The organism is Rhodococcus sp. NPDC055112, from assembly GCF_053607505.1.
The window spans coordinates 1-57,671 of record NZ_JBSGTR010000025.1 but is presented as its reverse complement, the minus strand read 5'-3'; the positions used below and the strand labels follow the sequence as shown (position 1 = coordinate 57,671).

Here is a 57,671-nt window from a genome sequence, read left to right as displayed (position 1 = left end):
GATCGTCAGGTCTCCTGAAGAGGTCCGCAAGGTGGCGAGCGAGGGCAAGCTCGCGGTGACCATCGGCATCGAGACCTCCGAGCTGTTCGGATGCTCCATCCGCAACGACGTGCCCCAGTGCAACGAGGCCGACATCGACCGCGGCCTCGACGAGGTCTACGCGATGGGTGTGCGGCAGATGGTCGTCACGCACAAGTTCGACAACGCCTTCGGCGGCGTCCGGTTCGATCCGGGCATCCAGGGCATCGCCGTCAACGCAGGCAACTTCCTCGGCACCGGCAAGTTCTGGCAGGCCGAGCCATGCACCACCCCCGAGCACGACAACCCGCTGCTCTCCGTCGGCGACGGCCCGGCCGAAGTACTCTCGGCGCTGCCGCCGGGTGTGACCACCCCGGTCTATCCGTCCGGACCGCTCTGCAACACCCGCGGACTGACGAAGCTCGGCGAGCACATGATCCGCGGCATGATGGATCGCGGCATGATCGTCGATCTCGACCACATGAGCGTCAAGACCGCGGAGGACACGCTGCGGATCCTCGAAAAGGCCAAGTACTCCGGCGTGGTCTCCACGCACAGCTGGACCGACCCGCTGAATTACAAGCGGATCTACGCGCTCGGTGGCTTCGTCGCCGCCTACGCCTCGGGCCTCAACTCCGACCCGAAGAAGGACAGCTTCGTCTCCGCCTGGCGCAAGGCCCGCGCGGATCGCAGCGAGGACTACTACTACGGCTTCGGCTACGGCGCGGACACCAACGGCTTCGGCCCGCAGGCGCAGCCGCGTGAGGACGCCGACACCAACCCGCTGCAGTATCCGTACAAGACCTTCGACGGCGGCACGACGATGGATCGCCAGCGCACCGGCGAACGCGTCTTCGACGTCAACAAGGACGGCGTCGCGCAGTACGGGCTGATCCCCGACTGGATCGCGGACATGCGGATCGCGGCAGGGAACGACGGCGACAAGATGATCGAGGACATGAGCCGCGGCGCCGAGGCCTACCTGCAGATGTGGGAGCGCGTCGCGAAGTAGCTCATTGCGGTCTCGATAGGTCATTCCTCCGGCTGCGACGGGCCGACCCGCCTAGAATCGGGTCAGCCCGTCGCTGCGGGAGGAGACATCGATGGCCGACCGGATGACGGTTCGCGCGGGCAACGCCCCACCCGCCTCGCGTCCCGAACAGCTGCGCAACGTGGTCTTGATCGGGTGCAGCGGCGCGGGCAAGACCACCCTGGCCGAGTCGCTCGCGCTCGCCGCCGGGGCCATCGGCCGCGCCGGCCGGATCCCGGACGGCAACACGGTCTCCGACTATGAGGAAATCGAGCACCAACAGCAGCGATCGGTCCAGCTAGCGGTCCTGCCGCTGGAGTGGAACGGCTGCAAGGTCAATCTCCTCGACCCGCCTGGCCACCCCGACTTCGGCGCCGAGTTGCGGGCCGGTCTGCACGCCGCCGACGCCGCTGTCTTCGTGGTCTCGGCCACCGACCCGGTGACGACCCCCACCCGCGCGCTGTGGCGCGAATGTGCCGCGGCAGGCATTCCCCGCGCCATCGTGGTGGCCAAGCTCGACGTGGCCCGCAGCGGCTTCGACGAGATCCTCACCGCCTGTCACGACGCGTTCGGACTCGGCACCGACACGCTGCGGCCGGTCTACCTCCCGGTCTTCGCGGACGGCAGGCCCTGCGGGTCGCTCGGCCTGCTCACCGGGCGCAGCTACGGCGAACCCGGCCCCTGCCCCGAGGCCGACGCGGCGCGCGAGAGCCTCGTCGAGGCCATCTCCGGCCAGGACGACGGCCTGATGGAGCGCTACCTCGCGGGGGAACCCCTCGACGAGGAGGCGCTGACCGACGGCCTGCGCAGGGAGATCGTCGACTGTGCCCTGCACCCCGCGCTCGCCGCCACCGACTACGGCGTCGGCGCGGCGGAACTGCTCGACCTCATCACCGGTGCGTTCCCGGATCCCACCCATCGGCGTGGACCCGCGCCCGCGGCCGACCCGGACGCTCCGCTCGCCGCACAGGTCATCCGGATCACCGGCGACGCCTATGTCGGCCGCATCAGCCTCGTCCGCGTCTTCTCCGGGACGCTGCTCCCCGACACCCACGTCCACGTCGCGGGCGCGGCAGCCACCTCGGTCGCGAGCACCGACGAGAAGGTCACCACCCTCACCGGCCCGTTCGGCAAACTGCAGCGGCCGGTGCCCGAGGCGGTCGCGGGCGACATCGTCTGCCTACCCAAGCTCACCGCGCACATCGGCGACACCATCGGCGACACCGACGAGCCCGCCCCGCTGGAGGCATGGGCGCTGCCGGTGCCGCTGCTGCCGATCGGCGTCGAAGCACACAGCAAGACCGACGAGGACAAGCTCTCCCAGGCGCTGACCCGACTGACCGCCGAGGACCCGGCCCTGCGGCTGGAGCAGAACCCGGACACCCACCAACTGGTCCTGTGGTGCACCGGCGACGCGCACGCCGAGGTGGCGCTCGACCGGTTACGCAACCGGCACGGCGTCCACGTGGACACCGTGCCGTACCAGGTCGCACTGCGGGAGACGTTCGGCGGCAACGCATCCGGGCACGGGCGGCTGGTCAAGCAGTCCGGCGGCCACGGCCAGTACGCGATCTGCGACCTCGAGGTCGAACCGCTACCGACCGGATCGGGATTCGAGTTCCGCGAACACGTGGTTGGCGGCGCGGTGCCGAAGGGGTTCATCCCGTCGGTCGAGAAGGGCGTGCGCGCCCAGCTGGAGAAGGGCGTGGCGACCGGTCACCCGCTCGTGGACGTGCGGGTGACCCTCGTCGACGGGAAGGCGCACTCGGTGGACTCCTCCGACGCCGCCTTCCAGACCGCCGCGAGCCTCGCCCTCCGCGACGCCGCGGGACACACCTCGATCCGACTGCTCGAACCTGTCGCCGCCGTCGCCGTGACGCTCCCCGACGACTACCTCGGCGCCGTTCTCAGTGACCTGTCGGCCCGGCGTGGCCGGGTCCTCGGGACCGAGGTGAAGGGTCCCGGACTGTCGCTGCTACGCGCCGAGGTGCCCGAGATCGAGCTCGCTCGCTACCCGGTCGAGCTCAACTCGCTCGTGCACGGCAACGCCGAGTTCTCCCGCTGCCACCTTCGCTACGAGCTGATGCCCGACGCGCTGGCCGCCCAGGTCGCCCGCTAGCGGCTCATGCCCTTCACACGACGCCCGAGCTCGCGGGTGACCTCCCGCTCGGCCGTCCGTCGCGCGAGGTCCTGACGCTTGTCGTAGTCCTGCTTGCCCTTGGCGAGGGCGAGCTCCACCTTGACCTTGCCGTCGGAGAAGTACATCGAGAGCGGGACCAGCGTCTGGTTCCCCTCCCTGGTCTTGCCGACCAGGTGCTCGATCTCCCGCTTGTGCAGCAACAGCTTCCTGGTCCGCCGCGGCGAGTGGTTGGTCCAGCTGCCCTGGGTGTACTCGGGAATGTGCAGCCCGCGCAGCCACACCTCGCCGTCGTCGACGGTGGCGAAGGCGTCGACGAGCGACGCCTTGCCCTCACGCAGGCTCTTCACCTCGGTGCCGACCAGCGCCACGCCCGCCTCGTAGACGTCGATGATCGAATAGTTGTGTCGCGCCTTGCGGTTGGTCGCGATGACCTTGCGGCCCTTTTCCTTCACGTTCGGGCCCCTTCAGTCCGCGCAGTGATCGAGTTCTGTCCCCAGGATATGCCCGGGGCGCAACCGATTACTCACGGACATAGAGCCGCAGCGTGATGTAGGCGGTGATCGCCGCCATGCCGACACCGGTGAGCACCAGGAACGGCGACACCAGCAGCACGTCACTGTTCGAGATCCGGGCGACGATGTTCGCGTCGTAGACGTCGGTGAGCACGTCGTCGATGAACAGGTTCTTCGCGGTGAACAATCCGGCGATCGCCAGCACGGCACCGATCAACGCGGCGACGACGGCCTCCAACAGGAACGGGAGCTGGGTGTACCAGCGGGTCGCGCCGACGAGCCGCATGATCCCGACCTCGGCGCGGCGGGTGAATGCCGCGATCTGCACCATGTTCGCGATCAGCAGGATCGAGGCGATCGCCTGCACGATGGCGATCGCGAAGGCCGCGTTGCGGATTCCGTTCAGCACGCTGAACAACCGCTCGACCAGGTCGCGCTGGTTGAGCACGCTCTGCACGCCCGGCCGGGCACCGAACGAATCGTTGATCACGCCGAATCGCTCCGGGTCGCTGAGCTTGATCTTGAACGAGGCGGGCAGCGAGTCCTCGCTCACCATCGACGCGAGCTCGGGCTGATCCTTGAACACCCGCTCCTTGGCGTCCGCCACCGCGTCCGCCCGGTTGAGGTACTGCACGGACACCACCGACGGGGTGCTCTCGAGATCGCTGCGCAGGGTCGAGCAGATGTCCTGGCGGCAGTCGGGGTCGGAGATCGACACATCGTCGGTGAGGAAGATCTGCACCTCGACCCGATCGAGGAAGATCTGCTGCGTCTTGCCCGCCATCTGGACGACGAGCAGTCCGCCGCCGAACAGGGCGAGCGAGATCGCGGTCGTCAGGATCATCGCGACGGTCATCGTGATGTTGCGGCGCAGGCCGGTGAAAACCTCGCTGAAGATGAAGCTGGCGCGCATCGGAAAGTCTTGTCCTTCGTATGTCGGGGTGAACGGCGAGGGGTCGGGGGTACCTAACGCCCCACGCCGTAGACACCGCGGGCCTCGTCGCGCACCACGCGTCCGAGGTCGAGTTCGACCACCCGGCGCCGCATCGAGTCGACGATGTGGTGGTCGTGGGTGGCCATCAGCACGGTGGTTCCGGTGCGGTTGATCCGTTCGAGCAGCAGCATGATGTCGCCGGTGGTGTCGGGGTCGAGGTTGCCGGTGGGCTCGTCGGCGAGCAGCACCAGCGGCCGGTTCACGAACGCCCGCGCGATGGCGACGCGCTGCTGCTCACCGCCGGAGAGCTCGGTGGGCAGTCGGTCCGCCTTGCCGGACAGACCGACCAGCTCCAGCACCTCAGGAACGGTGCGATCGATCACGTTGCGCGGCTTGCCGATCACCTCGAGGGCGAAGGCAACGTTCTCGGTCACGGTCTTCTGCTGCAGCAGCCGGAAGTCCTGGAAGACGCAGCCGATGCTCTGCCGCAGCTTCGGTACCCGGCGCGCGGACAGCCTGTTCACGTGGAAGTCCCCGACCCTGATGTCGCCCGAGGTGGGGGTGTCCTCCTTGAGCAGCAGCCGCATGAAGGTGGACTTCCCAGACCCGGACGGGCCGATCAGGAAGACGAACTCGCCCTTGTCCACCGAGACACTCACCTTGTCCAGTGCAGGCCTCGACGAGGTCTTGTAGGACTTGGACACATTCTCCACGCTGATCACGGAGAGCCAGTTTAGCCGTTATCCGACGGTGACCTTGGGTTTCGACGGACGCGCAGGTCCAGGCCCTACGGGGTGGGTGTGGGTGGTGTGGTCGGCGTCTCCTGCGTGGCCGTCACGACCCCCTCCGGCAGCTCCACCCCGGACGGGACGGGCAGCCACGGCGGCAGCACGACGGCGGGCTGCGGGGTGGTCGTGACCGGCTCCTGCGCCGTGGTCGTCGGCGTCGCACTGGTGGTGGTGCTGCTGCTCGGCGGCGGGGTCGAGGTGCTCGGCTCCGAGCGCTTCGACGGCGGCGACTGGTTCTCCGAGGGCACCGGCACCGCGGGGCCGGATTTCTCGGTATCGGTCGGTTCCGGGTTGAGGTATCCGTGCAGCATCGCCGTGGCGACGAACGCCACGGAGAGGGCGACCGTGGAGGTCCTGGCGCGGCCGAACAGTGTCTTCGGCACCGACCAGCGCCGCTCGTGCTTGTTGGCCGATTCCGTCTTCTTCGCGCGCTCGGCGGTCATCCGTTGTCCCCAATCTGATCGGCCGCCAGGTCAGGGCCGACCAGGATGCCCTCCCGGCGCAGCGCCTCCGCGACCCGCACCCGAAGCTCGCGTCCCACCTGGAACTGCTTGCCGGGCAGCGTGCGCGCGACCATTCGGATGTTGACGGTGTCCAGCTCGAGGCTCTCCACGCCCATCACCGACGGCTCGTCCAGGAGCAGCGGCTCGAGATCGAGATCCGCGAACGCGTCCCGGCCGACACCGCGCAGCACGTCGTTGACGTGGTTGATGTCCGCGGTGGCGGGAACAGGGACGTCGACCACGGCCCGCGCCCAGTCCTTGGACAGGTTGACGGCCTTGACGATCTGCCCGTTGGGCACCGTGATCACCTCGCCGTCGGAGGACCGCAGCCGCGTCACCCGCAGGGTCACGTCCTCGACCGTCCCGTAGGCGTCCTCCGACGATCCGGTGATGGCGATCCGGGCGACGTCACCGAAGCCGTACTGCCGCTCGGCGATGATGAAGAAGCCGGCCAGGATGTCCTGCACCACGCGCTGCGCACCAAAACCGAGCGCGGCGCCGAGCACGGTCGCGGGCGCGACCAGGCTCGCGACCGAGAAGCCGAGCCGCTGCAACACCTCGATGGTGACCAACGTGTAGACGATGATGATGAGCACCCAGGTGATCACCTGGGCCAGGGCGTGCCGGTGCTTGGTCGCCTCCGACCGGACCAGCGCGTCGCCCTGGTGGTAGTTCAGGTCGATCCGATCGGTGACCTTGTTCCCCAACCAGGAGAGGAACCGCCCGACCAGCAGCCCGCCGATGACATAGAGCACGATCTCCAGGCCACTGGACTTCAGCCAAACCTCGAATCCGGTATCCGGGACCAGCTTGAACGCCGAGAACACCAGCTAGACCTGCTCCGCGCTCATCCGCCAGCGGATGCCGGACTCGAGGAAGCCGTCGATGTCGCCGTCGAGCACCGCCGACGGGTTGTTGACCTCGTACTCGGTGCGCAGGTCCTTGACCATCTGGTACGGGTGCAGCACGTAGGAACGCATCTGGTTGCCCCAGGAGCTGCCACCGTCGCCCTTGAGGGCGTCCATCTCGGCCCGCTCCTCGCGGCGCTTGACCTCGAGCAGCTTGGCCTGCAGCACCCGCATGGCCGAGACCTTGTTCTGCAACTGCGACTTCTCGTTCTGACAGGTGACCACGATGCCGGTGGGGATGTGCGTCAGCCGCACCGCGGAGTCGGTGGTGTTGACGGACTGGCCGCCGGGGCCGGACGAGCGGTAGACGTCGACGCGGACGTCGTTCTCGTTGACCTCGATGTGGTCGGTCGTCTCGACCACCGGCAACACCTCGACCTCGGCGAAGGAGGTCTGCCTCCGGCCCTGGTTGTCGAACGGGCTGATCCGCACCAGGCGGTGGGTGCCCATCTCCACGGAGAGGGTTCCGTAGGTGTAGGGCGCCTTGACCGCGAAGGTCGCGCTCTTGATGCCGGCCTCTTCGGCGTAGGAGACGTCGTAGACCTCGACGCCGTAGCCGTGCTTCTCGGCCCAGCGGATGTACATGCGCATCAGCATCTCGGCCCAGTCGGCGGCGTCGATGCCACCGGCGCCGGACCGGATGTTGACCAGCGCGTCACGCTCGTCGTACTCACCCGAGAGCATCGTCTTGACTTCCATCGCCGCGATGTCCTCGCGCAACGACGCGCGCTCGGTATCGGCATCGGCGACTGCGTCGGCACCCTCGTCCTCGGCCAGCTCGTAGAGCACCGGCATGTCGTCGAGGCGTCCGCGCAGGCCCTCGACCCGGCGCAGCTCGGACTGCGCGTGGGAGAGCTGGCTGGTCACCTGCTGGGCGTGCTCCTGGTTGTTCCACAACTCCGGATCTGCCGCCTGGTGCTCGAGTTCGTCGATGCGCCGGCGCAGCTCCTCGACGTCCAGCACCCGCTCGACGGTGGTGAGGGTGGTGTTGAGCTCGGCCAGGTCTGCGGAAACGTCGGGATGCACAAGAATCAAGGTTACCGGTGCCCGCAGCGGATTGCCGCCACGGTCGCCCTCAGGTGACCACCGGCCAGCCCGGCGACGCGACGACCACGGGGCCGGGCCCGCCGTCGACGCGGAACTCCGCCGTCCGGATCACCGCGTTCCGCCTGAAGTCGAGCGCGTGGACCCGGACGGCCGGGCCGTCCACCTCGATCCGCAGGCCCTGGTTCTCGTTCCGGTCGACGGGCTCCTCACCACCACGGCCGTCCGGGCCGAATCCGGTCTGCACGGCGCCGGTGTTGACCGCGGCGAATCCGTCCGGATGCCCGCCCGGAGCGGTCCGCCTGGTCAGCCAGTCCTCGCGATAGAGGCTCCAATGGGTGTGTCCGCTCAGCAGCAGCACGTTGGGGAATCCAGCGAGCACGGCCAGCAGCTCGTCGAATTCCGCATAGTCACTGCTGTAGATCTTCGGGGCCTGGGTGAGCGGATCGGTGAACGTCCCCGACACCGTGCCCGGCAACGCGTGATGGCTCATCACCAGTACCGGCCGCTCGCGCGGGCACTCCTCGAGCGTGTCCCGCAGCCAGTCCAGCTGGGTGCGGCCGAGGATCACACAGTGCCCGCTCGCCTCGCTGCCGTCCGTGGTGCCGAGCCGGATCACGGGCACCCCGGCGACCTCGTGCGCGGAGAACAGCCCCGGCATCGCCGAGTACCGCAGGAACCGCTCGACCGACACCTCGCTCGAGTCACCGTTGTAGAACTCGTGGTTGCCGATCGTGTACAGCGCGTCCGGATGCTCGCTGCGGCGCAGCCGGTCGAACAGCTCCTCGTACTCGTGCTCGCGGCCGTTCGGGGTGAGATCTCCGTTGACGAGCAGCGCATCCGCCCGGCCGAACGCCGCGAGTCCGTCGAGCGCGCGGTCGAGGTCGGTGAGGTCGCCCTGGATGTCGGAGATCACGTCGAACCAGACTGCCGTCGACGGCTTCTGTCTCGGCTGGGCGGCCCGGCCCGGCGGGTGCGCGGTCATACCGACGAATTGTGCCGCGGCGAGGCCCGCGAGCGCGCCACCTCCGACGAGAACACTGCGCCGTGTCAGCATCACGATCCGATCGTCACAGTCGCGGCGAAACGGCCGCCCGACTCACGCTGAATGCGCGGTGAATCGCCGAGGAAGTCCGGACCCGGGTCGAGTACCGTCTTCGCCGTGACCGATCTCGAACTCGCACTGCGCATCGCCGATGAGGCCGACACCATCACCATGGCCCGCTTCGGCGCGCTCGATCTGAAGGTCGACGACAAGCCCGACCTGACCCCGGTCTCGGACGCGGACCTCGCGGTCGAGCGTGCGGTCCGGGCGGTACTGGCGGCGGAGCGTCCGGACGATGCGGTGCTCGGCGAGGAGTTCGGCGGCGACGCGACGTTCGAGGGCAGGCAGTGGGTGGTCGACCCGATCGACGGCACCAAGAACTTCGTCCGCGGGGTCCCGGTGTGGGCCACCCTGATCGCGCTGCTGCAGGACGGGGTTCCCGTGGTCGGCGTCATCAGCGCCCCCGCGCTGAAGCGGCGCTGGTGGGCGTCCGAGGGCGCGGGCGCCTTCGCCTCGTTCGACGGCGGCGAGCCCACCCCGATCTCGGTGTCCGCGGTGGACCGGTTGGAGTCGGCGAGCCTGAGCTTCGCGAGCCTGAGCGGCTGGCGTGACCGCGGGATCCGCGACCAGTTCATCGCGCTCACCGACGAGGTGTGGCGGGTCCGCGGCTACGGCGACTTCTACTCCTACTGCCTCCTGGCCGAGGGCGCGCTGGAGATCGCAGCCGAACCCGAGGTCTCGCTGTGGGACCTGGCGCCGCTGGACATCCTGGTCCGCGAGGCGGGCGGACGCTTCACCGCGCTCGACGGCAGCGCGGGCCCCCACGGCGGCAGCGCGGTGGCGAGCAACGGCCTGCTGCACGACGCGGTGCTGGAGCGGCTCCGACTGGGGCAGCCGAGTACTGCGTAGCGACTTGAAGGGTCAGTGAACAGCGCGGACCCATCGAATCCTGGGCGCAGCGGCGCTATGGTTCGACGATGCGTCATGCGATCTACGTGCCGCTCTTCGGCGCACTGGCTGACCCGCACGCGATCACCGATATTGCACAGGCCGCTGAGAATTCGGGCTGGGATGGGCTCTTTGTTTGGGATCATGTCCTGAGTCCCATTCCGGGAGAGTGGGAGATCGCGGATCCCTGGGTGGCCTTGGCCGCTGCGGCGGCGGTGACCAGCCGGATCAAGTTGGGGCCGATGGTGACACCACTGCCACGGCGGCGGGTGATCAAACTGGCACGAGAGACGGTGACCCTCGACCATCTGAGTCGTGGCCGACTGATCGTGGGATTGGGCGCAGGCAGCGATGCCGGGCGGGAGTACTCGGCCTTCGGTGACGTCGCCGATCCTCGTCAGCGTGGCCGAGCACTCGATGAAGGCGCCGAAGTTTTGGCGGCATTGTGGGCTGGCGAGACCGTCACCCACCGTGGGCTCCTGGTGGCCGAAGAGGTACAAATCCGCCCCCGGCCGGTCCAGCAGCCACGGATTCCACTGTGGTTCGGTACCGAGCGCACTTTTGGCCGCCCGATAGAGCGAGCCGCACGATACGACGGAATATTTCCACTCGAAATAGATGCTGCAGGGGTTGCGCGCATCGTGGAGAGAATCGAGACCGTGCATGGTTCGTCTGGGACATTCGATATCGCAGTGGTAGCTCGTCCTGGCGTCGACCTCGAGGCGCTCAGCCTTGCCGGCGCCACATGGGCGATGCACGCCTTTTGGCCAGGACATACGCCGGAACAAGTACTGCGAGTGATAGATCGAGGCACACCCTGCTGAACTCACCGGCGGAATCATCTTGTCGGCGGTCGGGCGTAGACTCGTACACATGTTCGATACCGGGGGGTTTCGAGGTGGGGTCGCGGGTGAGGGTGCCCGCGGCGACGAACCCGGTGTGGATTTCGAGGACGGTGCTGCGGCGTTGTCGGCGTTGCGGGAGTTCGGGCGGGCGGAGAACATCGCGGCGGCGCACAAGGTGCTGACCGCGGCGCGTTTCGCGCGTCGGCAGTTCGCCCACGAGGTGGATCTGTTCGGGGAGGAGTTCGCCTATCGGGCGGGGCGGTCCGCGGAGATGGAAACTGCGCTCGCTCTGGGTGTGAGTGCGGTCACGGCGGAACGGTTTGTGGCGGTGGGCAATGCGTTGGATCTGCGGTTGCCGCTGATCCGTGCGGTGTTCGTGTCGGGGCGGGTGGACTTTTCGCGGGTGTTCGCGATTGTCGAGGCGACCGCCGAGATCTCCGACGCGACCCTGGCCCTGATGGAGGGCCATCTTGCCGATGCCGCTTTGTATTTGACGCCGCGGAAGTTGACGGCGGAGGTGATGCGGGAGTTGATCCGCATCAACCCGGCGGAGGCGGAGGAACTGCGCAGGCGGCGGGAGCGGCACTCTCGGCGGGTGTCGGTGACCGCGGGCCTGCACGGCATGGCGCAGGTGTACGCGACACTGACCGCGGCGGAGGGTCGGACACTCGACAGTCTCATCCAGGAGATGGCGGGCACGGTGTGCCGGGAGGACCCGCGGACGGTCGACACTCTGCGGACCGATGCGTTCATGGCGCTGGTGCACGGCGAAAGCTATCTGCACTGCCAGTGCGGGCGCGAGGACTGCCGCACGGCGCACTTGCCCCGACCCGAACGGCCGAAGCCCGAGGTGCATATCCATATCGACCTCGACACCCTGCTGCGGTTGGCCGACAACCCCAGCCACCTCGAAGGTCACGGACCGATCGATCCGGAGCTGGCGCGGTTGCTGGCGGGTGATGCGACGTGGCAGGCGGTGATCGCCGATGCGCGGCGAATCCACGCCGAACGAAACACTGCTGTCGGTGACGAGGACGAGACCGACACCGGCGACGGCGGCGAGGTGGCTGAGAGGGAGTGCCATGAGCCCGCACACGACCCACGGGGTGGGCACGGTGACCCGGTGGACGCTGATCCGCCGGACCCTGCGAACGCCGATCCGATCCGAGAACCGAAGAGCGACATCGGTTTAGGAGACAGCTCTGTCCCGACTCCGGCGGCCGGATTTCCCACCCGCTATCGACTGCGTCGCAGGCCTTCCGGGCAGTTACCGCCTCGGCAAGACCCGTCGGCATCGGCTCCGCAGCAACCTGACGCGGCCCCGCGCGAGCCGCGGATCACCGACATCCTCGACGCGATCGCCGCCAACCCCGCCCTACTCGACGGCCAGTACCCCGACGGGCACGGCGGCCACGACCACCCGCCCCGCGGCGCCCTGACCTACCGACCCAGCAACGCCGTCCGCGCCGCCGTCTTCGACAAGTACGACACCTGCACCTTCCCCGGCTGCACCGTCAAGGCCCGCGACTGCCAGTTCGACCACATCGTCGAATTCGACCCCGACAACCCCCACGCAGGCGGCTGGACCGTCGAGAGCAACGGCGAACCCGCCTGCACCCGACACCACCAAGCCAAAACCGACCGCCTCTTCCGCGTCATCCGGCTCGAGGGCGACGTCATCGCCTGGGTCGGCGCGCACGGCACCATCGGCATCACCGTGCCGCTGCCGGTCGAACAACGACCCAGCAACCGCACCAAGAAACCCGCAACTAAGCCGACCGTGAAACCGACACCGGCACCACCGCCGCCCGAACCACCCGACCTCGGGATCTACGAACCGACCTGGTGGGAAACCCACATGCAACCCACAGACCTACCCCCGACACTCCCGGAGCTGGCCACCATCGCCGACCCCCGCCACCTCGCCCGATGCGCACAACTCCGCACCCACCACGCCGAACACCTGGCGATCCTCAGGGAACGCGACAAGTACCAACCCCCGCCGTTCTAGAACACCGCCGCGGTGATCAGCGCGAGCAGCGGGGTGATCCCCTGAACCACCGCCGGCCGCAGGTACTTTGCGCCCGTCGAGGCGAGGACCACCGCGGCACCGACGATGCTCACGCAGCAGAAGACGACGATGGCGTGCCCCGCCACTCCCCCGATGACCAGGCCGACCACGATGCCGATCGCCAGGAAGAGGTTGTAGAAACCCTGGTTGTAGGCCAACGGACGGGCGACATCCGCGTCCTGCTGGCTGGTCAGGCCGAAGCGTTTCCAGACCTCCGGGCGCGTCCACCACACGCTCTCCATGGCAAAGATCACGACGTGTAGCGCAGCAGCGAGACCAGCGAATATCTGGGCGATGACCGGCATGACAGAACGATGCCACACCGGCGCCTGCATCGCGCGCTAACACAGCACGACTGCCAGCACAAGGCCCGCCGGGAGGAGCCGAACAGCCGGAACACCGGCCTCGAGGCGGGCGGCACGCGGTCCCCCGCCACGAAGACTCGAGGCCATGAACGTCGTCTCCAGGCGCGCCTTCCTGATGGGGCTCGCCGCCACCCCGATCGCCCTTTCCGCCGGATGCGCCGTCAGTCCATCGAACCCAGCGCAGCCGAGCCCGGCACGGGCCTCCTCCCGGCCGCTGCCCATCCCGCCGCTCGCGACCGCGACGACCGACGCGGCGGGCACCCGGCACTTCACCCTCACGGCTGGGGCGGGCAGCTCGGAGATCCTGGCAGGCACGTCGACCGCGACGTGGGGGTTCAACGGTTCGATGCTGGGTCCGACCATCCGCGCCCGCCGCGGCGAGTCGGTCGCGTTCACCATCGACAACGGCCTGCCCGAGGCCACCACGGTGCACTGGCACGGGATGCACGTGCCCGCACGCTTCGACGGCGGACCGCACCAGACCATCGAGCCAGGCGCCCGCTGGGAGCCGGCCTGGACGGTGAACCAGCCGGGCGCCACCCTCTGGTATCACCCGCACCCGCACGGCTCAACCGAGAAGCACGTCTACCGCGGCCTGGCCGGAATGTTCCTTGTCGACGACGACGTCACCGACGCGGTCGACCTGCCCAAGACCTATGGGGTGGACGACATCCCGCTGATCATCCAGGACAAGCGCTTCACGGCCGACGGAACCCTCGACGAGTCCGACCCCACCGACATCGGGCTGCTGGGCGACACCATCGTCACCAACGGGATCGCGGGCGCCCACCTGCCGGTCAGCACCGAGAGGGTTCGGCTGCGGATCCTCAACGGCTCCTCGGGCCGGATGTACAACCTCGGCTTCGCCGACGATCGCGAGTTTCACCTGGTCGCGAGCGACGGCGGCCTGCTGGCGGCGCCGGTGCCGCTCACCCGGGTCCGGCTCAGCCCCGGCGAGCGGGCCGAGATCGTGGTGGCCGTGAGCGGCTCGAACGCGCTGCTGCGCGCGGTGCCCCACGAGGACAACGCCGGACTCGACCGCGGCGACGCGGCCGCGTTCGGGGTGCAGGACAGCTTCGACATCCTCGAGCTGCGCTCCAGCGAGAACCCGACCGGCTCACCCGCACTGCCCGCATCGCTGGCGACCATCGCACGGCTCGACCCCACCGGCGCGGCCGCAGAACGCAGCTTCGAGCTCCAGTGGTTCATGATCAACGGCGCGCAGATGGACATGAACCGCATCGACTTCTCCCCCACCGTCGGCACCACCGAGGTGTGGACGGTGCGCAACGTCGACGACTGGCCGCACAACTTCCACGTGCACGACGTGCAGTTCCAGATCATCGACATCGACGGCAGCCCGCCGCCCCCGGCGCTGGCCGGCTGGAAGGACACCGTCTACACGCCGCCGGGGGTCCGGTTCCGGCTGGCGCTGCGCTTCACCGAGTACTCCGACCCGACCTTTCCGTACATGTACCACTGCCATCTGCTGCTGCACGAGGATCAGGGCATGATGGGTCAGTTCCTCGTCCTCGAGCCCGGCCAGCGGCCCGCCCCGATGACGATGGACATGAACATGACGATGGAGACGCCTGCAGCTCCTGCGCCCGCGTCCGGCGGACACGGCGGAGGGCACGGCGGCTAGCGGTTGGGAGGCCCGATGGAACCGAGCGAGGTCGATTTCGCGCACACCGACGCGGCCGACCGGAAGAGGCGCAAGAAGGCCACCGAGCTGGCCCGGTTCGCGTGGGACCGGGCCATCAGCGGAGCCGAGCTCCTCGACCTGCCCGACGACCGGTTGCGCAAGCTCGCCAGGGCGGCGGGCGCGAATCCGCCGAGCACAAGGGAGACCTGGACCGTGGTCGCCGAACTCCTCGACCAGAAGTCGGCGTGGGCCGCGGCGAACCCCGACCACCCGCAGGCCACCCCCGCGCACGCCGACGAGAAGATCATGTGGGTCAAGCGGCCCATCCCGCCCTGGACCTAGCCTCTGCCAGGATTGAGCGATGTCGCGCACCTTCGAGGACCTGGTGACAGAGGCCGACTCGGTCTCGGTGGACGGCTGGGACTTCTCCTGGCTCGACGGGAGGGCGACCGAGCAGCGCCCCTCGTGGGGGTATGCCGCGGCGATGGGCGACCGGATGCAGCGCGCGTCCGCGGCCCTGGATATCCAGACCGGAGGCGGGGAGGTGCTCGCCGGGGTACCTGTACTTCCCCGCCTGGCGGTGGCGACCGAGTCCTGGCCACCGAACATCGCGAACGCCACGGCGCTGCTGCATCCCCTCGGCGTCGCTGTCGTCGCCGACGAGGACGAGCCGCCACTGCCGTTCGCCGACGGAGCATTCGATCTCGTGGTCAGCCGCCATCCGGTGACGGTGTGGTGGGAGGAGATCGCTCGCGTCCTGCGTCCCGGCGGAACCTACTTCTCCCAGCAGGTCGGCCCGCACAGCGTCTTCGAACTCGTCGAGTACTTCCTCGGGCGACAGCCGACCGAGGTGCGGCGCAGGCGCCACCCCGACGCCGCCAGGGCCGCGGCCGAGGAATCCGGGCTGGAGGTCGTCGACCTCCGATTCGAATCACTGCGCACCGAGTTCCACGACATCGGCGCGGTGATCTACTTCCTGCGCAAGGTGATCTGGATGGTCCCGGGTTTCACCGTCGACCGCTACCGCGCCGAGCTCAAGGTCCTGCACGACCGGATCCAGGCGGAGGGTCCGTTCCTCGCGCACACGACGCGCTTCCTCATCGAGGCCAGGAAGCCGGTCTGACATCGGGGCTGCACTCCCCGACCGGCCTGGCCCGCAGGATCTCCCGCGCACGCGACCGCGCGCTGTTGTACTCGAACCACGGCGCATCGTCGTCGACGTCCATCCCGATCAGCGCGCACGAGCGCGCGGGCTCGGGCAGCCGGTCGAGGGCGGGCACCGCATCGACGGACAGGCCGCGCAGGTATCCGACATCGATGTCCCCGGTGTCGGCGTACCGCTGCGCGTTCCGCTCCGCGATGTAGCCGTCCGGATCGAGCGCGGCGAACCCGAGCAGACCCACCACCGCCGACGCCAGCACCGCCCGCGGCAACCACCGCGCCGACGTCCGCACCCCGGCCACCATCAGCAACACGAAGACCGCACCCAGCCACAGTTCAGTCGCCATCACGCTCACACGCAGCCGGGTGAAGCCGAACTCGTTTTCGTACAGCGACATCCGGTGTGCCGCCGACGCGACGATCACGAGGGTGAGGACGCAGAGCGCGCCCAAGAGCACGCGGGCGAACAACCGGTCCCCCGCCTCCTGCCGATTCACCTTCCTGACGGCGGCGGCGATGACCGCCAGGGTGAGAACGGTGACCGCGGCGAGCTGCCAGAAGCCCTGCCGCGCGTAGTCGGCGTAGGTCAGATTGTCCGTGTCCTGCACATGGTCGTCCCCACCGAACAGCACCCGCACCTGCACCGCGACGAAGACGGCGAACAGCAGGTCCAGCAGCGCCAGCGGCACCGCCCACTCCCACAGCGCAACCGGGCGCCCGGGTCGGGGCGCCAGGGCATCGAAACGCGGGGTCCGCCGCCGCAGGTAGGCCGCCGCGAGGGCCGTACCCATGACGAGGAAACCGAGAATCAGGCGGCCGACCGGATTCGTCATCCGAACGTCGGGGACCACGGCGCCGAACAACTCGGCGAACTGCGGGTCCGCGCTGACGAAGAGGGAACCGAACACCAGGACCAGCGCGACACTGATCGCCGTCACGACGAGCACCCGCCCCGGTTTCAGGCCCCGCCCGGTCCGGAACCTGGCTCGGCCACGCCGCACCCAGCCGGTCACCCGCACGGGGGTGAGCCAGACCGCGGTCGACGCCAGCGCGAGGCCCGTCCACGTCCAGCCACCGACCACCGCGACCGATCCGACGACCCAGCTCGCCACCACGCACAGCGTGATCAGCCACTCGGCGCCGCGCACCGCTGCCACCGCGAGCAGGGCGAGGGCACCGAGCACCGCGCCGACCTGCAGCCTCGTCGGACGCGGACGTGCGGTCGCGAACGCCGTCGCCGCCACCGCCGCTCCGGTCAGGAGATAGGCGATGCTCACGACCGTCACCTGCAGGGTGAAGGTGGCGATGGCGCCTGCACCCAGCGCGGTGGCCAGGGTCACGCGCGGGGCCACCGACGTCCGATCGCCCCGCCACATCCCGCGCGGCCATTTCCATGGGTGTAGCGCCTGTACGGCCCCGGGTCGGGCCGCCGTCGTCGCCAGGTCCATCGTCTCTGCGCTCATCTGGTCCTCCTGATCCGCGCCCACCCGGCACGCGGGCAGGCGTCATCACGGGACCGGCCGGGAAGGCCGGACCCCCAAGGGAATTCGCTTGTCTGTGGCTAGCTCTGCGGAATCGATACCCGGATGCAGCAGCCTGGACCCGTGTCGAGCACCTCGATGCGGCCGTTGTGCAGCTCGACCGCCCAGCGAGCGATCGCGAGCCCGAGGCCGGTCCCGCCGTCCTGCGCGCCGCCGCGGGTGAAGCGCTCGAACACCCGGGACCGGTCGGCCACGGGGATGCCGGGGCCGTCGTCGTGCACGTCGAGGATCAGCTGGCCCGAGTCCTGGTCGACCCGGACCCGCACCCGCACGGGCGCATCCGGCGAACCGTGCCGCGCCGCGTTTTCGATGAGGTTGGCGATCACCTGATGGAGTCGGGCCGTGTCCGCGACGGCGCGCAGCCCCGCAGGCGTCACCTCCACCCGGGCAGGCAATGGACCGCTTGGGCCCGCGGCCTGTCGGATCACCTCGTCCAGGAAGGGCTCGATCTCGAAGGTGCTGCGCTGCAACGGCACCGCGCCACCCTCCAGCCTCGAGAGATCCAGCAGGTCCGCCACCAGGCTGCCCAGCCGTTCGGTCTGTGCGAGCGCCGACCGCATCGTCTGCTGATCGGGCGTCTCGACGCCGTCGACCACGTTCTCCAGCACCGCCTGCAGAGCCGCGATAGGAGTGCGCAGCTCGTGCGAGACGTTGCCGATCAGCTCGCGGCGGTACCGGTCGTCGGCCTCGAGGTCCTCTGCCATCTGGTTGAACGCCGTCGCCAGCTGACCGATCTCGTCCCGCGACGTCGAACGCACCCGGCGTGAGTAGTCCCCGGTCGCCATCGCACGCGCCGCTGCGGTCATCTCCCGCAGCGGCGAGGTCATCCCGTGCGCGAGCACCTGGGTCACCGCGAGCGCAGCGAGAAGGGCCGCGAGCAAGGCGAACCGGAACTGCCACTGGGCGGTGATCCAGAAGGTCAGCGAGGCGAGGAACAACGAGGCGACGACCAGCAAACCGGTCTTGGCCTTGAACGAACGCAACGGGTCAAGCGGCCGGGGCCAGTTCACCTCGGCACCTCCAGCGCGTAACCGACCCCGTGCACGGTGCGGATCATGTCGCCGCCCAGCTTGCGGCGCAACGCCTTCACGTGGCTGTCGACGGTGCGGCTACTGGCCGACTCGCCCCAGCCCCAGACCTGTTCGAGCAGCGTTTCGCGGGCGATCGCCGCGCGCGGACGCAGGGCCAGGTGCACCAGCAGGTCGAACTCGGTTCGGGTCAGGTGAACCTCCTCGGCCCCGAGCCGGACCCGCCGAGCCGTGAGATCGATCGTCACCGCGCCGACGGCGAGGATCTCGGGCTGCTCCGGCACGGCACGCTCGGAACGGCGCAGCAGCGCGGCAACCCGAGCGACCAGGATCCGCATGCTGAACGGCTTGCTCAGGTAGTCGTCCGCGCCAACCCCGAGCCCGATCACCATGTCCGTCTCGTCGGCGCGGGCGGTCAGCATCAGCACCGGAACCGGCCGGGTGGCCTGGATGCGCCTGCACACCTCGAGCCCGTCGAAACCCGGCAGCATGACGTCCAGCACGACCGCGTCCGGGACGAAACTCGCGCACGCCGTCACCGCGCCCGGCCCGTCCGCGGCCGTCTCGACCTCGTACCCCTCCGCGCGCAACCGCGCGGCGATCGACTCGGAGATCGTGCGTTCGTCGTCGACGACGAGCACTCTTCGCTGGGTCATGCACCGACTGTATGGGCCGTGTGTGGGGATGCCCGGCAGGAGTTGTGAAGGTTGTGTGCAGGTTTCAAAGGTGCGGCTCAGCCGCGTTTGTGCGAGTAGACCGCCAGCCGGACCCGGTTGTCACAACCGGTCTTGTCCATCAGGTTGGCGATGTGCGTCTTCACGGTCGTCACCCCGAGATGCAGCCGGTCGGCGATCTCCTGGTTGCTCAGCCCCTCACCGACGAGGACCAGCACCTCCTGCTCGCGCGCCGTCAGCGCGGCACCCACGTCCCCGTCCCGCTGCGGACCGGAGTCGAGCGCGCGGTCGACCAGGCGGCGCAGCAGCGCGGGCGAGAACAGCATGTCGCCGTCGACGATGCGGTGGATCGCGCTCAACAGATCGGTCGGCGCGGTGTCCTTGACCAGGAATCCCGCCGCCCCCGCCGCCAGCGCGGGATAGAGGTGATCGTCGTCGTCGAAGGTGGTCAGCACCAACACCTTCGCCTGCGGCCGTGACCCGAGGATCTGGCGGGTCGCCTCGATGCCGTCCAGTCCCGGCATCCGCAGGTCCATCAGGATCAGGTCCGGCGACAACTCGGCGGCCAACCGGACCGCCTCGACCCCGTTCGACGCCTCGCCGACAACCTCGAGGTCCTCGGTCGACTCGCACAGCATCCGCAGCCCGGCGCGGACCAGGCGCTGGTCGTCGACGATCAGCAATCGGATCACCGCTCCCCCTCCCCAGCCGTGACGGCGACGCCCGGGAGCCAGGCATCGACCTCCCACCCCCGCTCGGTGGGTCCTACGTCGAGGGTGCCGCCGACGAGTTCGACCCGCTCGCCCATGCCGATGATCCCGTGCCCGGCCGGATTCGGGGCGCCGGCGCCATGGCCGGAATCGGTCACACGGACGGCGATGCCCGCGCTGCGGCGTGCCACCGTCACCGCGACCGCCCCGCCGGGATCCACGTGCTTCATGACATTGGTCAGCGATTCCTGCACCACCCGCAGCAAGGTGAGCCTGCCGATCGCGTCCAGCCCGCCGAGGTCCGGGTCCACCTCCGAGGAGACCGTGAACCCCGCCGCCCGGGTGCGCTCGATCGCGGCCTCGATCTCCGTTGGCACCGCGTCGGACTCCACCAGCGCGACCTCGCCCAGCGCCGGATCCCGCAACGCCACCAACAGCCTGCGGATGTCGGCGAGCGCATCGGAGGCCGTCTCGTGCACGTCGTCGAGCACCGCGTGAACCCGCGGATCCGCATCCGCGAGCACGTGCCGCGCGACCCCGATCCGCAGCACGATCGATGCCATGTGGTGGGCGACGAGGTCGTGCAGTTCCCTCGCCAGCGCACTGCGTTCGGCGGTCCTCGCGTGGAGTTCGGCTTCGGCTCTGCGCGATTCGGCCGCCGCGGCCTGCGCCCGGTAGGTCACCGCAAGGTCCCGTTGCGCACGCAGGTACAGCCCGAGCAACAGCGGTAGACCCACATACGCCACCGTCGAGACCGCGGTCGCGGGGCGCCAGAAGTCCGTATGGCCGTCGGCCAAGATCCCGGCGAGCACCGCCCCGGTCCAGCAGGCGGTCGCCGTGACCACCTGCCAGGTCCGATGCGTGCGCATCGCGACCTCGGCCAGCGACACCGCGCCCAGATACGGGACCAGCTCGGACAGCCCCCACGCGTCCGCGGCGAACAGCGGAACCGCCAGCCCGGACAACACGACCGAGACGGGCAGCGGCCACCGGTCGCCCACGACGAAGGCAGCGGCCGCGGCCACGGACAACACCCAGTAGCCGGCCGGCACCTGGTACTCGCCGGGGAAGTCGCTCGCGAGCAGCATCAGCGGCACCAGGACAAGGGGCGCACAGCGCACCAACGGGCGCAGGTCGCGATGCGGTCGGATCTCGATCACCACCCAACGGTAGGTGAGCCGAGCGACGGAATCCTCCTACCTGGGGAGGAGTCCGTACACGCGTCGCGCGTTCGCCTCGAACAGGGCGGACCGATCGGTGGCCTCGAATTGCGCCGCCGCCGCTTGGTACCCGTCATAGAGCCGGTCGAACTCGCCGTACATGCGGTCCACCGGGAAGTTGCTCGCGAACATCGTGCGCCGCGGACCGAAGACCTCCAGGCACCGAAACACCCACGGTCGCTGGACCGCCCCGTCCAGGGTGTGCAGCGCCATGCCGAGACCCGAGATCTTGCACTGCACGTTCGCGTGCGCACCGAGCAGGCCGAGCGCGGCCGACCACTCATCGAAATCCGCTGCGGCGATGGGCCACCCGGCGTGCTCGAGGACCACGACCAGATCCTCGTGGCCGCGCAGCGCCTCGGACCAGCCCGGCATGGATCGAGGATGCGCGACGAGGTCGAACACCAGCGAGTGCCGCCGCAGGTAGTCGAGCAGCGGCACGGTCACCTCGGAGTCGGGGCGGAGCCCGCGCAGCACCCGGATCCCGCGGAAGAGCGGGCTGCGTCGTTGCGCGTCGAGGTCCGCCCGGATCGACGGCCAGCCGGCGGCGGGGTCGACGGTGCCGATCGCCGCGGCGGGCCAACCCTCCGCGCGGGCGAGTTCCCCGATCCACTCCAGTTCGTCGATGTGCGTGCCTGCTCGGCTGACGGCGGAGACGTGCACGACCGCGCGCACGCGGTAGCCCGCGGAGTCGGCGAGATAGTCCGCCGAGGTGTAGTCGTGCGCCAATCGGCTCAAGTCGCCGAGCGTCGAAGGCCTCGCGCCCTCGCGCTCCTGCATCAGCGGATACCAGGGCCTGCTCGACGGCAGCCAGTGATGCACGTGCGGATCGATGATCGCGGTGGCCGAGTTGTCCGCCATGTCCCCCAGCCTGGCTGCGGAAGTGTCGACGATCAAGCGCGCTCACCGCATAGCGGGAGGCCAGGCGAGTGACCGTGATCACTCTGACGAAATTCTCGACTTCCTATCTTACTCCGGAGTAAGATAACGGGTGTCCACGACCGAACACCGAGAAACTGGTGATCATGAGTAAGCAAGACAGCGTTGTGAGAGCTAACGGCGCCAAGCGTGAGCCCCGCGACACCTCCGCCGTAGGCCTGAACCCGGTGAAGCGGGACGCGATGGGAGCAGCCATGCGGGTGCTCACCAAGATCACCGGCTCGGAGCTCGCCGAGAAGTACAACCTCCGCCAGACCATCGACCGGGTCACCTACGAGGGCACCAAGACCGGCTTCAAGACGCTGGGAGCGGCGACCAGGACGTTCACGAAGGTCTCGGGCGGCGGCCAGCCGAAGCGCCTGCCCACGGCCGAGACCAAGAACGCCGACTACTTCGACCTCACCCCGAACGACGAGCAGAAGATGATCGTCGAGACGGTCCGCGATTTCGCGGGCGAGATCCTGCGCCCCGCCGCGCACGACGCCGATGCCGCCGCCGCGTCGCCCGCCGACCTGGTCGCGCGCGCCGCGGAGCTCGGCATCACCCTCATCAACGTGCCCGAGGAGCTCGACGGCGCGGCCAGCGAGCGCGGCGCGGTCACCAACTCCCTCGTCGCCGAGGCGCTCGCGCACGGCGACATGGGCCTTGCATTGCCGATCCTGGCGCCGAGCGGCGTCGCGGTCGCCCTCACCCAGTGGGGCACCGACAGCCAGCAGCAGACCTACCTCCCCGCCTTCACCGGCGAGAAGGTGCCGAACGCGGCCGTCGTGGTCAGCGAGCCCCGCGCCCTGTTCGACCCGTTCGCGTTGCAGACCAAGGCGGTTCGCTCGCCCAGCGGCTACAAGCTCAACGGAGTCAAGTCCTTCGTGCCCGCAGCCGCGGACTCCGAGCTGTTCCTCGTCGCGGCCGAGCTCGACGGCAAGCCGGCCTTCTTCATCGTCGAGTCCGACGCCAAGGGCCTCGTCGTGGAGGCGGACCCCAGCATGGGGCTGCGCGCGGCGGGCCTCGGCCGGCTGATCCTCACCGATGTCGCGGTGCCCGAGTCCGCGATCCTCGGTGACGGCGACGCCGCCCAGCGTGCCACCGACTACGCCAACGCCATCCGCCTCGCCCGCCTCGGCTGGGCCTCCATGGCGGTCGGCACCAGCCAGGCCGTGCTGGACTACGTGATCCCCTACGTCAACGAGCGCGAGGCGTTCGGCGAGCCCATCAGCCATCGTCAGGCGGTGGCCTTCATGGTCGCCAACATCGCGATCGAGCTCGACGGCATGCGCCTGGTCACCCTCCGCGGCGCCTCCCGTGCCGAGCAGGGGCTGTCCTTCGCGCGCGAGTCGGCGCTCGCCCGCAAGCTCGCCTCGGAGAAGGGCATGCAGATCGGCCTCGACGGTGTGCAGCTGCTCGGCGGCCACGGCTTCACCAAGGAGCACCCGGTCGAGCGCTGGTACCGCGACCTGCGAGCCATCGGCGTTGCCGAGGGCATCGTCCTCATCTGACGCCGCTGCTGTCCACTAGGAGACTTTGATGATCAACCTCGAACTTCCCAAGAAGCTCAAAGCCTCTGCGAACCAGGCGCACCAGGTCGCAGCGGAGATCTTCCGGCCCATTTCGCGCAAGTACGATCTGGCCGAGCACGAATACCCCGTGGAACTCGACACCATGGCCGCCATGATCGAGGGCCTCAACGACTCCGGCGGTGACGTCGGCGGCGCCGCCGGTGGCCGGTCGGACGCCTCCACCGAGCTGCTCGGCAACTCCAACGGCGGCAACATGGCCGCGCTGCTGAACGCGCTCGAGACCTCATGGGGCGACGTCGGACTGATGCTCTCGATCCCCTTCCAGGGACTGGGCAACGCGGCGATCGCTGCGGTGTCGACCGATGAGCAGCTCGAGCGCTTCGGCAAGGTCTGGGCCTCGATGGCCATCACCGAGCCCAGCTTCGGCTCCGACTCCGCCGCCGTGACCACCACCGCCGTCCTCGACGGCGACGAGTGGGTTCTCAACGGCGAGAAGATCTTCGTCACCGCGGGCGAACGCTCCACCCACATCGTGGTGTGGGCCTCGGTCGACAAGTCGAAGGGCCGCGCCGCGATCAAGTCGTTCGTGGTGCCGCGGGACGCCCCCGGCCTGTCCGTCGCGCGTCTCGAGCACAAGCTCGGCATCAAGGCGTCGGACACCGCCGTGCTGCTGCTGCAGGACTGCCGGATCCCCAAGGACAACATCCTCGGCAGCCCCGAGGTGAACGTGGAGCAGGGCTTCGCGGGCGTCATGCAGACCTTCGACAACACCCGCCCGCTGGTGGCCGCCATGGCCGTCGGCGTCGGCCGGGCCGCGCTCGAGGAACTGCGCGACATCCTGGCCGAGGCGGGCGTCGAGGTCTCCTACGACACCCCCGCCTACAACCAGCACGCGGCGGCCGCCGAATTCCTCCGCCTCGAGGCGGACTGGGAGGCGGCCTACCTGCTGTCGCTGCGGGCCGCCTGGATGGCCGACAACAAGAAGCCGAACTCGCTCGAGGCCTCGATGTCCAAGGCGAAGGCGGGCCGCACCGGCACCGACGTCACGCTCAAGGCCGTCGAGCTGGCAGGCAGCATCGGTTACTCGCAGCGCACGCTCCTGGAGAAGTGGGGCCGTGACTCGAAGATTCTGGACATCTTCGAGGGCACCCAGCAGATCCAGCAGCTGATCGTGGCGCGGCGGGTGCTCGGCAAGTCGTCAGCCGAGCTCAAGTAGTCTGCACCGCAACAAGTTCCAGAAACGGATCCGTCCCCGTCGCCACCAGCGCGACGGGGACGGACTCAGGTAAGTGGTCGTCGACGGCGTTCGTCGCCATCACCTGGACTCAATCTGCCCGGTGGACACCGGATCCGGTGTTGGCGCCGATACTTCGCCGACCGCAGCGAACTCCAGTCCTCGCTTTCGCGCACGGGCCTGGAACAGGCGGAACGCCGGGGTAGCGGCGAACGTGGTGACCAACGCCATCACCGCGAGAATGGTGTACAGGGCGGGGGTGATGAGTCCCCTGGTGAGGGCGATGTTCACCAAGACCAGTTCCATCAAGCCGCGGGCGTTGGCCAGGCTGCCCATGGAGCTCGCCTCCCACCAGCTCATGCCGTTGGCACGGGCAGCCAGGGTGATCGCACCGAACTTGCCGCCGAAGGCGGCAATCATCACGGCGGCCGCCGCAATCAGCACCGTCGGCTCGAGGATCAGGCCCAGCTGGGTGTTGAGGCCCGAGAAGACGAAGTAGGCCGGCAGCAGCAGATAGGAGACGAGCGGCCCGATTCGGGTGCGCACCGTGTCCAGTAGCCGACCGCGCGGCATCACCGCCCCGGCGAGGAAGGCGCCGAACACCGACGAGGCACCGACGAGATCGGTGAACCACGCGCAGGCCAAGGTGGTGATCAGAATCACGGCCAGCGGGCCGACCGGCAATCCATCGCCGAGGGTCTCGGATGGCGCCCAGTCGTCGAGCCGACGCAGCAGTGGTCGCCCGACCACGACCATGACGAAAACGAAACCCACCCCGCCGACGAGCGCGACAACCGCACCCGACATGTTGTGTTCGGTGGAGGCCAAGACGACGGCGAGCAGTATCCAGGCGCACGCGTCGTCGAAGGCGGCGCACGACAGCGCCATCGTCCCCAGGCGGGTTCGATCGAGGCCGGCATCCTGAATGATCCACGCCAGAACGGGAAACGACGTGATGGCCACGGCCGCAGCCAGGAAGATGGCGGCCTCCCATGGGGTGACCTTGCTGGTGAAATAGCCGCCCTGGCCGGCCAGGACGAAGCCGGTCGCACCACCCAGCAGCACCGGCGCGACCACACCGGTGGTCGCGGTGACCCCTGCCGTGCGCAGGTGCGAGGTGAAGATGCCGGTGTCGAACGACGTTCCGACGAGGAACATGTAGAGCACCAAGCCGAGCTGGCCCACCACGTAGAGCGCCGTGAACGTCGGATGCGGGACAGCCGTGCCGCCGACCCCGACTGTGGTGGGGAACAGCCACTGCTGGGCCGACGGCCAGAACGCACCGAGAACAGAGGGACCGAGCAGGAACCCGGTGGCCATGATGGCGACCACCTCCACCTGCCCCAGTCGCCGGAACACTCGCCACAGCAGACGGTAGGCGACCATGATCACCGTCATCTGCAAGAAGAAGTGCGTGGCGACATCGTGAAACGACGGATAGGCACTCATCGGCGCAGCACACCTACTTGCGGGCTCAGTGCATGCCCAGTCCATCCCGTCTCCTCGGCCAGATCGTGGATACCGACGGTGTACCAGTCGTTGACGTACTCGACGGTGCGCAGCACCTGCTGCCGGCGAGAGACGGTCCACCGCGTCCGCCACTGCATCAGATCGGAACCGGCGGGTTCACCGGATATCCAGCCCTCATAGGTGTCCTCGCCCACCGACTCGCACGCAAAGCGCATCTCCGGCACGGATGCGGGGGAAGGCAACGGAATCACCTCGACGATCACCGGCGCACCCGCAGGAAGTCGGTCGGCGAGGCGCCGCCACAACGCCATTCGCTCCTCCCTGTCGAGATGACCCACCATGCCCAAGAGCACTGCGGCGGAGAGGCGGTCCGGCAGCGCCACGTTCTGGGCGGTGTCTGCCAGGACGGTGACACGGCGGCGGAGATCATCGTCGGCCGCGACCCGACTGAGAAGCACGGCCCGCATGGCGATCGCGGGCTCGACGGCAAGGATGCTGGCGTTCGGGAGCGCCGAGGCAATGGTTTCGACGGCACGGCCTGTGCCCGCGCCCAGGTCGAGAACGGGGCCGTTGCCCGGGTCGACGTCGGCGAGCGTTTCAGCGAGCAGCTTTGCCGTTTCGGTGTGCGTGCGGGCCGCCAAATCGTAGAACTCGGCCACCGGTGAATAGGAGTCGGACATGGTGTCTTTCGGTGTCTTTCGGTGTCGTTACGGAGTGGACGGCCGCGGCAGGACGGAAGCAAGAAGGGCGGCCACCACCTGGGCGCGGTGTGGCCCGAGATAGAAGTGGTCGCCGGGGAACCGGCGCAGTGTGAAGGCGCCGGTGGTCTCGGCTCGCCAGTCCCTGGCTTCGGCCACGGTCAGTTCCTGGTCCTGCTCGCCGACAAACGCGGTGACGGGGCAGCGCAGCGTGCTGCCCGGCAGTGCCTGGTAGGTCTCGATGAGGCGATAGTCGGCGCGGATCACCGGCGTCATGACGTCGAAGAGCGCGGGGTCGGCCACCAGCGGCCGGTTCGCGTCGCTGAGCCTCAGTAGCTCGGCGCGCAACGCGTCGGAATCGGCGAGGTGGACCTGTCCGGCGCGGTGGTGCGCGGGCGGCTGCCGTCCGGAGACCACCAGGTGCTCCACCGGGCGGACGCCGGCCAGACGCTTGGCAACCTCGTGGGCGACCGCGCCGCCCATGCTGTGCCCGAACAGGACGGTGGGTCGATCAGCCACCGTGAGAACGGCATCGAACGCCTGGTCGGCCAGATCGTTCAGGTCGGCCAGGAACGCCTCACCGAACCGATCCTCGCGGCCCGGATACTGCACCGCAACCAGGTCTACTGCCGGCGAGAGATGCGGCACCCAGGGCCGGTAAGCGCTGGCCGCGCCACCTGCGTGTGGGAAGCACACCAGTCTGACCGCGGCGTGGGGATGCCGGGTGAACGGCCGCAACCAGGCGTTCGTGGTCATGGTCACGACGGGAGCCTTTCGCCGATACGTGCGGCGTCCGCCAGGAGTTGTGGCAACGCCAAGGGCCGTGGTTCTCCCGGCCGGATGATGTCGGGCGGGCCGAGGCCGGTGAGCATCTCATGCCATAGGCGCGTCGTGGTCAGGTCGCGCTGGGCCTTGGCGATCGAGTCGGCCCGACCACCGATCGCGTCGGCCAGACCTCGCAGGGCCCCGACCACGGCCTGCGGCCACAGCCGGTCGAAGACCTCACGGAACGTCGGATACGCGGTCGGACCGAGGATCTGAGCGCTGGGCACGTCGAGCCGTTCGGTGCCCGCGCCGTCGACCGCCAACCGCCCCGCCGGTCCCTTTTCGGCGTGCATGCGCGGATTCCACAGCACCGGTCCATGCGTGTCGGCGAGCGTGAGAACTCCACCCTCGCACCCGATGCTGACGCGATGCAGCAGATGAGCGTGGCAATCGGGGTTGCCCGGGTCGACCTGGTGCTGCACGCGGAGCTGGACAGGGACCCCGGCTAGAGTCCCCGCCACGGCGCGGAACGGCCCACCAGGACTCGGCTCCGGTGCGTCGGACGCCGTCCAGGGCCGCAGACCGCCGACGGCGGCCCCGATGATGTCGACCGTCGAGTGCAGAACTTGGCTGGCACACACGGCGTCGACGAACAGCGGCGGCTGGTTCGTGATCAGAGTGCGGGCCGCGTCGAGGAACCTGCGCACCGGCTCCACATGAGGGTAGAAGGTGTTCAGGTGGTAATGCACCTGGTTCCGTCGGGCGGCGCGCACACAGGCCGCGAGCTCATCGGGATGCAACGAGTGCTCCTGCAGCACATGGATTCCCCTGTCCAGCAGTGCCTGAGCGAGTTCCGCGCCGGGCCCGCCGGCCACACCTGCACGCACGACGACACACGCGATGTCGACATCCTCGGGCAGCTGCTCGACGTCGGTGTACAGCGGCACGCCGTGGTCCCGTGCGCAGTCCGCGGAGAATCCACTGCCCCTCGCCAGTATTCCGACCAGCTGAAACTGCGTGTCGTCGTTCCGCAGCGCTCGCAAGTAGAACCGACCGAATCCGGTGCCGCACACCACTACCCGCAGCGGAGGTGCACTGGCGTCCATCCTCACAGCACCCCTTCCTCGACGACGCCGGGTGCGCCATCCACAACGCGTAGGTAGTCGATCGCGCCCAGCCGATCCAGCCCCGCCACGAACGCCGCGGGGTCGAGGACGGTGTCGACGAACTGCACACCAGGCGCGATCGCTCCGTCGAGCAGGGCCCGCACGGCCAGCGCGGCAGTGGCCGAAGTGAGCCGGTAGCTGTCGGAGGTGCGCAGCACGACACTGCGCCGGACACTGTGCCCTTCGCGCTGCCCCGCGAGGTGAAAGGCCATGAGGTGGTATGGATCGCGCCCGGCGAGGTCGAGTTCGGCGGCGGCGCAGAGCTCCTTTGCGGCCGCCGCCAGGGCCGGGCGTCGGGAGGTCGGGAGCCCGCGGAGTTTGCTCAGCACCGTGCCGAGGCGCGTCCCGCCGGACACCGTGTACCAGTCCAACTCGGTGAGGGCGAGCATCGTGCCCACTCGCTCGCAGCCGCTGCTCAAATAGGGTTGCAGGCTGACCGTGCCGGGGAAGTAGGGCAGCTCGGTGTCGCTTACGGGCAACAGGGCACGGGATGCGCGGCGACCACCACGCCAAGCGGCCAGTGACTCTCCGTACCAGGCTCTGCCCCCCTCGTCGCCGGGCAGCTCGCCGACCCGGGCATCGAACACCGACAGCACCAGGTCCTGTGCCGCGATCGAGGTGAACCGCTCGAGGCCCCCGACGTGGGCGACCAGCCGGAAGACCCGATCGAATCCCTTGTCGGCCGCCCACCGCACAACCAGGTTGGCCGCGCCGGGCAGCATCCCGGCCGAGAGCACCGCCGTTCGGCCCTCAGCGGCGAGGTCAAGGCCCGCCAGCGCCGCGTATGCGGGGTCGTCACCGGAGACGTCCACGTAGTCGGCATGGGCCTCGATGGCTGCCCGCGCGACGCGCTCCTTGAACAGATATGACGGCCCTGCGCAGGTGAGGACCACGCGCGCGCCCCGGCAGAACTGTGCCAACGCGGACGGGTCGTCGATGTCGACGGGTCGGACCTCCACCGAATGGCCCAGGCACGCAGCGACGGCACTGAGCCGATCCGGGTGCCGTCCGCCGAGCCGCAGCCGCACCCCACCGAACTCGGCGAGCATCTCGACAGCGACCCGGCCAACCTGGCCCGAAGCGCCCACCAGAGCGATCAGTGGCGCGGTCACCCGAGGCTGCCTGGGAGCAGATCGCAGACTGTGCCTGCGTACTGAGCGGTCAGACAGTCGAAGTGGTCACCTGGTACGTCGACCACCTGCAGGTCGCCAAGGCACACCTGCTGCCAGTACGCGGCGACGTCGGAGCGCATGCCCGGCAACAGCATGTATCCGCTGTGCCGCAGCAGTGATACGTCGCCGGCGTACGTACGCGGCCGGTAGCGGGTCACTGCGAAGACGCTCTGCCGGAAGATGTGGAACAGCTCGGTGAACTTCTCCAGGGTGTAGCCGTGCTCCTCGCCTGCGCTGGGCAGCGTGGCGTGCAATGCGGCGAGCCGGTCGGCCCGGCTGCGTTGCGCGAGTGCACGGAATTGCGCTGCGATGCCGCTGAACTCGCCGTCCAAAGCGGTGAAGCACCCGTCGGCCAGCCGATCCGGCGTGCGGTCCAGCACCGCCCGCACAGCCCGGCCGAAGACATCCACCTCGGCCGGGAATCCGCTGTCGCCCAGGCGCGCGCCCATGGCAAGGCCGAACGAGCACTCCACCAGCAGCTCGTCGTCCACCCGGAACGGCGGGTGGTAAGAGCTGATCACGGTGAGGCTCTCCACCGTGGCGCCCGCCTCGGTCAGAGCGGACGCGACTTCGGTGGCGATCAGGCCACCGAGGCAGTAGCCGACGATGTGGAAACGCCGTCCGCCACCTTCGAGCAGCTGCCGGGCGTAGTCGGCGCCGAGGTCCTCGACCAGGGTGTCCGGGTTCAGCGCGAGGTACGAGTCGGCGTCGGCCACCTCCAGCCCGGTGAGCGAGCCGACACCCGTCCACCGCTTCCGCAGCTCGGTGACCACGAACTGGTACGGCAGCAGCGTGCCCGTCCCGGCATGCACCAGCACGTGCACCGGCTCGTCGCCATCCCCTTGCAGCTGTACGACATTGGAGTGAGACGTGCCGGCTGACCGCGCGGCGTTGTCGGGGCCGGAACGCAGGAACGCCGCCAGCCCGGCGACCGTCGGCTGCCGAAGCATCTGGCCGAGCATCACCTCCCAATCCAGGCCCGCTGCGATCGGCTCCGTCTCCCGGAGCTTGCCGACCATCCGAGCGATCAGCAGTGAATCGCCGCCCAGAGCATAGAAATCCTCGTTCCTGCCCACCCGCTCGACCTTGAGCAGCTCACCCCAGAGCGCGGCGAGCCGCTGCTCCAGCTCATCGGCCGGTGCTTCCCAACGGACCCGCGCGGTGCGGGTGTCAGCTGCCTTCGGCAGCGACGTGAGCACGGCGGACCGGTCGAGTTTCGCATTCGCCGACCGAGGCAGCGCATCGGTGAGATGGATCTGCGTCGGCATCATGTAGTCGGGCAGCAACTCGGCGAGGTGGCTGCTCAACTCGCCGGGCGTGAGGCGGTTGCGGTCGGATTTGAACTGGGCGAAGAACACCTGCTGGCCGGCCTCCGACAGCGCGTTCGCGGCATCGGGCACGCACGCAACCGGCTCGGCGCCCGCGTCCGCGAGCAGAGTGAGCCACTGCGCGCTCGTGAAGAACACTTGGTCCGTGGCCTCACGCAGGTCGGTGAACCCCGTCAACTCTTCGAAGAACTCCATCGACACCAGGAGCGGATAGTTGTGAGCCCAGGTGGGCTCGATGAACACCAACCAGCCACCGGGGGCGAGGATTTCGCGGAAACGATCGAGCACCTGCACCATGTCGCGGCCGTTGTGCAGCACGTTGGAGCAGAGGATGACATCGGCGGAATGCGGCGTGACGCCCTGCGCCTGCGCGTCGTCGTTCAGGTCGAACAGCGCGTAATCCAGGAACGGGTAGTCGGCGAAGCGCTCCTGCGCGGCGGTGAGGAAGTACGTCGAGATATCGGTGTAGCGATAGTCGATATCAGCCGCATACTCGGCCAGCGCGGGCACCAGTTCGCGGCTGGTGCCGCCGACACCCGCACCCACCTCCAGAATTCGTAGCGGACCGTCGCCCCGGTGTTGCTGGGCGATCCGACGCACTCCGCCGATCACGATCTGGTTCATGCCGCGACTGACCAGGTTGGCTCCGTACGCGGCATGCGCAGTGTCCTGCTCCCCCTGCGGGAACAGCAGGGTCCGCACATCGACCTCACCGCGCAACAGTTCACCGAGTCGCTCGCTGCAGGCACGGGTATAGCGCAACGTCTCGGCCCCGTAGCCGATCCGGCCGTCGAGCTCCTCGACCCGCTGCCACTCCCGCGCCGCCTCCTCCGGGGTCCCGACCGCTAATCCGTGATAGGCGCCGCCCGGCTGGTCCTGCGACAACGCGCCCGCGGCGACGAGTCCGGACAACCAGCGTCGCAGCAGCCTGCGGTGAACGCTCGCCACCCGCAGGGATTCCGCGATGTCGCCCTCGCTGTGCGAGCTCTCCGCGTTGGCGAACAAGCCCCCTTCGCGCAGGGCACACACCATCGCAAGCACGGCGGCGCGGTTGGCGTGGCGAATCAACTCGGTCAACGCGGCACCGTCGAGCGACTCGGCAACCGCCGCGGCGGTGTCCGCCCCGGCCGCAACGACCTCCTCGGCACGAGCGGTAGCTCGGTCCGGGTCGGTCCGTTGGCTCTCCACCACCGCCACCAGCCTGCGGTCGGTTCCCTCACCGTCCACGACGACGGCGGCGTCCCCGACACCGGGGTGCGCGCGCAGCGCCGCCTCGATCTCGCCCAACTCGATACGGTGACCGCGAATCTTGACCTGGTGGTCCTCGCGGCCGAGGAACTCGATGGAACCGTCAGGAAGGTAGCGGCCGAGGTCGCCGGTGCGGTACAGCCGCTGGCCGGTGTCGGGGTGCCGGATGAACCGCTGCGCCGTCGTGGCCTCGTCCCCGAGATAACCCAGCGCCAAGCCGACGCCACCGATGTAGAGCTCGCCGGGAATCCACTCCGGCGACGGACGGTACGCGGCGTCGAGCACGTGGAACTGCTGGTTGGCCAGTGGCTTGCCGTACGGGATGCTGCGCCATTGCGGCTGCACGGCCCGGACCGGATGGAAGATCGACCAGATGGAGACCTCGGTCGCGCCGCCGAGACTCACCACCTCGACGGTCGGCAGCAACCGCTGAACCTGCTCCGGCAGGGTCAGCGGGATCCAGTCTCCCGACAGCAACGCCAGCCGCATCGAACTCAGGTCGTCGGCGGCTCCGCCCACCTCCAGATATTCCTGCAGCATCTGCAGTTGCGCGGGAACGGAGTTCCATACCGTTACCCGGTGCCGGGCCGTCAGTTCGGCCCAGTGCGAGGGATCGGTCCGCCGGCCGGGGCTGGGCAGCACGATGGTCCCTCCCGCGCCGAGCAGACCGAAGATGTCGTACACCGACAGGTCGAAGCCGAGGTTGGCGATGCTGAGGACGCGGTCCGACGATCCGACACCGAACCGACGGTTGATGTCGGCGATGGTGTTGAGCGCTCCTCGGTGGCTGATCATCACACCCTTCGGGGTGCCGGTGGACCCGGAGGTGTAGATGACGTAGGCCATGTCGTCCGGCTCCCGCAGTGGCGTCGGCGGCTCGGTGACATCCGCGCCACGCGGTAGCAGGTCAACCGCAATCCACTCCGGCCCGTCGCCGGGTTCGGGGAGCAACCACGACTGCGTGAGCACGAGACGGACGTCGGCGGCGGCGAGCATGCGGTTGCGACGTTCGGCCGGCTGGGAGAGGTCGATCGGCAGATACGCGCCACCGGCCAAAAGGATCCCGAGCACGCCGACGATCTGTTCCCATCCCTTGTCCATCACCACCGCGACGACCGCACCCGGTGCGGTACCGCGCGAACGCAATGCCTCGGCGACCGTCTCGGCGCGGGCCAGCAGCTCGCCGTATCCGAGAGTGATCCGTTCGTCGATCACCGCGGGGGCGTGCGGGTCGCGCAGAGCCTGTGCCACGACGGCGTCGGTGAGGAGACCTCCGGGTTTCGGCGCAACCGTGTCGTTGGCCGACCCTCTCCGTTCCCGCTGGTGCGTCGGGAGGTCCACCGGGCACACCTCGTCCCAGGTACCGCCTTCCGCCACCAGGCGCCGGACCAGGTCGACGAAGGTGGCGAAGGCATCCTCGGCCAGCCCTGACGGAAACGCGTCCTCGCGCACATCCCAACCCAGCAGCAGTCCGCCGTTGTGCTCGACTACCTGACAGTCGATCCACACCTGCGGGGTTTGGGTCAGTCCGTAGACGATGTCGCCCACCGCCGATCCCGACGTCCCGTTCGCGATGCCGAGTGTGCTCGTGAAGACCACGGGCATGAGCGCCGCGTCCTGGCCCTGCCGCCTGCGCACCTCGGCCAGGACGTCGAGACCGGAAAAGGTGCGGTGGTCGAGATCGTCGAAGAGCCGGCCGGACAGCGCCCGCACGTGATCGACGAAGGGAGATTCCGCACTGAGGTCCACCTCGAGCAACTCCATCGAGGTGAAGTCCCCCACCAGCTTCGGCACGTCGGGGTGCAGCGGGAGCCTGTTGAATGTGGGCAGGTTGAGGGTGAAGCGGGGTCGGCGGCTCCAACGCCCGATCACCTCTGCGTAGGCGGTGAGCAACACCGCCGAGGCGGTCACCCCACGCACACGCGCCTGCCGGTCGAGCGCGTCCCACTCCTCGACGCTCAGCGAGGCCTGCAGGCGATGGAACCGGCCCACTTCCTGGCGGGCGCCGCTGAGCACAGGCAGGTCGGGACCCGGCGGCAGCTCGTCGATCCTCTCCAGCCAGTACGCGCGATCCCGGTGGTACTGCGCGGTCTCGCGGAGTCGGTTCTCTGCCAGGACGTAGTCGCGGTGGCTGATCTGCAGCGGAGACAGGTCCGCGGCGCCATCGCCGGACAGCAGCGTGGCGAGTTCGCCGAGCAGGATCTGGATGCCCGCCGAGTCGGTGATGAGCAGGTCCATCGCCAGGTGCAGCAGCAGCCCGTCGTCGGTGCGCGTGGCGCGCAACCCGAACAGCGGCCACTGATCGGTCGGCCGGTCGGCGCCGAGCAGGCTGCGAACGGTCTCGACCGCGGTCTGCACGGCCGCAGCGTCGGCGCCCCGCACGTCGCCGACCTCGATGCGATAGTCCGGCACCTCCGGCAGCACCCGCTGGCTGCCCGCTTCGAGGTCCACGACGGTGCGAAGCGCGTCGTGACGTGCCACCAGGGTCCGCCAAGCGGCCTCCAACCGCGCCGGTTCGACACCCGGGAGCAGGAGCTCCAGATAGGCCGCGGCGGCGGTGCCGCCATAGGCGAAGGCGGAGTTGCGGCCCAACGCGTACGCCCGCTGTACGCCCGTGAGCGGGAAGGGGGCGTACCGGCTCTCCGGATCCGGGACGAGGGCGTCCGCCGCCGGTTGCTGCGTCAGGTGCTCGATCAGCGCATCCCGGTGTTCGCGGAGGGCGGCCCGCCGTTCATCGTCCATCACGCCCTGCGGCGCTCGGAACCGCAGTTGTCCGGACTCGGCCCACAGTGCGATGCCTGCCTGCGACATCTCGCCGACCAGTTCATGAACGTTCATACGACGCCTTCCTCCAGAATCTGGGTGAGTGAATTGCCCTGGTGGCGTTCGACCGCACGACCGAGCGCCGCCACCGTGGGTGTGGTGAAGAATTCGCGCAGCGACAGCTCGACGCCGAACGTCTGCTGCACGCGCTGTGCCAGCCGGGTGGCCAGCAGGCTGTTTCCGCCGAAGGTGAAGAAGTTGTCGTGCCTGCCGACCTCGGCTGTCGGCAACTGCTCCGCCCACAGCCGCGCCAGCGTGATCTCGACCTCGCCGACCGGCGGCTCGTGCGCGCCGGCCGGTCGGGTGGGTGTGCTCCCGCGCAGGGCGTTTCGGTCGAGCTTCCCGTTGGCGGTGAGGGGGAACGCGTCGACAACCGTGATGCGGGTCGGTACGGCGTAGCCGGGCAACAGACCGGCGACATGTTCCTGCACGTCCAGTTCCTCGAAGAGATTGCCGCTGCCGATCACCCAGGCGTGCAGGTCGTGGCCGTCGACCACAACGACCACCGCCGAGTCGACGGCCGGATGGCTGCGCAGCGCGGCCTCGACCTCGCCTAATTCCACCCGATGGCCGCGGACCTTCACCTGGTCGTCGAGCCTGCCCAGCAGCTCGATGTTGCCGTCCGGCAGGTAGCGTGCCCCGTCTCCGGTGCGGTACCACCGCGTGCCCGCGCGCTGCACGAAACGCTCGGCGGTACGCTCCGGGTCGGCTCGATACCCGGTGGCCAAACCGGCTCCGCCGATCCACAATTCGCCCGCCACCCAGTCCGGGCAGTCCTCCTCCCAGCCGTCGACGACGCGGAAGTACTGTCCACGCAGGGGCGGCCCGTACGGGATCGTGGTCCATCGGGTATCGAGGCGAGTCGGCTCGAGCGCGGTCGACCAGATCGCGGCCTCGGTGGCGCCACCGAGCGCAACCAATCGGCAGCGGCCGCAGCTGCCCTGCGTCAGCCGGGCGGGTAGATCGATATCGACGCGGTCACCGGAAACCAGTGCGACACGGAGTCGGTCCGGAAGCTGATCTGGCCCGGATGCGACGAGCAGCATCTCCAGCAACATCGGTACCGAGTTCCACACCGAGACGCCATGCCGCCGAATCAGGTTCAACCACTGCGTCGGGTCACGTCGCGCACTGTCGTCGAGCAGCACCACCGCGCCGCCGACCGACAGTGGACCGAACAGGTCGTACACCGACAGGTCGAAGTCGAGCGCCGACACCGCCAGGATGCGATCGTCACCGCCAAGGCCGATGCGGGCACTGACGTCGGAGACAGTGTTCGTCGCCGCGCGATGAGTGATCTCCACCCCCTTGGGCACGCCGGTCGTTCCGGACGTGAAGATCACGTACGCCGGCGCGTCGCCGGGCAGCGCGATCGGCTCGGACAGCGGGGCGTTGTGCTCGGCGGCGGCGAGATCCTCGATCACGTGCCGGATTCCGGCGGCATCATGGATGGTCTGCCGACGGGACGCCGGCTGATCGACCCCGAGCGGCACGTACACCGCACCGATCGAGAGCACCCCCAGCACCGCGATGACCTGTTCGATGCCACGCGGCAGGGTGACGGCGACCAGATCGCCCGGTACCACACCGGCACCCCGCAACCAGGCCGCGACCCGCAACGCTCCCTCAGCCAATTCGCCGTAGGACATCCGCGAGTCGTCGGACCAACACAGCGCGGTGCGGTCCGGGTCGGTGGCGGCGAACGCGAAGAACGGCGTATGCAGCGCAACGTCCCCCGTCGGCACATCGGCCGTCGCGTTGGCGGCGTCCCGGACAGCACGTTGGCGGGCGGGCAGCCCGGGACGCTGGACGACCGCTCCGAGCGCGGTCAGGCCGTTGAGCAGCTCCGAGTAGGCGGCGAACATGTCGTCGAGGACCGTGGGTTCGAAGAGATCCGCCACCGCGTCCCAGGCCACGTGCAGCCCGTCGGAACACTCCACCACCTGGTTGTCCAGCCAGACCTGGGGTGTCTGCGAAATGCCCCAGTGCGGCCAGCGGAGGGCTTCCGACACCTCGTCTGCGACACCGACCATGCTGGTGAACACCACCGGCGAGGCCGAACCGGATACGCCGGTCTGCCGGGCGAGCTCGCGGGCGGCCCAGATCCCGGAGACCTGGGCGTGGTCGAGGTCGCGTCCGAGCTGTGCTTGCAGGCGTCGCACGCTGTCGAGCAACGGCTCGCCCGCGACCGGGTCGTAGCCCACCATCAACACCGACGTGAAGTCGCCGACCACCCGTCCCGCGGCACCCGGTGAGGTGGCGGAGGGCGTGTCGTCCTCGACGCGGCCGGAGCGGTCGGGCTCGCCGACGTGCACCTCCTGCCGATCGAACAACGTGACGGTGACGGAGAGGTCACGTCGGCCGCTCCACCGGCCGAGAACCTCCGCGTAGGCGGCGAGCAACAGCGCCGACGGTGTCACGCCCGCCGCGCGAGCGGCCTGCCTGATCCCTGCCCAGACGTCCGTGGCGATCACGGTGTGGCGGCGCACGAAACGCGGCACCGACACCGCCATGGGCTCCGTCGCCAGCGGCAGTTGGGGCGACGGCGGCAACTCACGCACTCGCGCACGCCAGTAGTCCTCGGCGGCGACCAACGCTTCCGGTTCCGGCGCACGCTGCAACAGGTAGTCGCGGAACGACAGCTCCACCGGCGGCAGCTCGGCGTCCGGTTCGCGATAGATCCGGTCCAGCTCGGTCAGCACGATCATCATGCTGATGCCGTCGAGCACCAGATTGTCCAGGCTCACGCCGACCCGGGCACGAGGCCCGGTGCGGGAGTCGTACCGCACGGCCCGCACGTCGAGAACGGGCCAGCGGGTGGGGTCCAGCACCTGATGGGACAGGTCCGCGCGCATGGCGGACAGCGCGGGCTCCGGATCGCCGTGCGCCTCGACCACTCGAATCGAGAACGGCGGGACTTCCGGGAGGATCCGTTGGGTGCCGTCGGCGTCGATGACGGCCCGCAGCATCTCGTGCCGGGCGATGAGCCGGTTCCAGGCCAGCTCCAGCCGCGCCAGATCGACGTCCGGGTCGTCGTACTCGACGTAGTAGTGGGAGCCGACACCGCCCAGCACGAGCTCGTCGGTGCGCCCGATCCGGTACGCCTCCTGTACGTCGGTGAGCGGGAACGGCTCGTGGCGATCCGTTGGCGCAGGGATGATCGGCCTCGACACGACCGCCTGTCCGATGCTCAAGCCGGCCGCGAAGGCTGCGAGGTCGCTCGCGGCGAACAGATTCGCCAGCTCCACACCCGCCAGCCCGGCAGCCCGCAAGCGCGGGATGAGTCGGGTCGCGAGCAGGCTGTCCCCACCAAGGGTGAAGAAGTTGTCGTGCCTTCCGACCGCTGTCACCCCGAGCAGGTCCGACCACAGCTCGGCCACCGCGGTCTCGATCGGCCCGTGGGGAGGCTCGATGCCGGTCCCCACATCGGCCGAGGCGGCCAGGGCCTCCAGCGCCCGACGGTCGACCTTTCCGTTCGCGGTCAAAGGCAGTGTGTCCACTACGGCGATGGAAGCAGGCACGGCGTACCCGGGCAGTCGCGCGGACAGGTACTCCTTGACCGCTTCGGAATCCAGTTCAGCGGCATCCGCCACGATGAAGCCGACCAGACGCCGGCTCGTGCGCTGGCCCGGCGCGACCACAACAGCACGGTCAACGTCCGGGTGAGCGTGCAGGGCAGTCTCGATCTCGCCCAGTTCGATGCGGTGCCCCCGCACCTTGACCCGGCTGTCGCGGCGGCCGAGGAACTCCAGTACGCCGCCCGGCCGGTACCGGCCGACGTCGCCGGTGCGGTACCACCGTTGACCATCGACCACGGGGAAGGCCCGTTCGGTGGCATCGATGTCGGCGTGGTAGCCACGGGCGACACCCGCGCCACCGATCCACAGCTCCCCCGCCACCCAGTCCGGGCAGTCCGCGCCCAGTGGGTCGACAACGCGGAAGTGCTGACCGCGCAACGGGAATCCATAGGGGATCGACGTCCAACCCGCGAGGTCTTCCGTCGCTACGTCGGTGGGAAAGGCATTCGACCAGATGGCGGCCTCGGTGGCCCCGCCGAGAGAAACCAGCCGGCATACCCCGCCACTGTGCCGAACCACCCGCGCGGGCAAGTCGACGCCGACCCAATCGCCCGAGACCAGGGCCACCCGCAACGAGTCGGGGAAACCGTCATGTTCGGCGGCGACCAGCAGCATCTCCAGCAACGTCGGGACGGTGTTCCAGACCGTGGCGCCACATCGTTCGGCCAGCCGGATCCACTCCTGCGCGTCGCGGCGGGCCTCATCCGTGACGAGCACCAAGGCTCCGCCCACGGACAGCAGGCCGAAGATGTCGTACACCGAGAGGTCGAAATCCAACGCGGACACCGCAAGCACGCGGTCGCGGCCGGTCACCTGAAACCGCGAGTTGATGTCGCCGATCGTGTTCATCGCGGCGGCGTGGGTCATGCTCACGCCCTTCGGCTCACCGGTCGAACCCGACGTGAAGATGACATAGCCGAGTCCGTCGGCATCGACCTCGACCGGCACGTCAAGTGGGTCCACCTGCGCGGCCTCCGCCATCTCGGCCGGCCCCAACACCACTCTGGGGTTGACCGCGGACAGGATTCGGTCGCGGCGTACAGCCGGCTGGTCGACGTCGATCGGGACGTACGCCGCGCCCGCGGCGAGCACGCCCAGCACGGCCGCGATCTGCTCCGGTCCCCGTGGCATCGACACGACGACCAGGTCGCCGGGCCGAACCCCGGCCCGGACCAGGGCGGCCGCCACGCGCAGCGCCCCATCGGCGAGCACAGCGTAGCTGCACTGCCCCCCGTCCCACAGCAACGCCGTCCGGTCGGGGTCCCGCCGCGCGGTGGCGAAGAACCCGTCGTGCAATGTGGTCGCGGCTGCGGGCCGCCCGGTGTCGTTCACCTGCTGCCGAATGGCGCGCTGCGCCACGGGAAGCAGATCCGGCACCGTGGCAGACCAGTCACCGTCGGCGAGCCGGCCCACCAGGAACAGGTAGGCCTCGAACATCGCGTCCAACACGCCCGGCGGAAACAGCTCCGCGACCGCATCCCACTCCACCACGAGGCCGCCGTCGGACTCGTATACCTTGCAGTCCAGCCACGTCTGTGGCGTCTGCATCACGCCCCAGACCCGCTCGCCGAAGGCGGTGGACTCTACCAACTCGGCCCCTTCGGGAAGTCCGAGCACACTGGTGAACACCACCGGCATGGCGACCTCGTTGGTACCCGAGCGGCGCGCGAGCTCACGCAGAACCCACACCGCGGAGACCTCGCGGTGGCTGAGGTCGCGGCCCAGTTGCTCCTGCACCCGCCGCACCCCGGTGGCGAACGGCTCGCCGGCGCTACGTCGGCAGGCGACCAGGAGCAGCGACGTGAAGTCCCCTACCACGCGGTTGATGTCCGGGTGCACATCCGAGCGGTCGAACACGGTGAGGTTGACGGTGAGGTCACGCTGCCCGCTCCACACCCCCAGTACCTCCGCGTAACAGGTCAGCAGAGTGGTCGCTGTGGTGACCCCGTGTGCGCGGGCCGATGCGCCGATCGCGCGCCACTGCTCGGTGTCGATTCGTCGGACACGCCGTTCAAAGCGCGGCGCGTGCAGCATTGCCGGATCGACGGCCAACGGCAGCGCAGGCGCGGGCGGCAGTTGTGCCAGTCGGTCTCGCCAGTACGAGCGCGCCTGGTCGACGGCCGCGGGCTGCGGTACCACCTGGTGCACGTAGTCACGGAAGTTCAGGGTGACGGGCGGCAGCTCGAGCTCTGGCTCACGGTAGAGCCGGTCGAGCTCGGAGAGCACGATCATGATGCTGAGACCGTCGAGCACGAGGTTGTTCATGCTGACCCCGATCCGCGTCCGCGCCCGACCGTCGAGCCGGTAGCGGACCGCACGCAGGTCGCACAGCGGCCAGTGTTGCGGATCCCGAACCTGATGCGACATCTGCGCCCGCAAGTCCGCGAGCGCGCCCTCGTATTCCGCCTGCGCGTCCACCACGGGGATCCGGAACCAGGGCACCTCGGCGAGTACCCGCTGCTGACCCGCGGCATCGATCACCGCACGCAGCATCGGATGGCGAGTGATCAGCCGGCTCCAGGCGTCCTCCAACCGGATCACGTCGACGTCCACGCCGTCGAACTCCGTGTAGAAGTGCGCGTCGACACCACCGAGCGTCATGCGCATGTCCCGGCCGATCCAATACGCGCGCTGCACATCCGATATCGGGAAGGGCTCCAACCAGGAGTCGGGATCGGCGACGATACCGATGTCACGAAGCTCCCGCGTCTCGTCGCTCAGTGACAGGGCCAGGCTGCTCGCCGACAGCGCGGATGCGAAATCCGCGAGGGTGCGATTCTCGTACAGATCGGCCAGCTTCACACCGGGAAACCTCCCGATCATCCGGGTCGCGAGCATCGAATCCCCGCCGAGCACGAAGAAGTCGTGCTCGCGACCCATCTCGACGATGCCGAGGATCTGCGACCACACCGCCGCCACCTGTCGCTCGGCGGTCGTGTCGGGAGGCGTCAGCGGGACCGATTCCGAGCCAGATGTGTTCTCGTCCATCAACTCCCGCAGTGCCGCGCGGTCGATCTTGCCGTTCGGTGACAGGGGCAGCTGTTCGAGCACCCGAACGCGGTCCGGAAGCATCGCCTCCGGGAGCCGGTCGGTCACGAACTCCACCACCTCGGCCGGGTCGACATCAGCACCAGGGACCGGTGTCACGGCCGCGGTCGCCCGGTTGCCGATCGCCACCGCGACAGCTCTGCTCACGGCGGGATGCGCGGTGAGCGCCGCCTCGATCTCGCCGAGATCGACCCGGTGCCCCCGGATCTTCACCTGATGGTCGGTGCGACCGAGGAACTCCAGCGTCCCGTCCGGCCAGTAGCGCGCGAGATCGCCGGTGCGGTACCAGCCCGAGCCGAACTTGGCCCGGGTGAGGTCGGGGTCGGCGAGGTATCCCCGCGCCACTCCCGCGCCGCCGATGTGCAGCTCGCCGGGTACCCAGTCCGGCCGGTCACGGCCGAGCGCATCGACGACCCGACAGCGAACGTTGCGCAGCGGAACGCCATAGGGCACCGACCGCCATTGCGGCGCGATGCTGTCCACGATCTGGATCGTCGAGTGGATCGCCGTTTCCGTGGTTCCACCGAGGGCGGCGAACACACAGTCCGGCGCCAGCTCGTGTAGCCGGCCGGGCAGATCGGGCCCGACCCAGTCACCTCCGACCAGCACACACCGCAACGGCAGCGCAGCGTCACCTTCGAGCCCCGGCGTGGACCGCAGTTCCGCGCCGCGGCTCGTGACGAGCATGTCGAGAACTGCCGGAACGCAGTTGAGCACCGTGACACGGTGTGTCGCGATGAGATCGGCCCAGACTGCGGGGTCGCGGCGCTCGTGCTCGCGCACCACCACCACGGCACCACCGACGGTCAGCGGAGCAAACATGTCGAACACGGAGAGGTCGAAGTCGAGCGCCGAGACTGCCAGGGTTCGGTCACTCGCGGACATCTCGAACCTGGCGGTGAGGTCGTCGATGGTGTTGGCGGCCGCCGAATGCGGAATCTGCACGCCCTTGGGTTCTCCGGTGGAGCCCGAGGTGAACAGCACATAGGCCAGGTCGCTCCCGTCGGCATCGGAGTGGGGACCCGCGTTGGCGAGGATGCGGTCGCGTCGATGCGGCGGCTGATCGATCCCGACCGGCAGATACGCCGATCCCGCCGCGAGGATGCCCAACACCCGGACGATCTGTTCCGGCCCCTTCGGAAGGTGCACCGGAATGATGTGTCCGGCCGGCAATGTCGCGGCGAGCTCGCGCGCCTGGCGGGCCAGCTCGCCGTAGCTGAGACTGCCCTCCGTACCTTCACTCGCCGTGCCCCACAACACGGCGGGCGCATCCGGTGTGGCATCGGCGAGTGCGAAGACCCGCTCGTGCAGCGATGCGCCTGATTGTGGCGCCGTCGTGGCGTTGACCGCGGCGCGGACCGCCAACTGCTCATCCGGGCGAAGATCGGGAACCGGCTCGTCCCACGCCGACTCGGTGGTGCACAAGCGGTTCAGCAGCCCGGTGTACGCCCCGAACATCGCCTCGAGGACTCCCGGCGCTAAGGCGTCCCGGCGGGCGTCCCAGTTCACCAGCAGACCGTCGTCGAACTCGGTGACCTGTGCGTCCAGAAGGACCTGTGGCCCCTGGGAGACGATCCAGACCGGGTCGCCGAAGCAGTCGCGCACGAGCGGGTCGAACAGTTCGCCGAGGCCTAGGGCGCTGGTGTACACGACGGGCGCCAGCATGGTCTCACCGTGGTGTCGACCCAGGTCGCGCAGCACTTCCACACCCGGATACGCGGCGTGGGCGGCATCGGCGCGAAACTGCGACTGCACGGCGCCGGCCCGCTCGGCGAACGTGCCGGGCACGGTCGCGTCGACGGCCACCAACACCGACGAGGTGAAGTCGCCGACGAGCCCAGCCACGTCGGGATGTACGGGTTCCCGGTCGAACAAGGGGAGGTTGAGCAGGAACTTCTGCTCGGAACTCCACGCCGCGATCACCTCGGCAAAGGCCGCGGCGACGGCGATGGCCGGGGTCAATCCCCGCCTCCGCGCCTGGCGTTCCAGCTCACGGCGGGCCTCGGGGGCTAGCCAGCTGTGCCTGCGGATCACCCGAGAATCCACTGTCGCACCGGATTTCGGTAGCTCTGGTGCGGCGGGCAGCCTCGGCAGGCGATCACGCCAGTAGGCTCGCGCCGCTTCGTACTCGGCCGATCCGGAAGCGCGCCGCGCATGTTCGGCGAGATAGCGGGCGTAGCTGTAGCCCAGTTCGGGAAGCAGCGCCTGTGGATCCCGGTACAGCGCAGCCAGATCGGCGAACAGAACCCGCAGGCTCTGCGCGTCGGCGGCGAGCATGTCGAGGTTCACGTGAACCCTGGTGCCGTCGGGGGTGAGTGAGAGCTGGATGTCGAACACCTCCCCCCGAGCGACATCCAACTGCCGATGTGACAATTCGGCGCGTACCCTCTCCAACCCGTCGGGGTCGTGACGGAAGTCGCGCACGTGCAGACCACGCCACGGGCTTTCGGTCAGAATCCGTTGCCTGCCATCGATATCGAAGGCGGCCCGCAGCATGTCGTGGCGGCGTAACAGCGCGCGCACCGCAGCCTCCAGCCGGGCGGGCTCGAGGTCGCGGCCGTCGAACTCGTTGTAGAAGTGTGCGGCCACACCACCGAGATGTCGGGTGTCCTGACGGCCCGCCCAGTACGCATGCTGCATCGTGGCGAGATCGAACGGCTGACCAGGCGAAGGAACGACGGGTGTGTCGTCGACGCCGAGTTCGGGGCCGTCGTGGCCGACTCCGCTGACCAGCGTCACCCACTCCGACAATGTGGGTCGTTCGAGTAGATCGACGAACCGGACGACCGATCCCGTGCGACGCCACTGTCCGGCCAACTTCATTGCACTGATCGAGTCGAGTCCGCGCAGCGTCAGATCCTCATCCGGATCGAGCGCTGCGACGGGAACGCCGAGAACGTCTGCGACACAAGCAACTACCTCGTGGGGCGCGATGGACACCCATTCCTCCTGACTGGGAAGTTCGTGGCGCGTACAGTAGCATTCATGAAAATGATTGTCATTACGAGGTGGGAGGTGGCGAGTTGACGACTCCGGTTCGTTGCGAATGCGCTCGGCAGGCACGATGGGCGACTTGATCCGCGCCGGCCGCGGTCGGTTGATTGCGGCATTGGCCTGTCAGGCGTTGGCAGCCGCCGTGGGGGTGGTGCCGTTCGCCGCCGTCGCCGAGCTGGGCCGCAGACTGCTGTGCGACGGCGATCCGTGGCCCGCCGTCATCGCGGCGGTCGCGGCCCTGGTCGTGCGGCTGGCGTTGTTGCTCGCGGCGGCGACGCTGACGCACTACGCCGACAATGACATTCAGCTGTCCGTGCGACGTTCGATCGCAGCACGGGTGGGGCGGGTGCCGCTCGGCTGGTTCGACAAGCGCGGATCAGGTGTGGTCCGCAAGGCGGTCGGCGACGATGTAGCGGCGATGCACCAGGTCATCGCGCATTCCTGCCTGGATATCACCGACGCCGTGGTCACTCCGCTGGTATGCCTGGCCTACCTGCTCTGGGTGGACTGGCAGATGGCGCTCATCACGATGATCCCGCTGGTGGTCGGCATCGAGCTGTTTCGCCGCGCCATGGCGGGTTACAGCGACGGCATGAGGGACTACACCGAGGCGATGGCGGACATCAGTACCAGTGCAGTCGAGTTCATACAGGGCATCGCGGTGGTCAAGGCGTTCGGGCAGACCGGACGCGCGCACCGACGCTATCTCGACGCAGCCGACAAATTCAGCGACTTCTTCACAGGCTGGATCCGCCGAACGAGCGCCCTGTCGGCCGCCGCCCAGCTCGCGCTGTCGCCGGTCTCGATGCTCACTGCCGTGCTCGCCGGCGGGGCCCTGCTGGTGCAGACCGGCCACCTGGTCGCCGTGGATCTGCTGCCGTTCGCGCTGCTCGGATTGGCGTTGTCGGCGCCGGTGCAGACCCTGGCGCAGTCCGGCCAGGCGATGCAGACAAGCATGGAGGCGGCCAACGATATTCGCGCCCTGCTCGCGACGCCGGAGCTGCCATACGGGACCGTGACCCGCCCCGTCGACCCGGCAGGCGCGACGGTCCGATTCGAGAACATCCGATTCGGCTACGACGACACCACGGACGCCCTCACGGGAATCGACCTGGATCTGCGGCCGGGAACGCTCACCGCCGTGGTGGGTCCTTCGGGTTCGGGCAAGAGCACTCTGGCGTCACTGATTCCCCGGTTCCACGATCCGAACGAGGGCCGTATCACCATCGACGGTGTGGACGTGCGGGACCTCTCCGAGGAGAGTCTCTACCGCAGCGTGGGATTCGTCTTCCAAGACGTGCGCCTGCTGCGGATGAGCGTGCGAGACAACATCGCCCTGGCCAAGCCGGGCGCCACACTGGCCGAGATCGGGGCTGCCGCCGAGGCCGCCGCCATCGACGACCGCATCCGCGCCCTGCCCGACGGATACGACACCGTCGGCGCGGCGTTGTCGGGTGGAGAGGCGCAGCGAGTGTCCATAGCGCGCGCGGCACTCGCCGACGCACCGGTACTGGTACTCGACGAGGCAACAGCGTTCGCCGATCCGGCCTCCGAGGCCGCCATCCAGCAGGGACTGTCTCGGCTCACGGCCGGCCAGACAGTGCTCGTCGTCGCACACCGCCTCGGGACGATCGTCGCCGCCGACCAGATCGTTGTCCTCGACCGCGGCCGGATCGCCGAACGCGGCACACATGCCGAACTGCTGACCCTGGGCGGCCGCTACGCGGCCATGTGGGCAGCGTGGGAAGGAGTCGACGCATGATCGGCTTGTTGCTCAGGATCACCGAGGATGACGACTCGCCGAGTCGAGCATCCGGCACCGGCCTGCGATTCGTTCTCACACTCACGGTGCTCACGGCCGTCGCCCAGGGCGTGGCGTTCGCCCTACTCGTGCCGGTGCTGCGCACCTTGCTCGGACCGACGCCGAGCGATTGTTGGCCGTGGCTGGGTGGTTTCGCCGCCGCCGTCGCGGTCTTCGGAGTGCTGATGATGCGCACCACGCTCGCCGGGTATGAGCTGGGCGGTGCGATCCTGCGCACGTTGCATCACCGGCTCGGCGACCACATCGCCACGCTCCCGCTGGGCTGGTTCGCAGGCGAACGCGTCGGGCAGGTGAGCACCCTTGCCGGCGAAGGCATCATGCACGTGGCCAATGCGGTTGCCAATCTCCTGCGACCGATTGTGTTCGCGGTGGTCACACCGGTGACCGTGGTGCTGCTCATGTTCCTCTTCGACTGGCGCATCGCGCTGGTCATGCTCGCGACGACCCCCGTGATCGCGGCGACCTTCTGGTTGACCGGCCTACTGGTGGCGCGGGCGGAACGCGGCACGCATGCCGCAACGGCCGTAGCGGGGACCCGGGTCGTCGAGTTCGCGCAGTCACAGCGGATTCTGCGGTCCTGCGGCCAGATCACCCGCGGATACGCCGCGCTCGACGAGGCGCTACTGGCGCAGCGTGACGCTGGGCGAGCCCTGGTGACCGCGGTGGTTCCGGGGCTGGTCACATTCACGTTCGTGGTGCAGGCGGCCTTCACGGCGGTCCTGTGGTACGGCACATACCTGGCGGCGGCGGGCTCGGTCGACCCGGCAACGCTGTTGGCGATGCTGGTGCTCGCGGTTCGCTTCGTCGAACCGCTGATCGCCGCCAGCGGGCTCAGTGCCGCGTTGAAGGTGGCTCGCAACCACCTGCATCGAGTGCAGGACATCCTCGATACCCCTCCCCTGCCGGAACCCGCCGCACCTGTGCGTCCACGCGGTGCCGACATCGAGTTCGACGAGGTCACCTTCGGATACGGCGACCAGCCGGTCCTCGACGGGGTCTCCTTCCTGGCGGCCGCGGGCAGCCTGACCGCATTGGCCGGCGCCTCAGGTGCGGGCAAGACCACCGTCACCAGGCTGATCGCCCGGTTCTTCGACACCGACTCCGGCAGCGTGCTGGTGGGCGGACAGGATGTGCGCGACGTGCAGTCCGACGTGCTGATGTCGATGGTGTCGATGGTGTTCCAGGACGTGTACCTGTTCGACGTCTCGATCCTCGACAACATCCGGCTGGCCCGCCCGGACGCCACCGAGGAGGAGATTCGACAGGCGGCGGCCGCAGCCCGAGTGGACGAGATCGTCGCGCGGCTGCCCGACGGTTGGGACACCCGGGTCGGCGAGGGGGGCACCATCCTCTCCGGCGGCGAACGCCAACGGGTCGCGATCGCTCGAGCCATGCTGAAGGACGCACCCATCGTGATCGCCGACGAGCCGACCTCGGCGCTGGACCCGGAGAACGAAGTAGCGATCCGCGACGGTCTGCACGCGCTGGCGCAGGACCGGACCGTCGTGGTGATCGCCCACCGCCCCGCCACCCTCGTCGCCGCCGCCCAGGTGTTGTTCCTCGCGGACGGCAGGATCGTCGAACGTGGCCGACACGACGACCTGCTCGTGGCCGGGGGCCGCTACGCGGAGTTCTGGCGCAGCCGGGAACGTGCTCGCGGCTGGCGCATCGGCACCGAGGGCGCCGTCACACCGAGTCGAGCAACCGACACCGAATGCCCAAGTCCCGCCGGCACCGATCAGACCATGACAATGCAGGGAGCTCGACAGTGACACCATCGCTCAACAGCAAGTTCGACGTCGCCGTCCTCGGTGCGGGCATCGCGGGCAGCACCCTCGCCGCGATCTTGGCCCGACACGGCGTCAAGGTGCTGCTCCTCGACTCCGGAGTGCATCCGCGCTTCGCGATCGGGGAATCCACCATTCCCTACGCGACGTCCACGATGCACATCCTGGCCGAGCGCTATCAGGTCCCGGAGTTGGCACCGCTGTCCAGCTTCACCGAGACCGCCGCCCACGTGAGCACGATGTGCGGGCAGAAACAGAACTTCGGATTCGTCTATCACGAGGAGGGCAAGCCCGCCGAGGCCGAGCAAGCCAATCAGGTCGTGGTGCCGACGTGGTGGCGCACGGAGGCTCATTGGTTCCGCCAGGACATCGACACCTATGTGTTCAACCTCGCCGTCCGCTACGGCGCTGTGCCCCAACTCAATACGACAATCAGCGACATCGACATCGAACCGGATGGCGGCGTCGAGCTGTCCACGCCGTCCGGTGAGACGTTCACGGCGGAGTATCTGGTCGACGCAACAGGCTTCCGTTCGGTCCTGGCCGAGCGTTTCCAGCTGCGGGAACTGCCCACGCGGGCGCGCACCCACTCACGTTCGCTGTTCACGCACATGATCGGCGTCGAGCCCTACGACGATGTGACGCCGCTTCGCTACGGTCAGCCCAGTCGATGGCACGACGGCACCTTGCACCATGTCTTCGACGGCGGCTGGCTCTGGGTGATTCCCTTCGACAATCACGAACGCTCGATGAACCCGTTGTGCAGCGTGGGGCTCACCCTCACCGGACCGGCCGCCCTGGCGGACCGCGAAACGCCGGAGAAGGAGTTCGCCGACTTCTTGCGACGCTTCCCCGCAGTCGCCGAGCAGTTCCGAGGCGCCAAGGCGGTCCGGCCGTGGGTGAGCACCGGGCGGTTGCAGTACTCCGCCACGAACACCGTCGGCGACCGGTTCTGCCTCACCGCGCAATCCGCGGGCGCCATCGACGCGCTGTTCTCACGGGGCCTCGCCAACTCGTTCCACACCGTGAACTCACTTGCCTGGCGTCTCATCGAAGCAGCGCGGGAAAAGGACTGGTCGACGCAGCGGTTCGTCGATGTCGACGCGATACAACAGCGGATGTTCGACATGCACGACGATCTCGCCTACTCGTCGTATGTGGCGTTCCGCGATTACGCGCTGTGGAATGTGATGGTCAGGGTGTGGGACACGTTCAATTTCTACATGGAAGCCACTCTCGCGCACACCCTTTCGCGATACCAGACCAGCCGCGACGATCGACTGTTCCGCGCTCACGAGCGCGGTGATGCCGAGCTGGCCGTGATGGTGCGGGAACTGCTGACGACGGCCCGCACCACCTGCGAAGCCGTGGATCGGGGCGAACTGTCACCGAGGGCGGCAGCAGACGCCCTGCGCGCGCAGCTCGAGCAAGGACAGTTCTGGCCCGACTACATGCCGCAGGGGCAGCCCCACACCAGATACTTCTACTCGAACCAGGACCTGGCGACGCAGTTCATGTATTGGACCCGAACAGAGGCCCCGCAGCGCATCCGAGAGTCCTTCGTGTGATGACCCAGCCATGTGCGATGTCGAGGAGGACTGCCTCGTGACGCGAGAGCTCCGGCTCGGGAAAGCGGGGTCCGAGCGGACCGTGCCTGTCGAAGGGGTCGACCCGATCGCGGTGGTCGCCGCTGTGGTCGGGTCGGGGCTGCTGACCGACTATGTGGTGTACGAGAGATCCCAAAGCTGGTACATCGCGAGTGATCCGCTCGGCGAAGTGACGGTTGGCCGGGATTGGATTCACTCGACACTCGGGGGCGAGTTCGCCGAGAACTGGGTGGGCAACCCGTGGCCCCAGGTGCACGCCGCGTTGCGGCGGACGCCGGTCGACCAATGGCGCGCCTATGGGTGGGCCTGCTTCGAGCTGTGCCGACCCGCCCTGGCGACACCCTCCGACGTGCTCGCGCACATCATGGTTCCCACCGTGGAGTTGGAGATCAGCGACGGATCGATCCGCACCCTGTCGGCGAACGAGGACCTGTGTGCCGACCTGGTGGATGTCATCTCCAATCTGCCCGAAGGCCGACCGGTTCCCGTGCGGACCAACGAAGTCGACCAGCGGTATCACCGTCAGGTGGCGGCAGCCATCGGCCGAATACACAGCGGACGCCTGCAGAAGGTGATCCTGTCGCGCGCCGTGGATGTGCCGTTCGAAGTGGACATGCCCGCGACCTACGTCGCTGGGCGCCGGGCCAACGCGCCTGCACGTTCCTTCCTGCTTGACCTCGGCGGATGGCAGGCGGCCGGGTTCAGCCCGGAGACCATATTGGAAACGGACGAGTCCGGATTGGCGGCCACGCAGCCGCTGGCAGGAACCAGGGCGCGTACGGGGAACACCGAGGTCGACCTGGCGCTCGGTACGGAGCTGCTCGCCGACGCCAAAGAGATCTACGAGCACGCCACATCGGTGAAACTCGCATTCGACGAACTGGACACGGTCGGCTGCGCCGGAACGACCAGAGTCAGCGAGTTCCTCGCGATCAAGAACCGGGGAAGCGTGCAACACCTGGGCTCGCGGGTCGAGACAACCCTGGCACGAGAACGGACGTCGTGGGATGCGCTGGCCGCCGTCTTCCCCGCGGTCACCGCCTCCGGCATCCCCAAGGAAGTGGCATGCGAGACGATCGGCGAACTCGAATCCGAGCCGCGCGGCCTCTACAGCGGTGCGGTACTGATGGCCGACAGCACGGGCGCGCTCGATGCGGCACTGGTGTTGCGCGCCGTGTACCAGCGCGACGGGCGGGCGTGGCTGCGGGCCGGGGCCGGGATCGTCGCGGCCTCCAACCCTGTACGTGAGCACGAGGAGACCTGCGAGAAGTTCAACAGCGTCGCGCCGTATGTCGTTCCCACTACTGTCGCCGAGCCGCAGCTCGACAGGAACTCATCGTTCTCTCCGATATCAACATTTACTGGGAGACAAGATTCGTGACATCGTCTACCGCCGCACCGAACCATCGCGAGGGTTTCGTCCCGCTTCCCGCCGATGTCGCGGACACCTACCGTCGGGCTGGATACTGGACCGGTCAGCCGCTAGATGACCTGCTTCGCAACGGTGCCAGACAGTGGCCCGACCGGCCCGCCCTGCTCGCCGACGCCGGGTCGCACACCTATTCCGAGCTCGACGACGACGCCGACCGTATGGCGCACGGATTCCTCGGGCTCGGCGTCACTCCAGGGGATCGGGTCGTCGTGCAGCTGCCGAACGTGCCCGAGTTCGTGCCGGTGCTGTTCGGGCTGCTGCGGGCAGGGGCGGTTCCCGTACTCGCGCTGCCGGCCCATCGGCGCGCCGAGATCGAGCACCTTGCCTCGACATCCGGCGCGACGACCTACCTCGCGGCCGGCACGTTCGGCGGCTTCGACTACCGCGATTTGGCCGCAGCGGTCTGCGCCGCCGTGCCGACACTGCGACACGTGGCGATTCTCGGCGAGGCCGGGGACTTCCCGGACCTGCGTTCACTTGCGGCCGACGGTGGCACGCTGCCGGACCTCGATCCGACCGATATCGCGTTGATGCTCGTCTCGGGCGGCACCACCGGCCTGCCGAAACTCATCCCCCGCACCCACGATGACTACCTCTACAACGCGACGGCCAGTGCGCAGGTGTGCGCGCTCGGGCCGGACGACGTGTATCTGGCGACTCTTCCTGCCGCACATAATTTTCCACTCGGCTGTCCGGGCATCCTCGGCACCCTCGCGTCCGGTGGCGCGGTCGCGTTCGTCACCGATCCCAGTCCCGAGACCGCCTTCGCCGCGATCGAACGACACCGGGTCACGGTCACCGCCGTGGTGCCACCGCTGGCCCAGCTATGGTGCGCCGCAGCCGAATGGGAGCCGAACGATCTGTCGTCGCTGCGGCTGTTGCAGGTCGGCGGCGCGCGGCTGGCCGAGGTCAATGCCCGTGCCGTGGAACCCGCGCTCGGCGTGAAACTGCAGCAGGTGTTCGGAATGGCCGAAGGCCTGATCAACTACACCCGGCTCGATGATTCCGACGACATCGTCTGCACCACGCAGGGCCGTCCGCTGTCACCAGCGGACGAGGTGCGAATCGTCGACGGCGACGGCAATGAGGTGGCCCCCGGCACGGAGGGCGAACTGCTCACCCGCGGGCCATATACGATCCGTGGCTACTATCGTGCGCCACAGCACAACCCACACGCCTTCACATCCGACGGCTTCTACCGCACCGGGGATGTCGTGCGCCGGCTGCCAAGTGGCCACCTGGTGGTTTCCGGACGCATCAAAGATGTCATCAACCGTGGCGGCGAGAACATCTCCTGCGACGAACTCGAAGAGCACCTGAGTGCCCATCCGGCAGTCCGGCACGCCGCCGCCATCGGCGTCCCCGACGCGATACTCGGCGAGAGAGTCTGCGCTGTTGTTGTCGTCGACGGCTCGATGCCCGCGCTCGCCGACATCAAGAGGTTTCTCACAGATCGCGGCCTAGCCACTTATAAACTTCCCGACCAGCTACGACGGGCCGAAGCACTGCCGCTGACTGCTGTCGGCAAGGTCGACAAGAAATCACTGCGTTCGCAGATCCAAAAGGAACGATCCGAAATGGGCACGACCGGACCGAACCTCCCCTGTTGACGGTCAGACGGTCTCCGAGTTTGTGGACAAGAAACCGGTGACCGGACACCCCACCCCGCACTAGGCTGAGGACCATCCACTCACCGGATCGATTCTGGGCTCAGGGGGCAAATTCCAATGCCGGGTGTTCTGACGAAGACGATCGATACGCTTGGGGCGGCGAGGGTGATGATGCGGGCGGGTCTCGTCCCGTTTCCCCGGGTCGACCGGGGTATCGCGGCCATCCTCGCGGTCCGCAAGTACGGCCCCTTCGCCGGGCCGATCCACGCGCACGCCGAGGCAGGACTCGACGCGGTCGCGATCATCGACGAGCGCGGGCAGTTGACCTACGCCCAACTCGAACAGCAGTCCAACGCCCTGGTGCGGGCGTGGGAGGCGAACGGCATCGCTCCCGGGTCGGTGATGGGCGCGATGTGCCGCAACCACCGTGGCCTGGTCCTCACGATGCTCGCCGCCGCGAAGCTGGGCGCCAAGCTGGTCCTGATGAACACCGGCTTCGCTCCCCCGCAGCTGGTAGATGTCGCTGCCCGCGAACAGGTTCGGTCATTCGTCTATGACGAGGAGTTCGCCGACGTCGCCGCCGCCCTGCCCTCGGACGTGCGGCTCTTCCTTTCCTGGGGCGAGGACGCCGGACGTGGGACCCGCACGCTCGACGATCTCATCTCCGGTCAGCCCACCCACGCCGTCCCCCATCCGGCCACGCACGGCAGCTTCGTACTGCTCACCAGCGGCACCACAGGAACCCCGAAGGGCGCACCGCGCGAGCGCACTTCGCCGCTGGCATCCGCCCAGTTCCTCGACCGGGTGCCGCTACGTCCCGGTCAGACCATGGTGATGGCGGCGCCCGCCTTCCACGGAACCGGCATGTCCCAGTTCGCGATCGCCCTCGCGCTCGGCCAGACGGTCGTCATGCAGCGCAGATTCGACCCCGAGGGCAGCGTCCGCCTCGTCGCCGAGCAGCGGGCCGACGTCCTCGTCGTGGTCCCGACCATGCTGCAGCGGATCATCGACCTCGGCCCCGAGGTCCTGTCGAAGTACGACACCACCAACCTCAAGATCATCTTCGCCGCCGGGTCCGCCATATCCCCCGATCTGTGCAGGCGCACCACCGGAGCCTTCGGACATGTGCTGCACAACCTGTACGGCTCAACGGAAGTCGCGGTCGCGACGGTCGCAACGCCTGCCGATCTCGCGCTCGCACCCGGCACCGCGGGACGAGCGCCGGTGACCTGTCACGTCGAGCTCTACGACGACGCCGGGGTGCGGATAACCGAACCCGAGACGGTGGGCCGGATCTTCGTCTCCAGTGGACTGAGCTTCAGCGGATACACCGACGGCCGCGACAAGGAGCGGATCAACGGGCTGCTCGCCTCCGGCGATGTCGGGCACTTCGACAGGGACGGACTGCTCTTCGTCGACGGTCGCGACGACGACATGATCGTCTCGGGCGGCGAGAACGTATACCCGCTCGAGGTCGAGAACCTGCTCTACGAGCGCCCGGACGTGCTGGAGGTGGCGGTGATCGGCGTCGACGATGCCGAGTTCGGCCACCGGCTCAAGGCATTCGTGGTGCCGACCCCGGACTCCGCACCCGACGATCAGGTGCTCAAGGCCTACGTGAAGGAGCACCTCGCCCGCTACAAGGTGCCCCGCGAAGTGGTGTTCCTAGAGGAGTTGCCCCGCAATGCCACCGGAAAGTTGCTCCGGCGGGTCCTGATCGAGATGGAAACCCCTAAGGACTAGCCGAGGAACGCACCGATGATGGTGCGGCCGACGGCCTCGATCTCCGCCAGCTGATCCACGTCGGGTGCCGTGCCCGCAGGCATGTGCTCGCGCAGCACGGGCAGCTCGGCAGCCGTCAGCTCGACATGGAACTGCAGACCGTACGCGTTGTCCCCGACGCGGAAGGCCTGGTGCGGATAGGCCGCGCTGCCCGCGAGCAGCAACGCCCCCTCCGGCAGGTCGAAGGTGTCGCCGTGCCAATGCACGACCGGCATCTCGCCACCGATTCCACCGAAGACCTTGTCCGACTTGGCGGCATCGGTGAGGGTGACCGACCCGGCACCGAATTCTCCTGCGGGGCCCTCGAATACGTTCGCCCCCAGTGCCGCTGCGAGAAGCTGGGCACCGAGGCACACCCCGATCACCGGGACACCGAGAGCGAGGCAGTCACGGATGAGCGCGCGTTCGGCCGCAAGGTGCGGGTGGCCGACGTCGTCGAGTGCATTCATCGGACCACCCATGACCACCAGTCCGGCACACTCGGACGCCTCCGGGAGGCTGTCGCCGTCGAAGGGCTCGCAGACCGAGTAGCCGATCCCCCGCGCGCTGAGCACGGTGCCGATCAGGGCAGGCCCCTCGAAGGCGACATGTTTGATGATCCACCAGGTTCGAGTCACCGGCCAAGACTGGCACAACAGTGACATCGCGGAGAAACGACGAAAGCCCGGTCCGAAGACCGGGCTTTCGTTCATTGGTAGCGGGGACAGGATTTGAACCTGCGACCTCTGGGTTATGAGCCCAGCGAGCTACCGAGCTGCTCCACCCCGCGCTGCACTGATAACTCTACACGAGAATTGGGGCACTCCTGACCACAGCCGAATCCAGCGAATCGGCGGCCCGATCCAGCGCCTCCCACGTCGACTCGTAGCGCCTGCGCGTCACCTCGTCCGCATCCTGCAGCAGGGCATCCAAGAGCAGCTTCGGGTCGCGTCGCCACGACTCCACGACACCCGCGACCTCCCGGTCGGAGAACACACCCGATCGGGTAACCGCGGAGATCCACTCATCGAACACACCGCATCGGATCCGCTCGACGGCATCGAGATCGAAGCCACCCTCGACGAAATCGTAGGAGAACATCGCGGCGACGAAGTCACCATGAACCAACTGTTCGGTCTTCATGGGGTGGGTACCTTCCGTGGCGTGGCTGGCGAGACACCTCATAGCCTCCAGCCCGCCGGGCCCCATGACGACGGGAGTACTACCCGGTGACATACCTGTTTTCCCATCGGAAAACCCCGGAAACGACGAAAGCCCGGTCCGAGGACCGGGCTTTCGTTCTTTGGTAGCGGGGACAGGATTTGAACCTGCGACCTCTGGGTTATGAGCCCAGCGAGCTACCGAGCTGCTCCACCCCGCGATGCATGAATGAAGTTACACGAGCGGAGGAACAGAACACAAATCGCGTACGGCGGGTCCGGAAACCGCCCCCGGGCAGCACGGAAACGGGTGACCCAAGGCACAAATGGGCCGTGATCCCAGCCACATAACGGGCGCGTAACGAACACGCATCCGGTTGACAACGGCGCGTACTCACCAGCGGAAATGTCAGTTCCGGCGCGGATTTTCGGGTGCGGGCGACGTCCGGCCGCCGGGATGACCGTGTCGAAAATGTTGCGTACGGTCGCCACCGGCCCGAAACAACCGGGCTTAAGCCGACCCGCCGCTGCTCACTCTGCCCCGCGGGATCGGAACCCCGAAACCTTCGAGGGGCAGGGACGCGGCGCCAGTGATTGTGCCGGGCGAGAGGAACTTCACTCCGCCCCAGGCCGGCCCGTTCGCAAGCGCGGAGAGGATTCACCCCGCATGACGACTCGCAAGATGACCACGCGTGCCCTCGGATGGGTTGCCACCACCGGCGCACTCGTCGCAGTTCCCTTCGGCCTCGCCACCGGCACCGCCAACGCCGCCTCCCACAACTGGGACGGCGTCGCGCAGTGCGAGAGCGGCGGCAACTGGGGCACCAACACCGGCAACGGCTACTACGGCGGCCTGCAGTTCTCCCAGAGCACCTGGACCGCCAACGGCGGCAGCGGCTCGCCGCACGGCGCCTCCAAGGCCGAGCAGGTCCGCGTCGCGGAGAACACCCTCGCCAGCCAGGGCCCCGGCGCCTGGCCGGTGTGCGGTCAGTACCTGACCACCGCAACCGAGGACGTTGCCCCGGAGCCGGCCCCCGCGCCCGCCCCCGCCCCCGCCCCGGTCGAGATCCCGGCCGTTCCTGCCGTCATCGCCCCGGCCCTGCCCGCCCTGGAGACCATCCCGGCGCCGACCGCCGACCAGGTGAAGAAGGCGTCCGACGCTGCCGTCGCCCTGGCGGACCAGCACGGCTTCGGCGATCAGATCCAGCAGCTGATCGCCAACAACGGTGTGGCCCTCGCGAGCCTGACCCGCTGATCCAGCTCCACAGCAAAGGGGCCCTGCCATCCGGTCTGAACTGCTCCCCGGAAGTTGGACTGAGAAATTCAGTTCCGACTTCCGGGGAGCAGTTGTATGCGTGCACGAATTCCACTATCTGAGGATCAGC

The 57,671-nt window shown here is 68.5% G+C and carries 40 protein-coding genes and 2 tRNA genes (1 of these 42 running past the window's edge); 17 read left to right on the top strand and 25 right to left on the bottom strand.

The window, feature by feature from the left end; all coding sequences use genetic code 11:
* Together ACWFRB_RS13730 and ACWFRB_RS13725 are read left to right on the top strand one after the other, a co-directional pair.
* Positions 1-1,030 carry the end of a membrane dipeptidase gene (locus tag ACWFRB_RS13730; protein WP_452641684.1) on the top strand. Its footprint begins 1,058 nt before the window's first position, so only the last 1,030 of its 2,088 coding nucleotides appear in the window; its start codon lies off the left edge, out of view; the stop codon is at positions 1,028-1,030.
* Positions 1,031-1,121: 91 nt separating this feature from the next.
* Positions 1,122-3,167: an elongation factor G-like protein EF-G2 gene (locus ACWFRB_RS13725; protein WP_452641683.1), complete on the top strand. Its 2,046-nt coding sequence runs from the start codon at positions 1,122-1,124 to the stop codon at positions 3,165-3,167.
* Here ACWFRB_RS13725 and smpB read toward each other — a convergent pair.
* From smpB to ACWFRB_RS13690, 7 genes are all read right to left on the bottom strand, one after another.
* Positions 3,164-3,640 carry an SsrA-binding protein SmpB gene (gene smpB, locus ACWFRB_RS13720; RefSeq protein ID WP_077041093.1) on the bottom strand — a complete coding sequence of 159 codons (477 nt, stop codon included), beginning with the start codon at positions 3,638-3,640 and terminating at the stop codon, positions 3,164-3,166. The genes ACWFRB_RS13725 and smpB overlap by 4 nt on opposite strands.
* A gap of 67 nt (positions 3,641-3,707) precedes the next feature.
* Complete coding sequence (gene ftsX, locus ACWFRB_RS13715; RefSeq protein WP_452641681.1) at positions 3,708-4,613, bottom strand: permease-like cell division protein FtsX; 906 nt, start codon at positions 4,611-4,613, stop codon at positions 3,708-3,710.
* Between the two features lie 53 nt (positions 4,614-4,666).
* Positions 4,667-5,356 carry a cell division ATP-binding protein FtsE gene (ftsE, locus tag ACWFRB_RS13710; protein WP_452641680.1) on the bottom strand — a complete coding sequence of 230 codons (690 nt, stop codon included), beginning with the start codon at positions 5,354-5,356 and terminating at the stop codon, positions 4,667-4,669.
* Positions 5,357-5,421: 65 nt separating this feature from the next.
* Positions 5,422-5,865, bottom strand: coding sequence for a hypothetical protein (locus ACWFRB_RS13705; protein ID WP_452641678.1), 444 nt, complete (start codon positions 5,863-5,865; stop codon positions 5,422-5,424).
* Positions 5,862-6,752 carry a mechanosensitive ion channel family protein gene (locus ACWFRB_RS13700; protein WP_452641676.1) on the bottom strand — a complete coding sequence of 297 codons (891 nt, stop codon included), beginning with the start codon at positions 6,750-6,752 and terminating at the stop codon, positions 5,862-5,864. Before ACWFRB_RS13700 ends, ACWFRB_RS13705 begins: the two co-directional genes overlap by 4 nt.
* 3 nt (positions 6,753-6,755) lie before the next feature.
* Positions 6,756-7,859 (bottom strand): peptide chain release factor 2, encoded by a 1,104-nt coding sequence (prfB, locus tag ACWFRB_RS13695; RefSeq protein WP_097213653.1) that lies wholly within the window; start codon positions 7,857-7,859, stop codon positions 6,756-6,758.
* A gap of 49 nt (positions 7,860-7,908) precedes the next feature.
* Positions 7,909-8,934, bottom strand: a complete 1,026-nt coding sequence (locus tag ACWFRB_RS13690; protein ID WP_452641688.1) for a metallophosphoesterase family protein — start codon at positions 8,932-8,934, stop codon at positions 7,909-7,911.
* Between the two features lie 51 nt (positions 8,935-8,985).
* On the opposite strand from ACWFRB_RS13690, the gene hisN reads away from it, so the two are divergent.
* The 3 genes from hisN (at position 8,986) to ACWFRB_RS13675 (ending at position 12,726) form a co-directional block, all read left to right on the top strand.
* Positions 8,986-9,831 carry a histidinol-phosphatase gene (gene hisN / locus ACWFRB_RS13685; RefSeq protein WP_452641674.1) on the top strand — a complete coding sequence of 282 codons (846 nt, stop codon included), beginning with the start codon at positions 8,986-8,988 and terminating at the stop codon, positions 9,829-9,831.
* Positions 9,832-9,899: 68 nt separating this feature from the next.
* On the top strand, positions 9,900-10,694 hold the full coding sequence (locus ACWFRB_RS13680; RefSeq protein ID WP_452641672.1) for an LLM class flavin-dependent oxidoreductase: 795 nt from the start codon (positions 9,900-9,902) through the stop codon (positions 10,692-10,694).
* Positions 10,695-10,743: 49 nt separating this feature from the next.
* On the top strand, positions 10,744-12,726 hold the full coding sequence (locus ACWFRB_RS13675) for a DUF222 domain-containing protein (RefSeq protein ID WP_452641670.1): 1,983 nt from the start codon (positions 10,744-10,746) through the stop codon (positions 12,724-12,726).
* Here the strand turns inward: ACWFRB_RS13675 and ACWFRB_RS13670 are convergent.
* A complete protein-coding gene (locus ACWFRB_RS13670) occupies positions 12,723-13,091 on the bottom strand; it encodes a DUF1304 domain-containing protein (RefSeq protein WP_452641668.1) in 369 nt (122 codons plus the stop codon). The two genes, ACWFRB_RS13675 and ACWFRB_RS13670, sit on opposite strands and share 4 nt — an antisense overlap.
* A gap of 145 nt (positions 13,092-13,236) precedes the next feature.
* Here ACWFRB_RS13670 and ACWFRB_RS13665 point away from each other — a divergent pair, with 145 nt between their 5' ends.
* Genes ACWFRB_RS13665 through ACWFRB_RS13655 form a run of 3 tightly spaced genes read left to right on the top strand, consistent with a single transcriptional unit; the run spans position 13,237 to position 15,919 of the window.
* The gene (locus ACWFRB_RS13665; RefSeq protein WP_452641666.1) at positions 13,237-14,796 is read left to right on the top strand and encodes a multicopper oxidase family protein; all 1,560 of its coding nucleotides are present in this window, start codon (positions 13,237-13,239) and stop codon (positions 14,794-14,796) included.
* A 15-nt stretch (positions 14,797-14,811) separates the two neighbouring features.
* Positions 14,812-15,138 (top strand): hypothetical protein, encoded by a 327-nt coding sequence (locus ACWFRB_RS13660; protein WP_452641664.1) that lies wholly within the window; start codon positions 14,812-14,814, stop codon positions 15,136-15,138.
* A gap of 19 nt (positions 15,139-15,157) precedes the next feature.
* Positions 15,158-15,919, top strand: coding sequence for a class I SAM-dependent methyltransferase (locus ACWFRB_RS13655; RefSeq protein WP_452641662.1), 762 nt, complete (start codon positions 15,158-15,160; stop codon positions 15,917-15,919).
* On the opposite strand, the gene ACWFRB_RS13650 is transcribed toward ACWFRB_RS13655, so the two are convergent.
* The 6 genes from ACWFRB_RS13650 to ACWFRB_RS13625 all read right to left on the bottom strand — a co-directional run bounded on the left by ACWFRB_RS13650 (position 15,894) and on the right by ACWFRB_RS13625 (position 21,991).
* Positions 15,894-17,420, bottom strand: a complete 1,527-nt coding sequence (locus tag ACWFRB_RS13650; RefSeq protein WP_452641661.1) for a DUF4153 domain-containing protein — start codon at positions 17,418-17,420, stop codon at positions 15,894-15,896. The genes ACWFRB_RS13655 and ACWFRB_RS13650 overlap by 26 nt on opposite strands.
* Positions 17,421-17,518: 98 nt before the next feature.
* A complete protein-coding gene (locus ACWFRB_RS13645; RefSeq protein WP_452641660.1) occupies positions 17,519-18,508 on the bottom strand; it encodes a HAMP domain-containing sensor histidine kinase in 990 nt (329 codons plus the stop codon).
* Positions 18,505-19,182 (bottom strand): response regulator, encoded by a 678-nt coding sequence (locus tag ACWFRB_RS13640; protein WP_452641659.1) that lies wholly within the window; start codon positions 19,180-19,182, stop codon positions 18,505-18,507. Before ACWFRB_RS13640 ends, ACWFRB_RS13645 begins: the two co-directional genes overlap by 4 nt.
* Before the next feature lie 77 nt (positions 19,183-19,259).
* A complete protein-coding gene (locus tag ACWFRB_RS13635; RefSeq protein WP_452641658.1) occupies positions 19,260-19,892 on the bottom strand; it encodes a response regulator in 633 nt (210 codons plus the stop codon).
* A complete protein-coding gene (locus ACWFRB_RS13630; RefSeq protein ID WP_452641656.1) occupies positions 19,889-21,070 on the bottom strand; it encodes a sensor histidine kinase in 1,182 nt (393 codons plus the stop codon). Before ACWFRB_RS13630 ends, ACWFRB_RS13635 begins: the two co-directional genes overlap by 4 nt.
* 36 nt (positions 21,071-21,106) lie before the next feature.
* Positions 21,107-21,991 (bottom strand): amidohydrolase family protein, encoded by an 885-nt coding sequence (locus ACWFRB_RS13625; protein ID WP_452641655.1) that lies wholly within the window; start codon positions 21,989-21,991, stop codon positions 21,107-21,109.
* Between the two features lie 158 nt (positions 21,992-22,149).
* On the opposite strand from ACWFRB_RS13625, the gene ACWFRB_RS13620 reads away from it, so the two are divergent.
* The gene (locus ACWFRB_RS13620) at positions 22,150-23,562 is read left to right on the top strand and encodes an acyl-CoA dehydrogenase family protein (RefSeq protein WP_452641653.1); all 1,413 of its coding nucleotides are present in this window, start codon (positions 22,150-22,152) and stop codon (positions 23,560-23,562) included.
* A 28-nt stretch (positions 23,563-23,590) separates the two neighbouring features.
* Positions 23,591-24,799 (top strand): acyl-CoA dehydrogenase family protein, encoded by a 1,209-nt coding sequence (locus ACWFRB_RS13615; protein WP_452641651.1) that lies wholly within the window; start codon positions 23,591-23,593, stop codon positions 24,797-24,799.
* A 99-nt stretch (positions 24,800-24,898) separates the two neighbouring features.
* Here ACWFRB_RS13615 and ACWFRB_RS13610 read toward each other — a convergent pair whose 3' ends face one another.
* From ACWFRB_RS13610 to ACWFRB_RS13580, 7 genes are read right to left on the bottom strand one after another with little or no spacing between them, the layout of a single operon-like run.
* Complete coding sequence (locus ACWFRB_RS13610; RefSeq protein ID WP_452641649.1) at positions 24,899-26,266, bottom strand: cation:proton antiporter; 1,368 nt, start codon at positions 26,264-26,266, stop codon at positions 24,899-24,901.
* Positions 26,263-26,946, bottom strand: coding sequence for a class I SAM-dependent methyltransferase (locus ACWFRB_RS13605; protein WP_452641648.1), 684 nt, complete (start codon positions 26,944-26,946; stop codon positions 26,263-26,265). The genes ACWFRB_RS13610 and ACWFRB_RS13605 overlap by 4 nt, the downstream gene beginning before the upstream one ends.
* 48 nt (positions 26,947-26,994) lie before the next feature.
* On the bottom strand, positions 26,995-27,741 hold the full coding sequence (locus tag ACWFRB_RS13600) for a thioesterase II family protein (protein ID WP_452641687.1): 747 nt from the start codon (positions 27,739-27,741) through the stop codon (positions 26,995-26,997).
* Positions 27,742-27,743: 2 nt separating this feature from the next.
* A complete protein-coding gene (locus ACWFRB_RS13595) occupies positions 27,744-28,856 on the bottom strand; it encodes a Gfo/Idh/MocA family oxidoreductase (protein WP_452641646.1) in 1,113 nt (370 codons plus the stop codon).
* Between the two features lie 2 nt (positions 28,857-28,858).
* Entirely contained in the window at positions 28,859-30,028 is a 1,170-nt protein-coding gene (locus ACWFRB_RS13590) for a saccharopine dehydrogenase NADP-binding domain-containing protein (protein WP_452641645.1), read from the bottom strand.
* Positions 30,025-35,502 (bottom strand): amino acid adenylation domain-containing protein, encoded by a 5,478-nt coding sequence (locus ACWFRB_RS13585; RefSeq protein ID WP_452641644.1) that lies wholly within the window; start codon positions 35,500-35,502, stop codon positions 30,025-30,027. The genes ACWFRB_RS13590 and ACWFRB_RS13585 overlap by 4 nt, the downstream gene beginning before the upstream one ends.
* On the bottom strand, positions 35,499-45,053 hold the full coding sequence (locus ACWFRB_RS13580; RefSeq protein ID WP_452641642.1) for an amino acid adenylation domain-containing protein: 9,555 nt from the start codon (positions 45,051-45,053) through the stop codon (positions 35,499-35,501). The genes ACWFRB_RS13585 and ACWFRB_RS13580 overlap by 4 nt, the downstream gene beginning before the upstream one ends.
* A 124-nt stretch (positions 45,054-45,177) precedes the next feature.
* Between ACWFRB_RS13580 and ACWFRB_RS13575 the strand changes: the two genes are divergently transcribed.
* From ACWFRB_RS13575 to ACWFRB_RS13550, 6 genes are all read left to right on the top strand, one after another.
* Positions 45,178-46,869: an ABC transporter ATP-binding protein gene (locus tag ACWFRB_RS13575; protein ID WP_452641640.1), complete on the top strand. Its 1,692-nt coding sequence runs from the start codon at positions 45,178-45,180 to the stop codon at positions 46,867-46,869.
* The gene (locus tag ACWFRB_RS13570) at positions 46,866-48,701 is read left to right on the top strand and encodes an ABC transporter ATP-binding protein (protein WP_452641639.1); all 1,836 of its coding nucleotides are present in this window, start codon (positions 46,866-46,868) and stop codon (positions 48,699-48,701) included. Before ACWFRB_RS13575 ends, ACWFRB_RS13570 begins: the two co-directional genes overlap by 4 nt.
* Positions 48,698-50,284, top strand: coding sequence for an NAD(P)/FAD-dependent oxidoreductase (locus ACWFRB_RS13565; RefSeq protein ID WP_452641637.1), 1,587 nt, complete (start codon positions 48,698-48,700; stop codon positions 50,282-50,284). The genes ACWFRB_RS13570 and ACWFRB_RS13565 overlap by 4 nt, the downstream gene beginning before the upstream one ends.
* A 37-nt stretch (positions 50,285-50,321) precedes the next feature.
* Positions 50,322-51,704 carry a salicylate synthase gene (locus tag ACWFRB_RS13560; protein WP_452641636.1) on the top strand — a complete coding sequence of 461 codons (1,383 nt, stop codon included), beginning with the start codon at positions 50,322-50,324 and terminating at the stop codon, positions 51,702-51,704.
* The gene (locus ACWFRB_RS13555; RefSeq protein WP_452641635.1) at positions 51,701-53,365 is read left to right on the top strand and encodes a (2,3-dihydroxybenzoyl)adenylate synthase; all 1,665 of its coding nucleotides are present in this window, start codon (positions 51,701-51,703) and stop codon (positions 53,363-53,365) included. Before ACWFRB_RS13560 ends, ACWFRB_RS13555 begins: the two co-directional genes overlap by 4 nt.
* 117 nt (positions 53,366-53,482) lie before the next feature.
* Entirely contained in the window at positions 53,483-55,108 is a 1,626-nt protein-coding gene (locus ACWFRB_RS13550; RefSeq protein ID WP_452641633.1) for an acyl-CoA synthetase, read from the top strand.
* Here the strand turns inward: ACWFRB_RS13550 and ACWFRB_RS13545 are convergent.
* The 4 genes from ACWFRB_RS13545 to ACWFRB_RS13530 all read right to left on the bottom strand — a co-directional run bounded on the left by ACWFRB_RS13545 (position 55,105) and on the right by ACWFRB_RS13530 (position 56,507).
* Positions 55,105-55,764: a type 1 glutamine amidotransferase gene (locus ACWFRB_RS13545; RefSeq protein ID WP_452641632.1), complete on the bottom strand. Its 660-nt coding sequence runs from the start codon at positions 55,762-55,764 to the stop codon at positions 55,105-55,107. The genes ACWFRB_RS13550 and ACWFRB_RS13545 overlap by 4 nt on opposite strands.
* Positions 55,765-55,839: 75 nt before the next feature.
* Positions 55,840-55,916 (bottom strand) — tRNA-Met (locus ACWFRB_RS13540).
* A 14-nt stretch (positions 55,917-55,930) separates the two neighbouring features.
* Positions 55,931-56,269 carry a hypothetical protein gene (locus ACWFRB_RS13535; protein ID WP_452641630.1) on the bottom strand — a complete coding sequence of 113 codons (339 nt, stop codon included), beginning with the start codon at positions 56,267-56,269 and terminating at the stop codon, positions 55,931-55,933.
* A gap of 161 nt (positions 56,270-56,430) precedes the next feature.
* Positions 56,431-56,507: transfer RNA gene (locus tag ACWFRB_RS13530), tRNA-Met, on the bottom strand.
* A gap of 446 nt (positions 56,508-56,953) precedes the next feature.
* Between ACWFRB_RS13530 and ACWFRB_RS13525 the strand changes: the two genes are divergently transcribed.
* Positions 56,954-57,541, top strand: coding sequence for a transglycosylase family protein (locus ACWFRB_RS13525; protein WP_452641629.1), 588 nt, complete (start codon positions 56,954-56,956; stop codon positions 57,539-57,541).
* The last annotated feature ends 130 nt before the right edge of the window (positions 57,542-57,671 follow it).

What these genes read in the sequence shown, in the direction of transcription:
- ACWFRB_RS13725 (WP_452641683.1), top strand. Translation starts at nt 1,122, where the DNA reads ATGGCCGACCGGATGACGGTTCGCGCGGGCAACGCCCCACCCGCCTCG.
- ftsX (WP_452641681.1), bottom strand. Translation starts at nt 4,613, where the DNA reads ATGCGCGCCAGCTTCATCTTCAGCGAGGTTTTCACCGGCCTGCGCCGC.
- ACWFRB_RS13705 (WP_452641678.1), bottom strand. Translation starts at nt 5,865, where the DNA reads ATGACCGCCGAGCGCGCGAAGAAGACGGAATCGGCCAACAAGCACGAG.
- ACWFRB_RS13690 (WP_452641688.1), bottom strand. Translation starts at nt 8,934, where the DNA reads ATGCTGACACGGCGCAGTGTTCTCGTCGGAGGTGGCGCGCTCGCGGGC.
- hisN (WP_452641674.1), top strand. Translation starts at nt 8,986, where the DNA reads ATGCGCGGTGAATCGCCGAGGAAGTCCGGACCCGGGTCGAGTACCGTC.
- ACWFRB_RS13680 (WP_452641672.1), top strand. Translation starts at nt 9,900, where the DNA reads ATGCGTCATGCGATCTACGTGCCGCTCTTCGGCGCACTGGCTGACCCG.
- ACWFRB_RS13675 (WP_452641670.1), top strand. Translation starts at nt 10,744, where the DNA reads ATGTTCGATACCGGGGGGTTTCGAGGTGGGGTCGCGGGTGAGGGTGCC.
- ACWFRB_RS13670 (WP_452641668.1), bottom strand. Translation starts at nt 13,091, where the DNA reads ATGCCGGTCATCGCCCAGATATTCGCTGGTCTCGCTGCTGCGCTACAC.
- ACWFRB_RS13665 (WP_452641666.1), top strand. Translation starts at nt 13,237, where the DNA reads ATGAACGTCGTCTCCAGGCGCGCCTTCCTGATGGGGCTCGCCGCCACC.
- ACWFRB_RS13660 (WP_452641664.1), top strand. Translation starts at nt 14,812, where the DNA reads ATGGAACCGAGCGAGGTCGATTTCGCGCACACCGACGCGGCCGACCGG.
- ACWFRB_RS13655 (WP_452641662.1), top strand. Translation starts at nt 15,158, where the DNA reads ATGTCGCGCACCTTCGAGGACCTGGTGACAGAGGCCGACTCGGTCTCG.
- ACWFRB_RS13650 (WP_452641661.1), bottom strand. Translation starts at nt 17,420, where the DNA reads ATGAGCGCAGAGACGATGGACCTGGCGACGACGGCGGCCCGACCCGGG.
- ACWFRB_RS13640 (WP_452641659.1), bottom strand. Translation starts at nt 19,182, where the DNA reads ATGACCCAGCGAAGAGTGCTCGTCGTCGACGACGAACGCACGATCTCC.
- ACWFRB_RS13625 (WP_452641655.1), bottom strand. Translation starts at nt 21,991, where the DNA reads ATGGCGGACAACTCGGCCACCGCGATCATCGATCCGCACGTGCATCAC.
- ACWFRB_RS13615 (WP_452641651.1), top strand. Translation starts at nt 23,591, where the DNA reads ATGATCAACCTCGAACTTCCCAAGAAGCTCAAAGCCTCTGCGAACCAG.
- ACWFRB_RS13610 (WP_452641649.1), bottom strand. Translation starts at nt 26,266, where the DNA reads ATGAGTGCCTATCCGTCGTTTCACGATGTCGCCACGCACTTCTTCTTG.
- ACWFRB_RS13600 (WP_452641687.1), bottom strand. Translation starts at nt 27,741, where the DNA reads ATGACCACGAACGCCTGGTTGCGGCCGTTCACCCGGCATCCCCACGCC.
- ACWFRB_RS13595 (WP_452641646.1), bottom strand. Translation starts at nt 28,856, where the DNA reads ATGGACGCCAGTGCACCTCCGCTGCGGGTAGTGGTGTGCGGCACCGGA.
- ACWFRB_RS13585 (WP_452641644.1), bottom strand. Translation starts at nt 35,502, where the DNA reads ATGAACGTTCATGAACTGGTCGGCGAGATGTCGCAGGCAGGCATCGCA.
- ACWFRB_RS13575 (WP_452641640.1), top strand. Translation starts at nt 45,178, where the DNA reads ATGGGCGACTTGATCCGCGCCGGCCGCGGTCGGTTGATTGCGGCATTG.
- ACWFRB_RS13570 (WP_452641639.1), top strand. Translation starts at nt 46,866, where the DNA reads ATGATCGGCTTGTTGCTCAGGATCACCGAGGATGACGACTCGCCGAGT.
- ACWFRB_RS13550 (WP_452641633.1), top strand. Translation starts at nt 53,483, where the DNA reads ATGCCGGGTGTTCTGACGAAGACGATCGATACGCTTGGGGCGGCGAGG.
- ACWFRB_RS13535 (WP_452641630.1), bottom strand. Translation starts at nt 56,269, where the DNA reads ATGAAGACCGAACAGTTGGTTCATGGTGACTTCGTCGCCGCGATGTTC.
- ACWFRB_RS13525 (WP_452641629.1), top strand. Translation starts at nt 56,954, where the DNA reads ATGACGACTCGCAAGATGACCACGCGTGCCCTCGGATGGGTTGCCACC.